We start from the raw sequence: 45717 nt of genomic DNA on the forward strand, positions 1-45717 counted from the left end.
CCAGGAGCTCGCGCTCGTCGTAGACCTCCGCCAGAGGAGCCGTCTCGCGCTCGTAGACCTCGATCCGGTTCCGCACCACCTCGGGGTCGTCGTCGGCGCGGTCCTGCTCCTGCGCCCGCACGTGCAGCCGCTCGAGGACCACGTCCGCGTCGGCCGTCAGCAACACGACGCACGAGAGCGGCGTGCCCCGCTCCGCGAGGAGCTCCGCCAGCGCGTCCACCTGGGCGAGCGTGCGCGGGTAGCCGTCGAGGATGAACCCGTCCCGGGCGTCCTCCTCGGCGATGCGCTCGGCGACCAGGGCGTTCGTCAGCTCGTCCGGCACGTACTCGCCGGCCTCCACGAGCGCCCGCAGACGCCGTCCGAGGTCGGTGCCGTCGGCGACGTGCGCGCGGAACAGATCGCCGGTGGAGATCGCCGGCACCTCCAGCTCGCGCGACAGCACAGCCGCCTGAGTGCCCTTGCCCACGCCGGGCGGGCCCATCATGATGACGCGCATCGCTCGTCCTCCTCGGTGTCGTCAGGCGATGCTAGCGGTGCGGAGCGGGGAGGCCGGTGCACACCGCGCCCGTAGGCTGGCGGGACGAGCCGAGGAGGAGCGTTGCCCGCAGCACCCGGGGCCGAGCAGGCCGCCGCCGATCTGGCCGCGCTCTTGCGCGAGGTCTCCGCCGAGCTCGACGCCCGCGGCATCGCCGACCAGGCCGTCGCCGAGCTGCGGACGCCGCGCGCGATCCTCGGCTTCCGCCGCAAGCCGGTGATGGCGCCGGTGACCCGCGCGTGGCGCCTCGGCGTGGTGCTCCTCGGACGCGAGGGCGAGCTCCTCGCGACGGGCTCGGTCACTCGTGCCGTCGCTCCGCTGCACGCCAACAACCAGTCCGAGTCGCAGGAGGCGCGCCGCGAGATCCGGCGCGCGGCCTTCGACGGTCCGTTCCAGGAGGGCGAGATCGTCAACTACGGCTGTCGGCGCCTCGCGCTGGACGCCGCAGCGCTCGAGTCGGGCCAGGAGCCGCTGGCACTGCGCGGCTCCGAGGTGCTCGTGCGCTGGGCGCCCGGTCTGGGCGAGCAGGGACTGATGCCGCTGCGCCGGTACCTGGCCGACCGCCTCGACCTCCTCGAGGCCGACTAGCGCCGGGTCACTCCTCCTCGGCCACCGGGTGGAACCACGGCGGGTAGACGGCGACGCGGGGAGAGGCGTCGATCCCCTCGAAGAGAGCCTTGACGCGGTTGCGGGCGGCGACCGACGCCACGCCGACCGTCGCGACGCCCTCGAGCGGGAAGCGCTCGGGCACGAGCGCCTCGGCGCTGCGCAGGGCCGGCTCGTCGACCAGGAGGCGCGCGAAGGTGCGCACGAGCGCGTCGCCCTCGGTGAAGCGCGTGAGGACGTGGGAGGCGTCGCCGTCGCTCAGCACCGGGGCGGAGGCGAGCGAGCCCACCAGGACGACGTACTGCGAGGCCGTGGTCTCGTGAGCGCTCGGCGACCAGTGCGGAGCGACCCGCTCGCCGCGCAGGTCGGCCCAGAGGGCGGCGTCGGGGGAGAGGAAGAAGGGCACGAAGCCGGCGACGCTCACGCCGTCCTTCACCTGCACGGCACGGCGGTGCTCGCGGGTGGTCTCGGCGCTGACGTCGATCGCGGGGCGCTCCTGGAGCTGCTGGTCCGCCAGGATCGCGCCGGCGGCGACGATCGCCTCGAGGTTGTCGAGGTGGGTGACGTGGTAGATCCGCTGCGCTGCGATGTCGACCTTCGGCAGGGGCTTCTCGCGCGCCGTGCCGCGGGCGGCGGCGCGGGCGGTGGCCGCACGGGAGGTCCCGGGCACGCGCGCGGGGGCGCGGGTGGCACGGCCGACCTGCTCGGGGAGCTTCTTCGGGGTGCAGACGTCGCAGAGCGCGATGTCGAGGCCGTGGATGCATTCGGTGGGCACTCTGGATTCCTTCTGCGCGCGGGCTCGGGGTTCCGCCGCAGGGACGACGTTACGCGACCGGGGCCCCCGCGCGTCCCGGCGGCGGGGATCTGCGGAGCCGCGGTGTCCGCCCGGGCATCCTCTGGGAGGCGCCGGAGCACCGCTCCCCGCCGCGTAGCGTGAGCGGGATGAAGCGCGTGCCGCCCGCCGAGGGCCAGGAATCCGTCTGGGACTACCCGCGACCCCCGAGGGTCGAGACCACCACCGAGCACGTGGTCGTGCGGCTGGGCGGCGTCGTCGTCGCCGAGACCCGTGACGCTCTCCGCGTCCTCGAGACGAGCCACCCTCCCGTCTACTACCTCCCCGTGTCCTCGTTCGCGCCCGGGGCGCTCGAGCCCGCGCCCGGCCGCAGCATCTGCGAGTTCAAGGGCGCGGCCTCCTACCTCACCGTGCGCGGGGGAGGAGGAGCGGTCGCGGAGGCGGCCGGTTGGACGTACCCCGAGCCGATGGACGGCTTCGAGGCCCTCGTCGCCACGGTCGCCCTCTACCCCGGCCGGATGGACTCCTGCACCGTCGACGGCGAGACGGTCCAGCCGCAGCCGGGCGACTTCTACGGCGGCTGGATCACCTCGCGCGTGGTCGGTCCGTTCAAGGGCTCGCCGGGCACGATGTTCTGGTGAATCAGACGGGGGAGGGCGGACCGAGCGGGTCCTGGACGAGGACCGCTCGTGCGGCGTCGATCCCCGAGACCTCCAGCGTCCATTCCGGCCGCACCAGGGTCTCCGGTGTGACGCGGAACCGCAGCTCCTCGACCGGCGCACCGTCCGGACCGACGATCCGGTGCGTCCCGTTCGGCCGGTAGCCGAGGGCCTCCGAGACCCGGATCGAGCGGGTGTTCCAGGCGAGAGCGGCGCTCTCGGCGACCTCGGCTCCGAGGTGGTCGAAGGCGAGGAGGAGCACGGCCGCGCGCATCTCCCGCCCGAGGCCGCGGCCCTGCGCCGAGCGGGTGAGCCACGAGCCCGAGGTCAGGGTGCGGGTGGCGGCGAAGGACTCGGCGACCACGTCCTGGCAGCCGACGACCCGGCCGTCCTCGACCACGGCGAACGCGACGCGCCACGACTCTCGCATCGTCTGCGCGCGCTGCGACCAGTGGAAGCGGGCGAGCTCGCCGGGTAGGCGCTCCGGCGGCGCCTCGGCCCAGGGGGAGGGGAACGGCGAGCGGCCGCTCTCGTGCACGCCCGCGAGGGCCGCGTCGGCGAGAGGGCCGAGGTCGGCGTCGCGGACCGGATGCAGCTCGAGCCGCGGCGTGCGCAGCTCCAGCGAGAACAGGGGCCAGGGGTCGGTGCTCATCCGACGACGCTAGCGAGCGGAGGCGCGCACCGCGCGACCAGGCGGGTACCGGTGGTGGGACTCGAACCCACAAGCCCTCTCGGACAGAGCATTTTGAGTGCCCCGCGTCTGCCATTCCGCCACACCGGCTCATCACCAGCCCGTCGAGAATACCGTAGGCTCATCGGCGTGACTGACCAGGAACCCTCGTCGACCGCACCCCGTCGGGTCGTCGTCGCCGAAGACGAATCCCTCATCCGCCTCGACATCGTGGAGATCCTCCGCGACAACGGCTTCGAGGTCGTCGGCGAGGCCGGCGACGGCGAGACCGCTGTGGCCCTCGCCACCGAGCTGCGCCCCGATCTCGTCATCATGGACGTCAAGATGCCCCAGCTCGACGGCATCTCGGCGGCCGAGCGCCTCTCGAAGGCGCACATCGCGCCCGTCGTCCTGCTCACCGCTTTCAGCCAGAAGGAGCTCGTCGAGCGCGCCAGCGAGGCAGGAGCGCTCGCCTACGTCGTGAAGCCCTTCACGCCCAACGACCTGCTGCCCGCGATCGAGATCGCCCTCTCGCGGTACGCCCAGATCCTCACCCTCGAGGCCGAGGTCGCCGACATGGTCGAGCGCTTCGAGACCCGCAAGCTCGTCGACCGCGCCAAGGGCCTGCTCAACGAGAAGATGGGGCTCACCGAGCCCGAGGCGTTCCGCTGGATCCAGAAGGCCTCCATGGACCGCCGGCTCACCATGCACGACGTCGCGCAGGCGATCATCGAGCAGCTGAGCACGAAGAAGGCCTAGCGCGAGGCCGGGCCCGAGGGCCCACGACTCAAGGCCAGAGGCGGGTGCGCTCCCACGGGGAGCCGCCCGCCTCCGTCGTTCCCGGGCGGTACTCGAGACGGGTGTGATCCTGCTCCGGCGCGGTCGAGCCCTGCCAGAACTCGATGCGCTCGGGCACGACGCGGTAGACGGCCCACTCCCGGTCGAGCGTCGCGGGCGAGCAGCCCACGGCGACGCTGGTCTGGAGCGTGACGAGGCCGAAGTCCTGCGCGCTGCGCATCGGCTCGCTCTGGCGTCCGACGAGCAGGGCGGTGCGAGCGGCCTCGGAGCGGCGGCGGAAGTCGTCGGCCGACTCCTGCGCGGAGGCGCGCTCGACCCGGCCCTCGACCCGGACCTGACGGCCCTGGACCGGCCAGAAGAAGGTCAGCGCGGCGTGCGGGTTCTCCTCCATGGCGCGTCCCTTGGGGCTGGTGGCATGGGTGGAGAACGCCCAGCCCGCCTCGTCGATCTCGCGCAGCACGAGCACGCGCGCCGAGACGGTGCCGTCGTCGGAGGCGGTGGAGAGCGTGGCGCCGTGGGGGAGGAGCTGCCCCGCGTCCTTCGCCTCCTCGAGCCACTGCGCGAACAGCTCGAGAGGATCGGCCGGAGCCGCCTCCGCATCGAACGAGGGCAGCTCGGAGGGCATGGACGGGAGGCTCTTGAGGAGATGGCGAAGGCTCATCCGCTCAGTGTCGCCCTTCGGGCACCACCGGGCACAGTCGCGCGCCGTCGCTTGACAGTGCCGCTCGCCGCGGTGCCGGGTCCCCGAGCGGCGCGGCCGACCGATCGATCCCGGTCGCTCGCAGGCACGGGCGGTCCCGACGACGGTCGCGGTCCTGGGCGCGGTCCTCGCGCACCGCTCCCGCGAGGGGGACCCGTCCGCTCCCGTCAGCGGGCGTCGCGGATGATGTTGGTGATCCGCACGGTGGAGAGGCGGCGCCCCTCCTGGTCGCGCACGACGATCTCGTGGGTGGTGAGGGTGGAGCCCAGGTGGATCGCGTCGCAGGTGGCGATCACGAAGCCCGAGTGGACCGACCGGCTGTGGCTCGCGTTCAGCTCGATGCCCATCGCCAGGCGGCCCGCGCCGGCGTGCACGTTCGCCGCGATCGAGCCCATCGACTCGGCGAGCACGACGTGCGCGCCGCCGTGCAGGATGCCGACCGGCTGCCGGTTGCCCTCGACGGGCATCGAGGCCACCGAGTGCTGCGGGGCGAGCTCGTGCCAGAGGATCCCCATCCGCTCGGCGAGCTCGCCCATGCCGCGGCCGATCCCGGCGACCAGGTCGAGCGCGGGCGGGCGGATCCAGGCGGTCGTGGTGGGGGTCGGCTCGGTCACGTCGCTCCTCGCGCTGGAGCCTCGGAGCGGCCCTGACCGGCGGGCGTGAGCGGGCCGATCCGGTGTCGGAGGCGCTGTGTAGTCTGGCCCTGTGTCAGATCCGGAACAGCCTACCCTCCTGCTCGTCGACGGCCATTCCCTGGCGTTCCGGGCGTTCTACGCGCTCCCGGTCGACAGCTTCCAGACCCGCGAGGGCCAGCACACGAACGCCATCCACGGCTTCCTCTCGATGCTGATCCTGCTGCTGAAGAACGAGAAGCCGACCCACCTCGGCGTCGCGTTCGACATCTCCCGCTACTCGTTCCGCACGCGCGAGTACCCGGAGTACAAGGGCACCCGCGGCGAGACGCCGCCCGAGTTCAAGGGCCAGGTCCCCCTCCTCGAGGAGGCGCTGCACGCCATGAACATCCGGACCGTCTCGAAGGAGGACTTCGAGGCCGACGACATCCTCGCGACGCTCGCGCGCCAGGGGGCCGAAGCCGGCTTCCGCGTGCTGGTCGTCTCGGGCGATCGCGACACCATCCAGCTGGTGACCCCGGACGTCACCCTGCTCTACCCCTCCACCCAGGGCGTCTCGCAGCTCACCCGCTACGACCGCGACAAGGTCTTCGAGAAGTACGGCGTCGAGCCGCACCAGTACCCCGAGATCGCCGCGCTCGTCGGCGAGACCAGCGACAACCTGCCCGGCGTCGACAAGGTAGGCCCCAAGACGGCCGCGAAGTGGGTCAACCAGTACGGCACGGTCGCCGACATCATCGCCCACGCCGACGAGATCAAGGGCGTGGTCGGCGAGAAGCTGCGCGAGCAGAAGGAGAACGCGCTCCGCAACCGCCGCCTCAACCGGCTGGTGACGGACGTCGAGCTCCCCCTCGGGCCGCACGATCTGACGCGCCGTCCGATCGATCCCGACGCGGTCCGCGAGATCTTCAGCCGCCTCGAGTTCAAGACCCTGCAGGAGCGGGTCCTCACGATCGCCGCGGAGGAGGGCGTCGACGGCGCCGCCGCGGCCCTGGCGGGCGACGTGGTCACGACCTCCGCGCCCGCCGTCCGCACCCTGGTCGACGAGGAGCTCGCGCACTGGCTCGACCGCGTGTCGGCGAAGGGCACCGCGCCCGTCGCCGTGCAGGTCCTGCTCGGAGCCGGCGGGCTCGAGGGCGTCGGCCTCGCGGTCGAGAAGGAGACGGCGTTCGTCCCATGGGCCGCCGAGCGGCCCGACTACACCGCGCTCGAGCAGTGGCTGGCCGGGCCCGCCCCCAAGTACTTCGCCGACGCGAAGCCCCAGATCAAGGCGCTGCGGAGGGCCGGACTCCCCGTCGCGGGGCTCGCGTTCGACACCCGCGTCGCCTCCTGGCTGGTGCAGCCCACCGGGCACCCGACCACGCTCGCGGCGCAGGTCGCGCAGCACCTCGACGAGACCATGGCGCAGGGCGACCCGAACCAGCTGGTCCCCACCGTCGAGCCGATGGGGCCCGCCACCGAGGCCTGGTACGCGTACCGGCTCGTCGCTCCGCTGCGCGAGCGGCTGGGCGAGGGGATGCTCTCGGTGCTCGTCGACATCGAGCTGCCGATCGTCCAGGTCCTCGCGACGATGGAGCTCACCGGCGTCGCGATCGACGCCGACGTGCTGGCGCGCCTCCGCGCCGAGCTGACCGTCTCGGCCGCCGACCTCGCGAGCCGCGCGTTCGCCGAGATCGGCCACGAGATGAACCTCGGCTCGCCCAAGCAGCTGCAGCAGGTCCTCTTCGAGGAGCTCGACATGCCGCGCACCCGGGCCACGAAGACGGGCTACACCACCGACGCCTCCGCCCTCGCCGACCTGCAGGAGTCGCACCCGCACCCGTTCCTCGGGCTGCTCCTCGAGCACCGCGACGCGACCAAGCTCAAGCAGATCATCGAGACGCTGGAGAAGTCGGTCACCGACGACGGCCGGATCCACACCAGCTACGACCAGACCGGCACGGCCACCGGCCGGATCTCCTCCAACGACCCGAACCTGCAGAACATCCCCGTCCGCAGCGAGGTGGGCCGCCGCATCCGCACCGCCTTCGTCCACGGAGCGGAGGCGAGCACCCTCCTCACCGCCGACTACTCGCAGATCGAGATGCGGATCATGGCCCACCTGTCCGGTGACGCCGGGCTGATCGAGGCCTTCCACTCCGGCGAGGACCTGCACCGCTTCGTCGGGTCGCGGATCTTCGGCGTCGATCCGGGCGACGTCACCTCGGCCATGCGCAACAAGGTCAAGGCGATGTCGTACGGACTCGCCTACGGCCTGAGCGCCTTCGGCCTGTCGAAGCAGCTGCGCATCTCGAGCGCCGAGGCCAAGCAGCTGATGACCGACTACTTCGTCCGCTTCGGCGCGGTGCGCGACTACCTCCGCAGCGTCGTCGAGCAGGCCCGCGAGACCGGCTACACCGAGACGATCTTCGGTCGCCGGCGTCCCTTCCCCGACCTGCAGAGCGCGAACCGCGTCCTCCGCGACAACGCCGAGAGGGCGGCACTCAACTCGCCGATCCAGGGCTCGGCCGCCGACATCATGAAGCGCGCGATGATCGGCGTGCAGGCCGACCTCGACGAGCAGGGGCTCGGCTCGCGGATGCTCCTCCAGGTGCACGACGAGCTGATCTTCGACGTCGCGCCCGGCGAGGAGGAGCCGCTCGAGGCGATCGTCCGCGGCCGGATGGCGGGTGCCGCCGACCTGAGCGTCCCGCTCGAGGTGCAGGTGGGCCACGGGTCCGACTGGGACGTCGCCGCGCACTGAGCCGGCCGCAGCGCCTGGCTAGGCTCGGAGGCATGAGCACCGACACCCCCCGCGAGCCCACCGCCGTCGACGCCGTCGCCGAGCGCTGGGTCGACACGCTCGTCGACCTCGACCCCACCCTCGGTACCGCGATCGGACGCAGCGGCGCGAACGGCCGCCTGGGCGACTACTCGCCGGCCGGTCTCGAGCGCGCCCGGGCGGCGACCGCCTCGGCCCTCGCCGAGCTCGAGGCAGCCGACCCCGTGGACGACGTCGACCGCGTCACGGTCGCCGACCTCGGCGCCGAGCTCCGGCTCTCCCTGGAGGGGCACGACGCCGGTCTGCCGCTGCGGGACCTCAACGTGATCGCGTCCCCGGCGCAGGAGCTGCGCGACGTCTTCGACCTGATGCCGACGGACGAGGTCGCCGACTGGGAGGCGGTCGCCGAGCGGCTGCTGGCCGTGCCGGCCGCACTCGAGGGCTACGCGGAGACCCTGCGCGAGGGGATGCGCACCGGCATCATCCCCGCCCGCCGCCAGGTCGAGCTCGTCGCCGAGCAGGCGCGGAAGATCGCCGCTCCCCGGGGGTTCTTCGCCGAGCTGGCAGCGGAGGCCGCTCCCGCCGCCGGATCCCTGCCCGCGTCGCTCGCTCAGCGACTGGAGGACGGCGCCCGCCGTGCCTCGGCCGCCTACGGGTCGCTCGCGCAGTTCCTCCGGGGCGAGCTCGCCCCCGCCGCGACCGAGCAGGACGCCGTCGGCCGGGAGCTGTACGCGCTGCACTCCCGCCGCTTCCTCGGCGCTGTCGTCGACCTCGACGAGACCTACGAGTGGGGGATCGAGGAGCTGGCCCGCATGACGTCCGAGCAGGAGTCGATCGCGCGCGAGATCCTGCCCGGCGCCTCCGTCGCCGAGGCGATCGCCCACCTCGAGGCGGACCCGGCCCGCACTCTGCACGGCGTCGACGCTCTGCAGGCCTGGATGCAGGAGACGAGCGACCGCTCCGTCCGCGAGCTCGCCGGCACCGCCTTCGACATCCCGGAGGAGGTGCGCCGCCTCGAGTGCAGGATCGCGCCGACCCAGGAGGGCGGCATCTACTACACCGGTCCGAGCGACGACTTCTCGCGCCCGGGGCGGATGTGGTGGTCGGTCCCGGACGGAGTCACCGAGTTCGCCACCTGGCGGGAGCTGACCACGGTCTACCACGAGGGCGTCCCGGGCCACCACCTGCAGATCGGCCAGGCCGTCCACAACCGCGCCCGCCTCAACACCTGGCGCCGTCAGCTCGCCGGGACCTCCGGCCACGCCGAGGGCTGGGCGCTCTACGCGGAGCGGCTGATGGAGCGCTTCGGCTACCTCGACGACCCGGCCGACCGCCTGGGCATGCTCGACGGCCAGCGGATGCGCGCGGCGCGCGTCGTGCTGGACATCGGCGTGCACCTCCAGAAGCCGATGCCGGGCTCCGACGCCGTCTGGACCGCCGAGTCGGCCCTCGACTTCCTGCGGGCCAACGTGAACATGGACGACGCGTTCGTGCGCTTCGAGGTGAACCGGTACCTCGGCTGGCCGGGGCAGGCTCCGTCCTACAAGATCGGGCAGCGGATCTGGGAGCAGCTGCGCGACGAGGCGGAGGTGCGCGAGGGCGCCGCGTTCTCGCTCGCGGCCTTCCACCGGAGGGCACTCGACCTCGGCGGCGTCGGTCTCGACACACTCCGCTCCTCCCTCGCCGGCTGACTCCGGAACCCGCGCCTGGACGGGCGCGGCGAGATTGCCGTGCGCCTCCCGGGGCGTCTAAGCTGGAGTGTCACATCTGTGGCGCCGCCGTGCCCGCGGCGCGCGAGGAAGGCCGGTCCTCCGGCCGGCCGAGCGCGGCTCCCGGGCCGGAGGCACATCCCTCACCATCGCAGTGGTCACCACTCCGCCGAGCCGCGAGGCCCGCAGGCGGCCGCCGCCCGAGACCCATCCATCCTGGAGCATCCCTTAATGACAACCGCAACGACCGACAAGGCAACCAAGCAGGTCGCGATCAACGACATCGGGTCTGCTGAAGACTTTCTTGCCGCGGTCGAAAAGACTCTGAAGTTCTTCAACGACGGAGACCTCATCGAAGGCACCGTCGTGAAGATCGACCGCGACGAGGTCCTCCTCGACGTCGGCTACAAGACCGAGGGCGTCATCCCCTCGCGCGAGCTCTCCATCAAGCACGACGTCGACCCCTCCGAGGTCGTCAACGTGGGCGACAGCGTCGAGGCCCTCGTCCTCCAGAAGGAGGACAAGGAGGGTCGCCTGATCCTGTCCAAGAAGCGTGCGCAGTACGAGCGCGCGTGGGGCGACGTCGAGAAGATCAAGGAGTCGGACGGCGTCGTCACCGGCTCGGTCATCGAGGTCGTCAAGGGCGGTCTCATCGTCGACATCGGCCTCCGCGGCTTCCTCCCGGCCTCGCTCATCGAGCTGCGCCGCGTCCGCGACCTCACGCCGTACCTCGGCCAGGAGATCGAGGCGAAGATCCTCGAGCTCGACAAGAACCGCAACAACGTGGTCCTGTCGCGTCGCGCGCTCCTCGAGCAGACCCAGTCCGAGAGCCGCACCACGTTCCTGAACAACCTGCACAAGGGTCAGGTCCGCAAGGGCGTCGTGTCGTCGATCGTCAACTTCGGTGCGTTCGTCGACCTCGGCGGCGTCGACGGTCTCGTCCACGTCTCCGAGCTCTCCTGGAAGCACATCGAGCACGCCTCCGAGGTCGTCGAGGTGGGCCAGGAGGTCACCGTCGAGATCCTCGAGGTCGACCTCGACCGCGAGCGCGTGTCGCTCTCGCTCAAGGCGACCCAGGAGGACCCGTGGCAGGTCTTCGCCCGCACCCACGCGATCGGACAGGTCGCGCCGGGCAAGGTCACGAAGCTGGTCCCGTTCGGTGCCTTCGTCCGCGTCGCGGACGGCATCGAGGGCCTCGTCCACATCTCCGAGCTGTCGGGCAAGCACGTCGAGCTCGCCGAGCAGGTCGTGTCGGTCGGGGAAGAGGTGTTCGTCAAGGTCATCGACATCGACCTCGACCGTCGCCGCATCTCCCTCTCGCTCAAGCAGGCGAACGAGAACGTCGACCCCGAGGGCACCGAGTTCGACCCGGCGCTCTACGGCATGGCCACGGAGTACGACGACCAGGGGAACTACAAGTACCCCGAGGGCTTCGACCCCGAGACCAACGAGTGGCGCGAGGGCTTCGAGTCGCAGCGCGAGGCCTGGGAGCAGGAGTACGCCGCTGCTCAGGCGCGCTGGGAGGCCCACAAGGCCCAGGTCGCCAAGTCGCAGGAGGAGGCGGCCACCGTCTCCGAGGGCGTCTCGGTCGGCGCCGGCTTCACCAGCGAGTCGACCACCGGCGGCACCCTCGCCGACGACGAGTCGCTCGCCGCGCTCCGCGAGAAGCTGTCCTCGAACAACTGATCGCGAGCACATCGCATCGAACGGCCGGTCCCCTCGGGGGCCGGCCGTTCGGCGTTCCGGGCGACGGCGCTGGGTAGGGTGGCCGGGTGCATCTCGTCGCCCTCACCGGAGGCATCGCCTCGGGCAAGTCCACCGTCGCCCGCCGTCTCGCCGAGCACGGAGCGGTGGTGGTCGACGCCGACGTCCTCGCGCGCGAGGTCGTCGAGCCGGGGGAGCCGGCGCTGGCGGCGATCGCCGAGCGCTTCGGCCCGTCCGTGATCCGCGCGGACGGCGCGCTCGACCGCCCGTCGCTCGGCGCGATCGTCTTCTCGGACGCGGCGGCCCGCGCCGACCTCAATGCGATCACCCATCCGGCGGTGACCCTCCGCTCGCAGCGGCTGTTCGCGGAGGCCGCCGAGGCGGACCCGGCCGCGGTGGTCGTCTACGACGTCCCCCTCCTCGCCGAGGGCCGTGGAGCGGGGGAGTTCGACGAGGTGGTCGTCGTGCACGCGCCGCGGCACCTCCGCATCGAGCGTCTCGTCGCCCTCCGGGGACTGACCGAGGAGGAGGCACGTGCGCGGGTCTCGTCGCAGGCGAGCGACGAGGAGCGCCTCGCCCTCGCCGACGTCGTGATCGACTCCTCCGGCACGCTGGAGGAGACGCTCGCTCGGACCGACGCGCTGTGGGAGCGGCTCGCCCGCTGACGGTCCCTCTCCGACACCCGCCCTCGTGACCGAGCGGCCCGGCCGGAGAGCGCACCCCCGTTCGCCGCCAGCGCACGCGCCGTCCGGTGTCGGTGGTCGCGGCTACGCTTCGAACCATGGAGCCAACCCGTGCCGTGCACCCGTTCGAGGTCATCAGCGAGTACAAGCCGAGCGGTGACCAGCCCGGCGCGATCGCCGATCTGAGCGCCCGCATCAACGCCGGCGAGACCGATGTCGTCCTGCTGGGCGCCACCGGAACCGGCAAGTCCGCGACCACGGCCTGGCTCGTCGAGGCCGTGCAGCGCCCCACGCTCGTGCTCGCGCACAACAAGACCCTCGCCGCGCAGCTCGCCAACGAGTTCCGCGAGCTGTTCCCCAACAACGCCGTCGAGTACTTCGTCTCGTACTACGACTACTACCAGCCCGAGGCCTACGTCCCGCAGACGGACACCTTCATCGAGAAGGACAGCTCGGTCAACGCCGAGGTCGAGCGGCTGCGCCACTCCACCACGAACTCGCTTCTGAGCCGCCGCGACGTGATCGTGGTGTCGACCGTCTCGTGCATCTACGGCCTCGGCCAGCCCGAGCAGTACCTCGAGGCGATGGTGGCGCTCCAGGTCGGCCAGCGGGTCGACCGGGACCGCCTCATCCGCAAGTTCGTGTCGATGCAGTACGCGCGCAACGACGTCGACTTCGCCCGCGGCACCTTCCGGGTGCGGGGCGACACGATCGAGATCATCCCGATGTACGAGGAGCTCGCGATTCGGATCGAGATGTTCGGCGACGAGATCGAGGCGCTCTACACGCTCCACCCGCTCACCGGCGACATCGTCCGGAAGCTCGACTCCGTGTCGGTCTTCCCCGGCTCGCACTACGTCGCCAGCCAGGACGTCATGCACCGTGCGATCGACACCATCCAGCAGGAGCTCGAGGTGCGCCTGGCCGACCTCGAGAAGCAGAACAAGCTCCTCGAGGCGCAGCGCCTGCGGATGCGCACGACCTTCGATCTCGAGATGATGCAGCAGATCGGATTCTGCTCCGGCATCGAGAACTACTCCCGCCACATCGACGGCCGCGAGTCGGGCGAGGCCCCGCACTGCCTGCTCGACTACTTCCCGGACGACTTCCTCGTCGTGATCGACGAGTCGCACGTGACGGTGCCGCAGATCGGCGCGATGTACGAGGGCGACGCGTCCCGCAAGCGCACGCTGGTCGAGCACGGCTTCCGCCTGCCCTCGGCGATGGACAACCGGCCACTGAAGTGGGAGGAGTTCAAGTCGCGCGTCGGCCAGACCGTCTACCTCTCCGCGACCCCGGGGCGCTACGAGATGGGCATCGCCGACGGCATCGTCGAGCAGATCATCCGCCCGACCGGCCTGATCGACCCCGAGATCGTCGTCAAGCCGACGAAGGGCCAGATCGACGACCTGCTCGAGGAGATCAAGCGCCGCACCGAGCGCGACGAGCGCGTGCTCGTCACGACGCTGACGAAGCGCATGGCCGAGGAGCTCACCGACTTCCTCACGGAGGCCGGCGTCCGGGTCCGCTACCTGCACTCCGACGTCGACACCCTGAGGCGCGTCGAGCTCCTCTCGGAGCTGCGGGCGGGCGTCTACGACGTCCTGGTCGGCATCAACCTGCTGCGCGAGGGGCTCGACCTGCCCGAGGTCTCGCTCGTGGCGATCCTCGACGCCGACAAGGAGGGCTTCCTCCGCTCGTCCACGTCGCTCATCCAGACGATCGGCCGTGCGGCGCGCAACGTCTCGGGCGAGGTCCACATGTACGCCGACAAGGTGACGGACTCGATGCGGCTCGCGATCGACGAGACCGACCGCCGACGCGAGAAGCAGGTCGCGTACAACCTCGACCACGGCATCGACCCGACGCCGCTGCGGAAGAAGATCGCCGACATCACCGACGCCCTCGCCCGTGAGGGGGCCGACACCGCCAAGCTGCTCGCCGGGCGCGACGCCAAGAAGAAGAGCCCGACGCCTAACCTGCGCCGTCAGGGTCTCGCCGCGAACGGCGGCAACGACCTCGAGGCGATCATCTCCGACCTCAACGGGCAGATGCTCCAGGCGGCGGGCGAGCTCAAGTTCGAGCTCGCGGCCAGGCTGCGGGACGAGGTCCAGGAGCTCAAGCGCGAGCTCCGCCAGATGGAGAAGGCCGGGCACCTGTCCTGATCGGGGGTGCTGATCCGCAAGGGGAGGGGCCCGCGGATCAGCGCCCAGCGAACGCCACGGGCGATGTCGGTGGCTCCGCATACACTTTTGGAGTGTCGATCCTGAACGCCGTTACGGACCCCTCCTCCACCCCCTCTCCCTCCTTCCACCGCTTCGTCTCCTCGCTCGACGAGTCGTCCTCGAAGCTGGTGGTGAGCGGCGCGAGGGTGCACAACCTGCAGAACGTCGACCTCGAGATCCCGCGCGACTCGATGGTGGTGTTCACCGGTCTCTCGGGCTCGGGCAAGTCCTCCCTGGCCTTCGACACGATCTTCGCGGAGGGTCAGCGGCGCTACGTCGAGTCCCTCTCCGCATACGCCCGCCAGTTCCTCGGGCAGGTGGACCGGCCGGACGTCGACTTCATCGAGGGCCTCAGCCCCGCGGTCTCGATCGACCAGAAGTCGACGAACCGCAACCCGCGCTCGACCGTCGGCACGATCACCGAGATCTTCGACTACATGCGCCTGCTCTGGGCGCGCATCGGCGTCCCGCACTGCCCCATCTGCAGCGAGCGGATCTCCGCGCAGACCGTGCAGCAGATCGCCGACCAGCTGATGGAGCTCGAGACCGGTACCCGCTACCAGATCCTCAGCCCCGTCGTCTCGCAGAAGAAGGGCGAGTTCGTCGACCTCTTCAAGGAGCTGACCGCGGGCGGCTACTCCCGCGCCATGGTGGACGGGAAGCTCGTCCAGCTGAGCGAGCCGCCGGTGCTCAAGAAGCAGTACAAGCACGACATCTCCGTCGTGGTCGACCGGCTCGTCGCCGGCCCCGACATCCTCGGGCGCCTCACCGACTCGCTCGAGACGGCCCTGCGGCTCACCGACGGCATCGTGCAGATCAACCACGTCGACGGCGAGGGCGACGGCGCCTGGACCACCTACTCCGAGAAGCTGTCCTGTCCCAACAACCACCCGATCTCGCTGACCGAGATCGAGCCGCGGACCTTCTCCTTCAACGCGCCCTTCGGCGCCTGCCCGGAGTGCTCGGGCCTCGGCACGCGCATGTCGGTCGACGACGAGCTGCTGCTCGGCGACCCCGACCTGAGCATCGCCGAGGGCGTCATCATCCCCTGGACCACCCAGGGCAAGGGCCTGTTCCAGTACTACGAGAAGCTGCTCGACGGCCTCTCCCGCGACCTCGGCTTCACGCTCACCACCCCGTGGAAGCGCCTCAGCACCGAGGTGCAGCAGGCCGTCCTCCACGGCGACAACTTCGAGGTCAAGGTCAAGTGGAAGAACCGCTACGGCCGCGAGATGAGCTACACCTCGGGCTTCGAGGGCGTCGTGCCCTACATCGAGCGCCAGTTCGTCCAGGCCGAGACCGACGTCCAGCGCACCCGCTGGTCCGAGTTCCTTCGCGAGGTGCCCTGCCCCGTGTGCAAGGGCTCCCGCCTGAAGCCCGAGGTGCTCGCCGTGCTCGTGCACGGGGCGAGCATCGCGGACGTGGCCGACCTCAGCCTCGGCGACGCCCAGGACTTCATGAGCCGGCTCGAGCTGACCGACCGCGAGGCGCACATCGCGGCGCAGGTGCTGCGCGAGATCCGCGCGCGCATCGACTTCCTCATCGAGGTCGGGCTCAACTACCTCAACCTCTCGCGCGCCGCCGCCTCCCTGTCGGGCGGCGAGGCGCAGCGCATCCGCCTGGCGACCCAGATCGGCTCCGGGCTGACCGGCGTGCTCTACGTGCTCGACGAGCCGAGCATCGGTCTGCACCAGCGCGACAACCGCCGCCTGATCGACACCCTCATCAAGCTGCGCGACCTGGGCAACACGCTGATCGTGGTCGAGCACGACGAGGACACCATCCGCACCGCCGACTGGATCGTCGACATCGGCCCGGGCGCCGGGGTCAACGGCGGCAAGGTCGTGCACTCCGGCTCCTACGAGTCGCTGCTCGAGAACACCCACTCGCTGACCGGCGACTACGTCTCGGGCCGCAAGGCGATCGAGGTCCCGAAGAAGCGACGGAAGATCGACCGCAAGCGGATGATCAAGGTCGTCGGGGCGAACGCCAACAACCTCCGCAAGGTCGACGCGGAGTTCCCGCTCGGCACGTTCGTCGCGGTCACCGGGGTCTCCGGCTCCGGCAAGAGCACCCTCGTGAACGACATCCTCTACCGCGTGCTCGCCAACCAGCTCAACGGCGCCCGCAAGGTGCCGGGCAAGCACACGCGCGTCACCGGCCTCGAGAACCTCGACAAGGTCGTGCACGTCGACCAGAACCCGATCGGCCGCACGCCGCGCTCGAACCCCGCCACCTACACGGGCGTGTTCGACCGCATCCGCAACCTCTTCGCCGAGACCACGGAGGCGAAGGCGCGGGGGTACCTGCCCGGCCGCTTCAGCTTCAACGTCAAGGGCGGCCGCTGCGAGGCCTGCTCGGGTGACGGCACCATCAAGATCGAGATGAACTTCCTGCCCGACGTCTACGTGGCGTGCGAGGTCTGCGGGGGAGCGCGCTACAACCGCGACACCCTGACCGTGCACTACAAGGGCAAGAACATCGCCGAGGTGCTCGACATGCCGATCGCCGAGGCGGCCGACTTCTTCGAGCCGATCACGGCGATCCACCGCTTCCTCCGCACGCTGGTAGAGGTGGGCCTCGGCTACGTCCGCCTCGGGCAGAGCGCGACCACGCTCTCCGGCGGCGAGGCGCAGCGCGTCAAGCTGGCCACCGAGCTCCAGCGCCGCTCCAACGGCCGCAGCGTCTACGTGCTCGACGAGCCGACGACCGGCCTGCACTTCGAGGACGTCCGCAAGCTCCTCCTCGTCCTCAACGGCCTGGTCGACAAGGGCAACACGGTGATCACCATCGAGCACAACCTCGATGTCATCAAGTCGGCCGACTGGCTGATCGACATGGGTCCCGAGGGCGGCGCCGGCGGCGGACAGGTGGTCGCGGTGGGCACCCCCGAGCACGTGGCGAAGGTCGAGGGCAGCCACACCGGCATGTTCCTCGCCGAGATCCTCGGCTGACGCGAGCGAGAGGCATGGCGCAGACAGTCGACTTCCGGCCGAAGCCGGGTGAGATCCCGACCCTCCCCGGCGTGTACCGCTTCACGGACGCCCGGGGGCGGGTGCTCTACGTGGGCAAGGCCAAGAACCTCCGCGCGCGGCTGAGCAACTACTTCGCCCCGCTGCCGAGCCTGCACGAGCGCACCCGGCGGATGGTCACCTCGGCCTCCGGGGTCGAGTGGACCGTCGTCGGCACCGACGTCGAGGCCCTGCAGCTCGAGTTCACCTGGATCAACGAGTTCGATCCCCCCTTCAACGTCAAGTTCCGCGACGACAAGTCCTACCCCTACATGGCGGTGACGCTCGGCGACGAGGCCCCGCGGGTGATGGTCACGCGGAACGCCAAGATCAGGAAGGCCCGCTACTTCGGGCCCTACCCGAAGATCTGGGCGATCCACGAGACGATCGACCTGATGATCAAGGCGTTCCCGATCAGGACCTGCAACGACTCCAACTACAAGCGCGCGATGCAGAGCGGCAAGCCCTGCTTCGCGTCGCAGATCGGCCGCTGCGGCGGGCCCTGCTCCCACCGCGTCACCTTCGCCGAGCACCGCGAGATGGTCGACCGCTTCGTCGCCTTCATGGGCAGCCACGACCGCCGGATGATCGGCGAGCTCGAGAAGGAGATGCGCGAGGCCGCCGCCGCGATGGAGTACGAGCGCGCGGGGAAGCTGCGCGATCAGGCCGCCGCTCTCGACGCGGTCCTCGCCAAGAGCGCGGTCGTGCTCAAGGACAACGTGGACGTCGACCTCTACGCGATCGTCCACGACGAGCTCGCCGCCTCCGTGCAGCAGTTCCGGGTCCGCGGCGGGCGCATCCGCGGCGAGCGGGGCTGGGTCGTCGACAAGGAGCTCGACATGAGCACGGCGGAGCTCGTCGACACGGCCCTCCAGGCCGCCTACGAGACCGGCGACGTCCCGCCCCGGGAGGTCGTCGTGCCGGAGCTGCCCGAGGACACCGAGGCGCTCGAGGAGTGGCTGAGCGGGCTGCGCGGCACGAACGTGCGCCTCCGAGCGGCCCAGCGCGGAGACAAGGCCGCCCTCCTCGAGACGGCGACGCAGAACGCGAAGCACTCGCTGATGCTCTACAAGACCCGCCGCTCCGCCGACTTCACCGCTCGGACGCAGGCCCTGGAGGACATCCGCGACGCCCTCGGCATGAGCGAGGCGCCGCTCCGGATGGAGTGCTACGACGTCTCCCACCTCAGCGGCACCAACATCGTCGCCTCGATGGTGGTCTTCGAGGACGGGCTCGCGCGGAAGGACCAGTACCGACGGTTCTCCATCGCAGAGTCGACGGACGACACCGAGTCGCTGCACCAGGTGCTCACCCGCCGCCTCGCCTACCTCCGCGAGCCGGTCGAGCCCGCGGCGGTCGACCTCGAGACCGGCGAGGCCAAGCGTCGCAAGTTCTCGTACCCCCCGCAACTGCTGATCGTCGACGGCGGCCAGCCGCAGGTCGCGGCGGCGCAGCGCGCGCTCGACGAGTCCGGGGTGACCGGCATCACCCTCTGCGGGATCGCCAAGCGCCTCGAGGAGATCTGGCTGCCGGACTCCGACTTCCCCGTCATCCTGCCGCGCAACAGCGATGCGCTCTTCCTCTTCCAGCGCATCCGCGACGAGGCGCACCGCTTCGCGATCACCCACCAGAGGACGCGTCGCAAGCGCGACATCTCGTCGCAGCTGGCCGAGGTGCCCGGGCTCGGAGGCACGCGCGTGCGCGACCTGCTGAAGCACTTCGGATCCGTCGCCCGGCTCCGCGAGGCGGGCGAGGCCGAGATCGCCGAGGTCAAGGGCATCGGCCCGACGCTGGCGGGCGCGATCCACGCGCACCTGCATCCGGACGGGTCCGCCGTCGGGGGCACGCCCTAGGCTGGAGGCCCGCGCTCCGGGGGAGAGCGGCCGGTGCCCGGCACCGACGACACGAGCAGACACGAGCACGGAGAGAGCATGAGCACGGAGAGCGAGCAGCAGGACGTGCTGATCGTCACGGGGATGTCCGGAGCGGGCCGGTCCACGGCCGCGAACGCACTGGAGGATCTCGGCTGGTACGTCGTCGACAACCTGCCGCCGCAGATGCTGCGCCCGCTGGTCGACCTGGCGCAGCGTGCGGGGGACACACTGCCGAAGATCGCGGCGGTCGTCGACGTCCGCGGACGCGACTTCTTCGAGGACCTCGGCGACATCGTCCGCGAGCTGCGCGCCGGGGTCGACCTCCGAGTGGTGTTCCTCGAGGCCACCGACGCCGCGCTCGTCCGCCGCTTCGAGCAGGTGCGCCGTCCGCACCCGCTGCAGGGCCGGGGGACCCTCCTCGACGGCATCTCCGCCGAGCGGACGCGCCTCGCTCAGCTGCGGGAGTCGGCCGACATCGTCATCGACACCTCGGACCTCAACATCCACCAGCTGGCCACCAGCATCACCGAGCGCTTCGCCGAGGCCGGCCGCGCGGGCCTCCAGGTCACGGTGATGAGCTTCGGCTTCAAGTACGGGCTGCCGACGGACGCCGACATGGTGGCCGACGCGCGGTTCCTGCCGAACCCGTACTGGATCCCGGAGCTGCGTCCGCACACGGGTCTCGACGAAGAGGTGAGAGACTACGTGCTGGCCCAGCAGGGCGCCGAGGAGTTCATCGACTCCTACTCCCGGGCCCTGCGCCCCGTGCTCGACGGCTACCAGCGCGAGAACAAGCGCCACGCGACCATCGCGATCGGCTGCACGGGAGGCAAGCACCGCTCCGTCGCGGTCGCGGGCCGTGTCGCGGCCCGTCTGGCCGAGCTGCCGGGCGTCGCCGTCAACGTGGCGCACCGCGACCTCGGCCGAGAATGATCCCCGCGCGCTCCGCCGCGCACCCGACGTAAGGAAGACTCCGTGGCCCTCACCGCAGACGTCAAGGGCGAACTGGTCGCGATCGTCTCGCGCAAGAACACCGTCCGTGCCGCCGAACTGGCGACCATCCTCCGCTTCTCCGGAGGACTGCACATCATCTCCAACCGCCTCGCGGTCGAGGTCGAGCTCGACTCCGCCCCGCTCGCGACCCGCGTGCGCCGTGACCTCGCCGAGCTGTACGGCGTCCGCAGCGAGGGCAGCATCGTCTCGGCCGGGGGATCCCGGAGGACCACGAGCTGGCTGGTGCGCGTCGTCGAAGGCGGGGACACGCTCGCCCGGCAGACCGGCCTCCTCGACCAGCGCGGCCGGCCCGTCCGCGGCCTGCCCAACCGCCTCACGACCGGCTCCCGCGAGGAGCTCGCCGCCCTGTGGCGCGGCGCCTTCCTCGCCCAGGGCTCGCTGACCGACCCGGGCCGCTCCGCGGCGCTCGAGATCGTCTGCCCCGGCAACGAGGCGGCCATGGCGATCGTCGGAGCCGCCGGACGCCTGGGCGTCCAGGCCAAGTCCCGCGAGGTGCGCGGCGTCCACCGGGTCGTCATCCGCGACGGCGAGAGCATCAGCGCGATGCTCACCCTGATGGGCGCGACCGCGACCGTCGCGAGCTGGGAGGAGCTGCGCCAGCGCCGCGAGGTGCGGGCGACCGCGAACCGCCTCGTCAACTTCGACGACGCGAACCTCCGCCGCTCGGCCCAGGCCGCCGTCGCGGCATGTGCCCGCGTCGAGCGCGCGATGGAGATCCTGGGCGACGACATCCCCGAGCACCTCCGCTACGCCGGGCGCCTGCGCCTCGCGCACCGCGACGCGAGCCTCGATGAGCTCGGCCACCACGCCGATCCGCCGATGACGAAGGACGCCGTCGCCGGACGCATCCGCCGCCTCCTCGCGATGGCCGACAAGCGCGCCTCCGACCTCGACATCCCGGGCACCGACGCGAACCTCCCGGCCGAGCTGCAGGACCTGTAGGCCCGGCCGCACGGCGCGCCCCGCCCGGCGAACGCTGAGTGTCTCCTGGTCGAACAACGCAAGCCCTCCGAACGCGGAGGGCCCCCCTCGCTAGACTGATCGGGTCGCTCAGGACACTCCCGGCCCTCCTCCTCCGCCTCGCGGAGGACGCCGAGACGCCGGCGGGTCGCACGGGAGCGACGACCACGAACAGGAGATCGCACATGGCTGACTACACGCTCGCCGAACTGCCCTACGACTACTCGGCCCTCGAGCCGAACATCAGTGGGCGGATCATGGAGCTCCACCACGACAAGCACCACGCGACATACGTGGCCGGGGCGAACACCGCCCTCGCCTCGCTGCAGGAGGCTCGCGACAGCGAGAACCTCGCGAACGTGAACAAGCTCCAGAAGGACCTCGCCTTCAACCTCGCCGGTCACGTGAACCACACCGTGTTCTGGAACAACCTCTCGCCGGACGGCGGCGACAAGCCCGTCGGCGAGCTCGCCGCGGCCATCGACGACAACTTCGGGTCGTTCGACAAGTTCCGCGCCCACTTCACCGCCTCGGCCCTCGGCATCCAGGGCTCCGGCTGGTCGATCCTCGCCTGGGACTCGCTCGGCGAGAAGCTCATCATCGAGCAGCTCTACGACCACCAGGGCAACCTCGCCGCGGCGACCGTCCCGGTCCTCCTCCTCGACATGTGGGAGCACGCCTTCTACCTCGACTACGTCAACGTGAAGGCCGACTACGTCAAGGCGTTCTGGAACATCGTGAACTGGGCCGACGTGTCCGCGCGCTTCGAGAAGGCCCGCGAGAAGACTTCGGGCCTGCTGCTACTGTCGTAGCGATCTCGGCGTCCCGGGCCCCGCGTCCGGGACGCCCTGTCGTCGGCTTCCACCCCTCCACTGCACCGTCGAGGTGCCTTTCCTCACCAGGAGATATCTGTGTCCGTCAAGATCGGCATCAACGGCTTCGGCCGTATCGGCCGTAACTTCTTCCGTGCAGCCCTCGCCAAGGGCAGCGACCTCGAGATCGTCGCGGTCAACGACCTCACCGACAACAAGGCCCTCGCGCACCTCCTGAAGTACGACTCCATCACGGGCCGCCTCGACGCGACCGTCGAGCTCGACGGCGACCGCATCGTCGTCAACGGCAAGCCGATCATCGTCCTCGAGGAGCGCGACCCCGCGAACCTCCCCTGGGGCGAGCTGGGAGTCGACGTCGTCATCGAGTCGACCGGCCGCTTCACCAAGTCGGAGGACGCGCGCAAGCACATCACCGCGGGTGCCAAGAAGGTCATCGTCTCCGCTCCCGCCACCGGCAGCGACGTCGCGACCCTGGTCCTCGGCGTGAACGAGAACACCTACGACCCCGCGACGCACGACATCATCTCGAACGCGTCCTGCACCACGAACTGCCTCGCGCCGCTCGCCAAGGTGCTGCTCGACAACTTCGGCATCGAGCGCGGCCTGATGACCACGGTCCACGCGTACACCGCCGACCAGAACCTCCAGGACGGCCCGCACAGCGACCTGCGTCGCGCCCGCGCCGCCGCCGTCAACATCATCCCGACCTCGACCGGTGCCGCCAAGGCGCTCGGCCTGGTCATCCCGGAGCTCGTGGGCAAGCTCGACGGCTACGCCCTCCGCGTCCCGGTCCCGACCGGCTCGATCACCGACCTCACCGTCGAGCTGACCAAGCCCGCCACCGTCGAGGAGATCAACGCGGCGTACAAGGCCGCCTCCGAGGGAGACCTCAAGGGCATCCTCAAGTACACCGAGGACCCGATCGTCTCGAGCGACATCGTGACCGACCCGCACTCGTCGATCTTCGACGCGGGCCTCACGAAGGTCATCGGCAGCCAGGTCAAGGTCGCCTCCTGGTACGACAACGAGTGGGGCTACTCCAACCGCCTCGTCGACGTCACCGAGTTCGTCGCCGGCAAGCTCTAAGGGCTGCGCGCAGTGACGCTCCGCACTCTGGACTCACTGGGCTCCCTCGCAGGCAAGCGCGTCGTCGTCCGCTGCGATCTGAACGTCCCCCTGAAGGACGGAACGATCACGGACGACGGCCGTGTGCGCGCGTCGGTGCCCACGCTCCAGCGTCTGGTCTCCGAGGGTGCCCGAGTCGTGGTCGTGAGCCACCTCGGGCGCCCCGAGGGGAAGCCCGAGGCGAAGTACAGCCTCGCTCCCGTCGCCGCCCGCCTCGGCGAGCTGCTCGACGCTCCGGTGGCCTTCGCCGAGGACACCGTCGGGGAGGCGGCCTCGGCCGCCGTCGACGCCCTCGAGGACGGCCAGGTCGTCGTCCTCGAGAACCTCCGGTTCAACGCCGGCGAGACGAGCAAGGACGAAGCCGAGCGCCGCACCTTCGCCGAGAAGCTGGCCGCCTACGGCGACGCCTTCGTCTCCGACGGGTTCGGCGTCGTTCACCGCAAGCAGGCGAGCGTCTACGAGCTCGCCGAGCTTCTCCCCAGCGCGGCCGGCACGCTGATCGCGGCCGAGCTCGAGGTGCTGGAGCGGCTCACCGAGAAGCCCGAGCGCCCCTACGCGGTCGTCCTCGGCGGCTCGAAGGTCTCGGACAAGCTCGGCGTGATCGAGCACCTGCTGCCGAAGGTCGACTCGATCCTCATCGGCGGCGGAATGCTCTTCACCTTCCTCAAGGCCCAGGGCCACGAGGTCGGCGCCAGCCTGCTGGAGGCGGACCAGGTCGACACCGTGCTCGGCTACCTCGCGAAGGCGAAGGAGCTGGGCGTGGAGATCGTCCTGCCGACGGACGTCGTCGTGGCGTCGGAGTTCGGCCCCGACGCCGAGCACCAGGTCGCCTCGGCCGACGCGATCGAGGGCACGCCCTTCGGTGAGAAGGGCCTCGGCCTGGACATCGGACCGGACACCGCCGCGCACTTCGCCGAGATCATCGCGGCGTCCAGGACGGTGTTCTGGAACGGCCCCATGGGCGTCTTCGAGCTCGAGCCGTTCGCGGCGGGCACCAAGACCGTCGCGCAGGCGCTCACCGAGGTCGACGGTCTCAGCGTCGTCGGCGGAGGCGACTCCGCCGCGGCTGTCCGCGCCCTCGGGTTCCGCGACGACCAGTTCGGCCACATCTCGACGGGAGGCGGAGCGAGCCTCGAATTCCTCGAGGGCAAGCGCCTCCCCGGACTGGAGGTCCTCGGATGGTAGACACCGCCGCCCGCACCCCGCTCATCGCCGGCAACTGGAAGATGAACCTGGACCACCTCCAGGCCATCGCCTTCGTGCAGAAGCTGGCGTGGAGCCTCAAGGACGCCGATCACGACTTCGACGGCGTCGAGGTCGCGGTGTTCCCGCCCTTCACGGACCTCCGGCCCGTGCAGATCCTCGTCGACTCGGACAAGCTGCCGCTCAAGTACGGCGCGCAGGACGTCTCGAAGTTCGACAGCGGCGCCTACACCGGTGAGATCTCGGGCCAGTTCCTGAAGCAGCTCGACTGCGACTACGTGATCGTCGGCCACTCGGAGCGTCGCACGCTCCACGGCGAGACGGACGCGGACATCGCCGCCAAGTCGGCTGCGGCCCTCCAGCACGGCGTCGCTCCGATCATCTGCGTCGGCGAGACCGCGGAGGACCTCGAGAAGCACGGCCCGTCGGCCGTGCCGGTCGCCCAGCTGAAGGAAGCCCTCACCGGCCTCCCCGCGGACGCCGACCTCGTCGTCGCCTACGAGCCGGTCTGGGCCATCGGCTCCGGACAGGCCGCGACGCCCGAGCAGGCCCAGCAGGTCTGCAAGGCGCTCCGCGGAGTGGTCGCCGACGTCCTCGGCGCCGACACCGCCGCGAAGACCCGCATCCTCTACGGCGGCTCCGTGAAGTCCGGCAACATCGCCGGCTTCATGCGCGAGCCCGACGTCGACGGAGCACTCGTCGGAGGCGCCAGCCTCCAGGTCGACGAGTTCGCGGCGATCGCACGATTCCGGAACCACGTCGGGGTCTGAGCTGCTGCGACGAGAGGGCGGGCCCATCGGGCCCGCCCTTTCGTCGTCCACGCTGCTCCCCGCGCGGCGTGGCGCGGTCGGCTTCGCGACGGGGCGCGGTTCCGAGAGCGGGATGCGTTCGGCTACGTCGATCCGCCGGGACGCGGATCGCCGGTTCGCCTCGCTTTCGCCTCGGAGATCCCACACCGGCATCACGCGTCGGCCGGTCCGGTGCCGTCGGCTCGTCGCGGGGTGCCCTCCGAGAGCGTGGCGCGTTCGGCTCGATCGATCCGAAAGTACGTGGATCACAGGCTCGCGGTCCGGCGACTGGAGAGGTTGTCGAGGGCACCACGACGAGCCACCCGCTCCGCCCCTCGACGGACTCTCGTATACATCGCCCCGAACACGGGACGACGCATTCCTCGCGGATTCGCAGGCGCCGTTATACTCGTCGGGGCGCGCAACGCGCCAGAACTTCGAAAGGTACCGCGTGGACATCCTCCAGGTCGTGCTCCAGGTCATCCTGGGCATCACGAGCCTCCTGCTCACCATGCTGATCCTGCTCCACAAGGGGCGCGGCGGCGGTCTGTCCGACATGTTCGGGGGCGGAGTCACCTCCAACCTCGGCGCGTCGGGCGTCGCCGAGCGCAACCTCAACCGCATCACCGTGATCCTGGGCGTCGTCTGGCTGGCCTGCATCGTGGTGCTCGGACTCATCACCAAGTTCACCACCGGAGCATAGGGGTACTCGCAATGGCATCAGGCGGCAGTGCAATCCGCGGTTCGCGCGTCGGCGCAGGACCCATGGGCGAGCAGGACCGGGGTTTCCACGCGGAGCGCGTCGCGGTCTCCTACTGGGACGCTCTCGGCAACGAGACGGTGCGCCACTTCTCGGCGGCCCTCCCCGAGGACGAGATCCCCGAGGTGATCGACTCCCCGCAGTCCGGTCTCCCCGCGGGCCGCGACCGGGCGAACCCGCCCCAGGTCGCGAAGACCGAGCCCTACAAGACGCACCTCGCCTACGTGAAGGAGCGCCGCACCGAGGCCGAGGCGGCTCAGCTCCTCGAGGAGGCGCTGCAGCAGCTGCGCGCCCGACGAGGCACCGCGACCCCGTCCTGATCCTCACCGTACGACGAACGACGGAAGGCCCGCCCCCTCGGGGGACGGGCCTTCCGTCGTTTCCGGACCGGGCTCAGTAGCTCGGAGCGATGAGCGACTCGGGGACCTCGGCCGCAGCCTCCTGGTCGACGAAGAACACCGTGCGCTTGCGACCGAACGCGCCCGACGCGGGCACCTCGTTCGTGCTGGCACCCGCGAGCGCGAGGCCCAGGGCCGAGGCCTTGTCGGCGCCGGCGAGCACCATCCAGATGCGGTCCGACTGGTTGATCAGCGGCAGGGTGAGGGTGAGGCGCTCCGGCGGCGGCTTCGGCGAGTTGCGGACGGCGAGGACGCCGGGAGTCGTGGAGCGGATCGCGGAGCGCTCGGGGAACAGCGACGCGATGTGCCCGTCCGGCCCGACACCGAGGAAGGTGATGTCGAAGCGCGGGTAGTCGCGCCCCTCGGAGGCGTGCTCGCGCAGTACCGCGTCGTAGGCAGCGGCGGCGCCGTCGAGGTCCAGACCCTCGTCCGAGGCCGGGTAGGAGTGCACGTTCGCCGCCGGCACGTCGAGGACAATGAAGAGGTCCCCCGCCTGGACGTCGTTGCGGTCCTCGTGGCCGCGGGGCACCCAGCGCTCGTCGCCCCACCAGAAGTGCACGCGCGACCAGTCCACGTTGCCGGCGGCGGAGGAGGAGCCGATCTCCTTGAGCGTGGCGGCTCCCATCGTCCCTCCGGTGAGCACGACGTTCGCCGAACCCAGGTCGTCGAGGACGTCGATCGTCTTGGTGAGGAACCGGGCGGCGACCGAGCCGGCGAGGGTCTGCTTGTCGCGGTGGACCAGCACGCGGCGTTCGGTGGTCATCTCAGGGGACTCCTTCGGGTTCGGGTGCCGATCGGCGGGGTTCGGCTCCGTGTCGGGAAGCTCTGAGGCGTGGGCGCCCTGGACGGGCGCCCACGCCTCAGGAGGCGCTGCGGGCCTCGGCCTTCTCAGTGAGCATGTCGACCCCGCGCGAGATCACTTCACCGTACAGGTCATCCGGGTCGAGCCGGCGCAGCTCCTCCGCCAGGCAGTCCCGAAGGCTGCGGCGGGGGAGCGAGATGTCGTGGACCGGCTGATCGGGCTGCGTGAGCGTCGCGACGTTGGGCACCGAGCGCTCGAGCTCGATCACTCCGGAGTCGCGGATGAGCCGCACGCCGTGGATCCCGCTGGACCCGGTGGCGCTGATCGTGAGCTCGTGGTCGACGGGGATGTCGAGCTCGAGCTGCAGCCAGGCGGCGAGCAGGATCGTCGAGGGGGAGTCGGGCGCGCCCGAGACCTCGACGGCCGTGATCGGCTCGTAGGGCGGCTGGTCGAGCACGGCGGCGAGCTGCGCGCGCCAGAGGGTGAGGCGGGTCCAGGCGAAGTCGGTGTCGCCGGGGGCGTAGGTGGAGGCGAGGTGGTGCAGCGCCTCCGCCGGGTTCGACTGGGCCGACGCGTCGGTGATCCGCCGGGTGGCGATCCGGCCGATCGGGGACGCCGAGGCGTTGTCCGGAGCGCTGTTCGGCCACCAGGCCACGACGGGGGCGTCGGGGAGGAGCAGGCCCGTGACCAGGCTCTCCTCGTCCTCGGCCGCGTCCCCGTAGGGACGGAGCACGACGACCTCGCTCGCGCCGGCGTCGCCTCCGACCCGGATCTGCGCGTCGACGCGCGCCGTCGCGTCGACCGGGACCGTGGTGGTGCCGTCGTCCTTCGAGACCACGATGACGCGCATCGGGTGCTCGCGGGACGCGTCGTTCGCGGCCTCGATGGCCTCCTCCTCGTGACCCCGCGAGGTCGCGATGATGAGGGTGAGGACGCGGCCGAGGGCGACGGCGCCGCCCTCCTCGCGGATCTTGACGAGGGTCTTCGAGACCTCGCTCGTCGTGGTGTCGGGCAGATCGACGATCATGGACGCCTCCAGGTGCGGCCGTCGCGGGCGAGGAGCTCGTCGGCGGAATCGGGGCCCCAGGTTCCGGGGCGGTACTGCTCGGGCTGGCCCTGCGTGGCCCAGAACTCCTCGATCGGGTCGAGGATCTTCCAGGACAGCTCGACCTCCTCGTGCCGGGGGAAGAGCGGCGGCTCGCCCAGGAGGACATCGAGGATGAGGCGCTCGTAGGCCTCGGGACTCGCTTCGGTGAACGCGTGGCCGTAGCCGAAGTCCATCGTCACGTCGCGCACCTGCATGCCGGCGCCGGGCACCTTCGAGCCGAAGCGCATGGTGACGCCCTCGTCGGGCTGGACCCGGATGACGAGCGCGTTCTGGCCCAGCGACGTGGTCTGGCTCTCGGCGAAGAGCTGCTTCGGTGCCCGCTTGAACACGACCGCGATCTCGGTGACGCGGCGGCCGAGGCGCTTGCCGGCCCGCAGGTAGAACGGCACGCCGGCCCAGCGTCGGGTGCCGATGTCCAGGCGCATGGCGGCGTAGGTCTCGGTGGTCGAGGTGGGGCTCATGCCGTCCTCCTCGAGGAAGCCGAGCACCTTCTCGCCGCCCTGCCAGCCGCCGGCGTACTGTCCGCGGGCGGTAGACGTGGAGAGGTCGGCGGGGAGTCGGACGGCCGCGAGGACCTTCTCCTTCTCCGCACGGAGGTCGGCCGCGTCGAACGAGATCGGCTCCTCCATGGCGGTCAGGGCGAGCAGCTGCAGCAGGTGGTTCTGGATGACGTCGCGCGCCGCTCCGATGCCGTCGTAGTAGCCCGCGCGCCCGCCCACGCCGATGTCCTCGGCCATGGTGATCTGCACGTGGTCGACGTAGTTCGAGTTCCAGAGCGGCTCGTACATCATGTTGGCGAAGCGGAGGGCCAGGATGTTCTGGACCGTCTCCTTGCCGAGGTAGTGGTCGATCCGGAAGACGGAGTCGGGCGGGAAGACCGACTCGACGACGTCGTTCAGCTCGCGGGCCGTCTTCAGGTCGCTGCCGAACGGCTTCTCGATGACGACGCGGCGCCACTGGCCGTCCTTCTGCTCGGCGAGGCCGGAGCTGCGCAGCTGCTCGGTGACCTGCGGGAAGGACTTCGGGGGGATCGAGAGGTAGAAGGCGAAGTTGCCGTTCGTGCCGCGCTCGCGGTCGAGGTCGTCGACGGTCGTCTTCAGGCGGGCGAACGCCTCGGGGTCGTCGAACTCGCCCTGCACGAACCGGATGCCCTGCGCGAGCTGCGCCCAGACCTCCTCGTGGAACTCGGTGCGGGCGTGCTTCTTCACGGAGTCGTGGACGACCTGCTCGAAGTCCTGGTCGTCCCAGTCGCGCCGGGCGAACCCGACGAGGGCGAAGCCGGGAGGCAGGAGGCCGCGGTTGGCGAGATCGTAGACCGCGGGCATGAGCTTCTTGCGGGAGAGGTCGCCGGTCACGCCGAAGATGACGAGGCCGCTGGGCCCGGCGATCCGGTTCAACCGGCGGTCGAAGCTCAACCTCAGCGGGTTGAACTCGGGGGTGATGTCCACAGACATGTGCAGTGTCCTTCTGTGTGCCGGTGGGACCGGCGCACTGCTATCGGTGAGGGAGGGGGAGGAGCGGGCGGGCCCGGCTGCTGCCCCGGGAAGTGGTCGCGGGACGACCGCGGGCACGCCGCCGCGCGCTCGAGAGCGCAGCGGCGGCGTGCCCGTCGGATCAGGTGTTGAGGGCCTCGAAGAGCGCCTCGAGGTCGGCCTCGGGGTCGGTCAGCGTGAGGGTCAGCACCGGCCGGCCGTGCTCGGCGAGCACGCTCGCGTCACCGGCGGCCTGGGCCAGGATGAGCTGGCCGAAGGTGAACGGGCTGTCCGGGATCTCGAGGTCCACGTCGGAGCGCTCGGTGATCTGGAGGAACACGCCGGTCGGCGCCCCGCCCTTGTGGTACTGCCCGGTCGAGTGCAGGAAGCGCGGGCCCCACCCGAAGGTGACGGGGCGCTGGGCCTGCGCGGCGAGGAGGTCTCGCACGCCCTCGAGCTGCGGGAGCGCGAGGCGGTCGACGTACGCCTGGATCGAGACGTAGCCGCCGTCGCCCAGCTGGGCGAGGAGGCGGTCGACAGCGGCGGCGACGGTCGAGACGCCCTCGGTGACGCTGCTGCTGCCGGTGACCTCGATGCCCGCGTCGGTGAACGCGGGCGCCTCGGGCTCGGGGCGCTTCTCGAGCAGGGCCCGGGTCGCGACCTTCGCCGACTCGACGTCGGGCTGGTCGAACGGGTTGATGCCCAGGAGGCGACCCGCGACGGCGACGGCGTACTCCCACGTCAGCATCTGAGCGCCGAGCGAGCCGGAGAGGAGGATCTCGCCCTCGTGGCGGTCGCGCGGGAACAGGTGCAGCGCCGTGGCGTCCTCGACCAGGCGGACGACCTGCACGTCGGGCAGGTCCTCCGAGAGCTCGGGGGCCAGCGTGCCGAGGACGACGGGGAGGATGCCCGTGCCGTCCTTGCCGGTGGACTCGGCGATGAGCTGCTCCGCCCAGTCGGCGAAGCCGACGATGTCGGTCCCGTCGGCGACGATCGCGAGCTTGTCGCGGCGCGGGCTGGTCGCGGCGATCGCCGCTCCGAGGATCAGGCCCGGGTTCTCGGGAGAGTCCACGGCGAGCCCGAGGGAGGCCTCGGCCGCCTCGTCGAGGAGGGCCTCGATGTCGGCTCCGGCGAGCCCGGACGGCACGAGGCCGAACGCGGAGAGCGCCGAGAAGCGCCCGCCGATGTTCGGGTCGGCGTTGAACACGCGGTAGCCGGCCTCGCGGGAGGAGGTGTCCAGGGGCGAGCCCGGGTCGGTCACGATGACGATGCGGTCGAGCGGATCGATGCCCGCCTCCGTGAACGCCTTCTCGTAGGCCTTCTTCTGGCTCGCGGTCTCGACGGTCGAACCGGACTTCGAGGAGATGACGACCGCGGTCGACGCGAGCCGGTCGTTCAGGGCGGCGAGCACCTGGCCGGGCGCCGTCGAGTCGAGCACGGTGAGCTCGACGCCGGCGGTGCGGGTGATGACCTCGGGCGCGAGCGAGGAGCCGCCCATGCCGCCGAGGACGATGTGGTCGACGCCCTTGGCCTGGAACTCCTCGCGCAGGGCGAGGATCTGGGGGATCAGGGGGCGGGAGACGGTGGTCGACTCGGTCCACCCGAGGCGCTTGGCCGCCTCCTCCTCCGCCGCGGCGCCCCACAGGGTGGGGACCTGGGCGGTGATGCCGGACGCGACCTCGTCGGCGACGAGCTCCGGGACGACGCGGTCGACAGCCTTCTCGGCGTCTCCGCTGACGTGGATCTGGATGGCCATGATCAGGCCTGCGCCTTCGCGCCCTCGAGCGCCGCGGTGACGGTGTCGAGCAGCTCGTTCCAGGAGACGATGAACTTCTCCACGCCCTCCTTCTCGAGCAGCTCGGTGACGTCGGCGTACGAAACGCCCTGCGCCGCGACGGCGTCGAGGACGGCGTTCGCGTCGGCGTACGAGCCGGTGACGGTGTCGCCGGTGATGACGCCGTGGTCGAAGGTCGCCTCGAGGGTCTTCTCGGGCATCGTGTTGACCACGCCGGCCGCGACGAGCTCGGTCACGTAGAGGGTGTCGGGGAGGTCGGTCGACTTGACGCCGGTCGAGGCCCAGAGGGGGCGCTGGCGGTTGGCGCCGGACTCCTGGAGCAGCAGGGCGCGCTCGGTGGCGAACGCCTCGACGAAGACCTCGTAGGCCAGCTGCGCGTTGGCGACGCCGGACTTGCTCTTGAGGGCGCGGGCCTCGTCGGTGCCGACCGCCTCGAGGCGCTTGTCGATCTCGGTGTCGACGCGCGAGACGAAGAACGAGGCGACGGAGTGGATGGTCGACAGGTCGATGCCGGCGTCCTTGGCCTTCTCGAGGCCGGCCAGGTACGCGTTGATGACGGCGCGGTAGCGGGCGAGCGAGAAGATCAGGGTGACGTTCACCGAGATGCCGGAGCCGATGACCTCCGTGATGGCCTCGAGGCCCTCGACGGTCGCGGGGATCTTGATCATCGCGTTGGGGCGGTCGACCTTGGCCCAGAGGGCCTTGGCCTGCTCGATGGTGCCCTGGGCGTCGTGCGCCAGGCCGGGCTCGACCTCGATCGACACGCGGCCGTCGTAGCCGTTCGTCGCGTCGTAGATCGGGCGGAAGATGTCGGACGCCGCGGCGACGTCGTCGGTGGTGATCTCGAAGACGGCGTCGGTCACCGAGGTGCCGGCGGAGGCGAGCTCGCGCACCTGGGCGTCGTAGGACTCGCCGTTGGTCAGGGCCGCGGCGAAGATCGTGGGGTTCGTGGTGACTCCGACGACGTTCTTCTCCTCGATGAGCTTCTGCAGCCCTCCGGTGGAGATGCGCGAGCGGGAGAGGTCGTCGAGCCAGATGCTGACGCCGGCGGCGGAGAGCTCTGCGGTGGGGGTGTTCTCGGTCATGTCTCTTCTTCTTCTGCGTAGGTGGTGCGTGGTGTGAGGGGGAGCCGCTGCTCCGACGGCGAAGGCCGCGTCCGTGGTGGACGCGGCCTTCGGGTCAGGAGGCTGCGAGCGACTCCTTGGCGGCGGACAGTGCCGCCTCGGTGGTGATCCCGAACTCGCGGAACAGGGTCTTGTAGTCGGCCGAGGCGCCGAAGTGCTCGATCGAGACGGAGCGGCCGGCGTCGCCGACGTACTTCTGCCAGCCCAGGCTCAGGCCGGCCTCGATCGAGACGCGCGCCTTCACCGAGGAGGGCAGGACCTTCTCGCGGTACTCGGCGTCCTGCTCCTCGAACCACTCGAGGGACGGAGCCGAGACGACGCGGGCGTTGACGCCCTCGCTCCTCAGGGCCTCGCGCGCCTCGACGGCGATCTGGACCTCGGAGCCGGTCGCGATGAAGATCACGTCCGGGGTGCCGCCCGGCGCCTCGGCCAGGATGTAGGCACCACGGGCGACGTTCGCGGCGGAGGCGAAGGTGTCGCCCTCCGCGTCGCCCTCGCCGCGCTCGAACACCGGGATGTTCTGACGGGTGAGCGCGAGGCCGGCGGGGCCCTCGCGGCGCTCGAGGATGGTCTTCCAGGCGTAGGCGACCTCGTTCGCGTCACCGGGGCGGACGATGTCCAGGCCCGGGATCGCGCGGAGGGTCGACAGCTGCTCGACCGGCTGATGCGTCGGGCCGTCCTCGCCGAGCGCCACGGAGTCGTGGGTCCAGACGTAGATGGCCGGCGCCTTCATGAGCGCGGCGAGACGGACCGCCGGGCGCATGTAGTCGGAGAAGATCAGGAAGGTGCCGCCGAAGGGGCGGGTGTTGCCGTGCAGGACGATCCCGTTGAGGATCGCGCCCATGGCGTGCTCGCGGATGCCGAAGTGCAGCACGCGGCCGCCCTTCTTCCCGGTCCACTCGTGGGTCGAGAACTCCGTCGGGACGAAGGAGCCGGCTCCCTCGATCGTCGTGTTGTTCGACTCGGCGAGGTCGGCGGAGCCGCCCCACAGCTCGGGGATCACGCCGGCGAGGGCGTTGATGACCTTGCCGGACGCGGCGCGGGTCGAGACCTCCTTGCCGGGCTCGAAGACGGGGAGCGCCTCCTGGACGCCCTCGGGCAGCTCGCCCGAGAGGACCCGGTCGAGCAGCTCCTTCTTCTCGGGGTTCGCGGACGCCCAGGCGGCGAGCTGCTCGTCCCACTCGGCGTGCTGGGCCTGGCCGCGCTCGACGGCCTTGCGGGTGTGCTCGATGACCTCGTCGGCGACGTCGAAGGTCTTCTCGGGGTCGAAGCCGAGCACCTCCTTGAGTCCGCGGAGCTCGTCGGCGCCCAGGGCGGAGCCGTGGATCTTGCCGGTGTTCTGCTTCTTCGGCGACGGCCAGCCGATGATGGTGCGCAGGATGATGAGCGACGGCTTGTCGGTCTCGCCCTTCGCGGCCTCGATCGCGGCGTGCAGCTCGGCGACGTCCTCGTGGTACTCGCCGGTCTTCTTCCAGTCGACGACCTGGACCTGCCAGTCGTAGGCCTCGTAGCGCGCCTTGACGTCCTCGGTGAAGGCGATGTTGGTGTCGTCCTCGATCGAGATCTGGTTGGAGTCGTAGATGACGACCAGGTTGCCGAGCTTCTGGTGGCCGGCCAGCGAGGAGGCCTCGCTGGTGACGCCCTCCTGCAGGTCGCCGTCGCCGGCGATCACGTAGACGAAGTGGTCGAACGGGGAGGTGCCCGCGGCGGCCTCCGGGTCGAACAGGTCGCGCTCGAAGCGCGAGGCGTAGGCGAAGCCCACGGCGGAGGCGAGGCCCTGGCCGAGCGGCCCGGTGGTGATCTCGACGCCGTCGGTGTGGCCGTACTCCGGGTGGCCCGGAGTCTTCGAGCCCCATGTGCGCAGCGCCTTGAGGTCGTCGAGCTCGAGTCCGTAGCCGCCCAGGTAGAACTGGACGTACTGCGTCAGCGAGGAGTGGCCGACCGACAGGATGAACCGGTCGCGGCCGATCCAGGTCGCGTCGGACGGATCGCGGCGCATGACCTTCTGGAACAGGAGGTAGGCGGCGGGCGCGAGGCTCATGGCGGTTCCGGGATGGCCGTTGCCGACCTTCTCGACCGCATCCGCGGCGAGAACCCTCGCCGTGTCGACTGCCTTCTCGTCAATGGATTCCCATTGCAGTTCTGACACTTGGTACTGACCCTTCTCGAGACGTGGGGCAGACGGGGACCGTCCGCCCTCTCGCATGGTGGAGCACGCCGCATGACGACTTCGACACGATGCTCCGGCGACGGCCCTCTCGGCCCCGTGCCGACGATCGTCGGGCGGGCTCGGGTGCGTGCCGGGCGCTCTGGCGAGCAGTCCCGAGTATACGGAGGGGGGTGCGCCGCCGACCGGGGGTTGCGTGGTCGCATATGTCTGCGTCCGATTGGACAAGCGTGCACGCCGGGCCCGGCTCCCGGACGGGCGCATTACACTCGTTCGGGATCATCGAATCGTTAGAGGAGCAATGGACGCAGTCGTGGAGACCACCGCCGTCGAGCGGGACGGGGCGTCGCCGACGACCCTCTCGCGCAAGGTGAAGGCCTTCGTCGCTCTGACGAAGCCGCGCGTGATCGAGCTGCTCCTCGTGGTGACCGCTCCGACGATGATCCTGGCGCAGGGCGGGATCCCGAACCTGCTGCTGGTCCTCAACGTCCTGATCGGCGGCGCCCTGAGCGCCGGGTCCGCGGGCGCGTTCAACTGCTACTTCGACCGCGACATCGACCGGATCATGAACCGGACGAAGAACCGGCCGCTCGTGACCGGGGAGATCTCGGACCGGTCCGCGCTCGTCTTCGCGACCACGATCGGCGTCCTGTCGATCGTCTGGCTCGGCCTCACGGCCAACTGGCTCTCCGCGGGGCTCTCGCTCGCCGCGATCCTGATCTACGTCGTGTTCTACACGCTCTTCCTCAAGCGCCGGACGCCGCAGAACATCGTGTGGGGCGGCATCGCGGGCTGCATGCCGGTGCTGATCGGCTGGGCGGCGGTCACCGGCTCGCTCGACTGGGCCCCCGTCATCCTCTTCTCCGTCATCTTCCTCTGGACGCCGCCGCACTACTGGCCGCTGTCGATGAAGTACCGGGACGACTATCAGGCCGCCGGCGTGCCGATGCTGGCCGTCGTGCGCGGACGCACGATCGTCGGGCTCCAGGTCATCCTCTACGCCTGGGCCACCGTCGCCTGCTCGCTCCTGTTGATCCCCGTCGCCGGCATGGGGGTGCTCTACACGGTGGTCGCGCTCGGCAGCGGAGTCTGGTTCATCGCCGAGACGCACCGCCTCTACAGCCTCGCCATTCGTCACGAGCACGTCTCGCCGATGCGGGTGTTCCACGGGTCCATCGGATACCTCACCCTGCTCTTCCTCGCCGTCGGCATCGACCCGCTGCTGCCCTTCTGATGGTGACGCCGTTCTCCCTGCTCGCCGAGCGGGTGACCCTGGGTCCGCGCGCACTGCGCTGGGGGACCACCGCGGCGCTCGTCGCGAGCATCCTGATCATCTTCTTCGGCGGCGTCGTCCGGCTGACCGGCTCGGGCCTCGGCTGCCCCACCTGGCCGGCGTGCGAGCCGGGCTCGCTCACCTCGACCCCCGAGCTCGGGATCCACGGCTTCATCGAGTTCACGAACCGCGCGTTCACCGGTGTCCTCGTGGTCGCGGTGGGCTGGGCCATCACGGCCGCGCGCCTGCAGAAGCCGCGCGACCGCACCATGACCCGGCTCGCCTGGTCGCAGTTCTGGCTCGTCGTCGCGAACGCCCTCGCGGGCGGCGCGACCGTGCACTCGGGCCTCAACCCGTACATCGTGGCCGGGCACTTCGTTCTCGCCATCGCCCTCCTCACCACCACCGCGCTGACGTGGCACCGCGCCCACCGCTCGCAATCCGTGGCCTTCGAGCCCGACCGTGCGACGCGGGCGCTCAGCATCGGGCTCGTCGGCCTGACGCTCCTCGTGATCCTCGTGGGGACCCTCGTGACGGGGACCGGCCCGCACGCCGGCGACTCCGCGGAGGTGCCCCGCATGCAGTTCCACTGGGAGAGCGTGACCGTCGTCCACGGCGTGCTCGGCACGGCGGTGCTCGTCGTGGGCGCCGCGCTGCTCCTGCGCCTGTCGCGGGCGGCGGGCTCGGAGCTCGCCCGGCGGCGCGTGGTCGCCTTCCTCGTGGTCGTCGTGCTGCAGGCGCTGGTCGGGGTCGCGCAGTCGCTCACCGCGCTGCCCGAGACGCTCGTCGCGGTGCACCTGCTCGGCTCGGCGCTCATCTGGGTCGGCGCGGTCCGCGTGCTGCTCGACGTGAACCCGAGGCTGTTCACCGTGCGCGCCCAGCGCCGGGACGCCGCCCAGGAGCTCCAGCCCGCCGCCTGACCGCGGGCTCCGGCTCGGCGGAGAGCAGGTGCCGCCGGAGGCGCAGGAGCACGCGGGGGAGCGCCCGCAGCGGGAGGTCGGCCGCGATCGCGCGGGCGAGGGGGCCGAACGCCCGTGCGGGTCCGGCCGGCAGGCCGGCGCCCACCAGTGCGGTCACGAGTCGGGCGGGGATCGGGGTCGATGCGTCGCTGGTCATGGCGGAACCGAATCACGGACCACCGACACCGGTATGGCCATGCGCGTCTGGAGGTGAGCCACCGGCGCCCGGCCGACACCCAGGTGCGGAGGTTCCGCTGAACGGCGGACGCCGGTAGAATGAGAAGCTGGTCACGGTTCGACGCACCCTGCGCACGTGATCCGCACACGGCCCAATGGAGCGCCGACGCACACCTCCGGAATCCAGGGACGCACATCACCAGCTCCGCGCATCAGATCGATCGCGCGACCGGCCGGAGAGAACCCGCGGGCCACCCCCGGGGGAATGACTCCGGGACCCGACCGGTTAGCAGTGGGTAGGAAACGAGGTACACATGTCAGACATCCTGATCGACCGCCCCGAGCTCGAGAGCCTGGGCGTCTACGAGTTCGGCTGGTCCGACTCGGACTCCGCCGGAGCCTCCGCACGACGCGGCATCTCGCCCGAGGTCGTCTCCGACATCTCCGCGCTCAAGAACGAGCCCGCCTGGATGCGCGACCGCCGCATGAAGGCCCTGAAGCTCTTCGAGCGCAAGCCCATGCCGACGTGGGGCGCCGACCTGTCGGACATCGACTTCGACAACATCAAGTACTTCGTCCGCTCCACCGAGAAGCAGGCGCAGACCTGGGACGACCTCCCGGACGACATCAAGAACACGTACGAGAAGCTCGGCATCCCGGAGGCGGAGCGCCAGCGCCTCGTCGGCGGCGTCGCCGCCCAGTACGAGTCCGAGGTCGTCTACCACCAGATCCGCGAGGACCTGGAGGAGCAGGGCGTCATCTTCATGGACACCGACACGGCGCTGCGCGAGCACCCCGAGATCTTCGAGGAGTACTTCGGCACCGTCATCCCCGCGGGCGACAACAAGTTCGCGGCGCTGAACACCGCGGTCTGGTCCGGCGGCTCCTTCGTGTACGTCCCCAAGGGCGTCCACGTCGACATCCCGCTGCAGGCCTACTTCCGGATCAACACCGAGAACATGGGCCAGTTCGAGCGGACCCTGATCATTGCGGACGAGGACAGCTACGTCCACTACATCGAGGGCTGCACGGCTCCGATCTACAAGTCGGACTCGCTGCACTCGGCCGTGGTCGAGATCATCGTGAAGAAGAACGCCCGCGTGCGCTACACGACGATCCAGAACTGGTCGAACAACGTCTACAACCTCGTCACCAAGCGCGCGATCGCGCACGAGGGCGCGACGATGGAGTGGATCGACGGCAACATCGGCTCCAAGGTCACGATGAAGTACCCGTCGATCTTCCTGGTCGGCGAGCACGCCAAGGGCGAGACCCTCTCCGTCGCGTTCGCGGGCCCCGGCCAGCACCAGGACGCCGGCGCGAAGATGGTCCACATGGCGCCGTACACGCAGTCGTCGATCGTCTCGAAGTCGATCGCCCGCGGCGGCGGTCGCGCCGGATACCGCGGTGAGGTCCGAGTGGACGCGAACGCGCACCACTCGGCGAACACCGTGCGCTGCGACGCCCTCCTGGTCGACACCATCTCGCGCTCCGACACCTACCCGGCGATCGACATCCGCGTCGACGACGTGCAGCTCGGCCACGAGGCGACGGTGTCGAAGGTCAGCGAGGAGCAGCTCTTCTACCTGATGTCGCGCGGCCTGCCGGAGGACGAGGCCATGGCCATGATCGTCCGCGGCTTCATCGAGCCGATCGCGCGCGAGCTGCCCATGGAGTACGCCCTCGAGCTGAACAAGCTCATCGAGATGGGGATGGAGGGCAGCGTCGGTTGACGCCCGCCTCCCCCCTCGAAGGGGCGCCCGGACGGGGCGCCCCGCACCCATCGAAAGGAACCACCGCCAGATGACGGTCCCCACGAGCGCCGCGACCCCCGAGATCGACGGCGCGGCCGCCGCTGAGCGCCTGGGCATCAGCGCCCACTCCGACGGGGCGTTCACGCCCGTGCAGACGCGCTCCGAGCGCTTCGCGTCGGCCGACGTCGAGGCCTTCGAGGCCGTCACCGGCCGCGAGATCGCCTGGAAGCTGACGCCCGTCGCCCGCCTGGGCGATCTCATCGACGGCGTGCTCGACGGCTCGCCCGCCCCGGTCGAGCACACGGCGGTGGACGGTGTCGACGTCTCGTGGGTCGGCCGCGACGACCAGCGGATCGGCACCGCCGGCCTCCCCGAGGACCGCGCCGCCGCGAACGCCTGGTCGAGCTTCGAGAAGGCCCTCGCCGTCCGCGTGACGGGAGAGGACGAGAAGGTCGCCACCCTCGTCCGCTCGGGCCTCGGCTCCGCACCCCGCGCCGCGCACACGATCATCGAGGCGGCGCCCTACGCCCGCGCCGTCGTCGTGCTGCAGAACGAGGGGGAGGCCTCCCTCGCGGAGAACGTGGAGGTCCTCGTCGGCGAGGGCGCGCAGCTCACCGTCGTCACCGTGCAGGAGTGGGCGGACGACGCCCGGCACCTGGCCAACCACTTCGTGCGGGTCGGACGCGACGCGAAGGTGAAGCACATCGTGGTCACCCTCGGCGGCTCCATCGTCCGGGTGAACCCCTCGGCGCACCTCGTCGAGCGCGGAGCGGACGGCGAGCTCTTCGGCCTGTACTTCGCCGACGGCGGCCAGCACCTCGAGCAGCAAGTGTACGTCGACCACGACGCCCCCGACACCCGCAGCCGCGTGACCTACAAGGGCGCGCTGCAGGGCGAGGGCGCGCGCACCGTCTGGATCGGCGACGTCCTGATCCGCAACAGCGCCACCGGCACCGACAGCTACGAGCAGAACCGCAACCTCGTCCTCTCGGACGGCACGCGCGCCGACTCCATCCCGAACCTCGAGATCGAGACCGGTGACATCGCCGGAGCGGGGCACGCCTCGGCCACCGGCCGCTTCGACGACGAGCAGCTCTTCTACCTGCAGTCCCGCGGCATCCGTGAGGACGAGGCGCGACGCCTGGTCGTGCGCGGGTTCCTCAGCGAGATCGTGCAGCAGATCAAGGTCGCCGAGCTCGAGGACCGCCTGCAGCTCGCGATAGAGGCGGAGCTCGCCGGCAGCGCCGGCCAGACCGGCTCCTCCCGCGGAGCGGCGGTCACCGCATGAGCAACGCCGCGATGATCTGCTCGGTCTCCGAGCTGATCCCCAACCAGGCCATGCGGGTCGAGGTCGACGGAGTCGCGATCGCGGTCGTGCAGGACTCCGCCGGCGAGATCCACGCCATCGGCGACACCTGCACCCACGGCGAGATCTCGCTCTCCGAGGGCTTCGTCGAGGGCGACAGTCTCGAGTGCTGGGCGCACGGCTCCCAGTTCTCCCTCCGCACCGGCACCCCGCTGAACCTCCCGGCCTACGAGCCGGTCCCCGTCTTCGTCGTCGAGATCATCGACGGCGACGTCTACATCGACCCGACCGTCACGAAGGAAGTCTGAATGTCCGTTCTCCAGATCAGCGATCTCCACGTCAGTGTCGAGACCGAGCAGGGGACCAAGCAGATCCTCCGCGGTGTCGATCTCACCATCAACCAGGGTGAGATCCACGCGATCATGGGCCCCAACGGGTCCGGCAAGTCCACCCTCGCGTACACGATCGCGGGACACCCCAAGTACCACGTCGACGGCGGCTCGATCACCCTCGACGGCGTCGAGGTCCTCGATATGTCCGTCGACGAGCGCGCCCGCGCGGGCCTCTTCCTCGCCATGCAGTATCCGGTCGAGATCCCCGGTGTGACCAACACCAACTTCCTCCGCACCGCCAAGACCGCGATCGCCGGCGAGGCGCCCGCGATCCGCACGTGGACGAAGGACGTCAAGTCGGCGATGGCGAACCTCCGCATGGACTCGTCCTTCGCGGCGCGCAACGTCAACGAGGGCTTCTCGGGCGGCGAGAAGAAGCGCAACGAGATCCTCCAGCTCGAGCTCCTCGCTCCGCAGTTCGCCGTCCTCGACGAGACCGACTCCGGCCTCGACGTCGACGCGCTCAAGATCGTGTCGGAGGGAGTCAACCGCGCCCACCAGAGCACCGGTCTCGGCGTGCTGCTGATCACGCACTACACGCGGATCCTCCGCTACATCCAGCCCGACTTCGTCCACGTCTTCGTCGCCGGCCGCGTCGCCGAGCAGGGCGGCAAGGAGCTCGCCACCCGGCTCGAGGACGAGGGCTACGACCGCTTCCTGACCTCGGCGACGGTCTGATCATGGCGGTCACCACTCTCGAGCCGAAGCTCTTCGACCAGGTCGAGGAGGCTCTCAAGGACGTCATGGACCCCGAGCTCGGGGTCAACGTGGTCGACCTGGGACTCATCTACGACCTGGGCTGGGACGACGAGAACGACGCCCTCGTCATCCACATGACCCTCACCTCGGCGGGCTGCCCGCTGACCGACGTGCTCGAGGAGCAGACCGCCGAGTCGCTCGACGGCATCGTCGAGGCGTTCCGGATCAACTGGGTCTGGATGCCGCCGTGGGGTCCCGACCGGATCACCGAGGACGGGCGCGACATGATGCGCGCACTCGGCTTCTCGATCTAGCCGCTGCACACAGACGCCGAAGGGCCGGGAGGAGTCGTCCTCCCGGCCCTTCGGCGTTCCAGTCGTCTCCAGCCTGTCGCAGTCCGTCGCGGAGTCGGAACGGCCGGGCGGGCCGGCTCCGGCGTCGAGGGCCGTCGTCGCCCCTGCCGGTCGAGTCGGTGGAGGTGCCCACCGAGGTCGAGCAGGAGGACCGGGCGGACCGACCGCTGCTGAACGCCGAAGGGCCGGGAGGAATCGCCCTCCCGGCCCTTCGGCGTCCGCGCGACCGCTCAGCGCGAGCGGCGCGAGAGCATCGCCCAGGTGGTGGGGAGCAGCGCGGCGGCGACCAGCGCCTTGAGCGCGTCGCCGACCAGGAAGGGCACGAGTCCCGCGGAGAGGACGGAGCCGAGGTCGGCGGGCAGCCCCAGCGAGGCGAGGGCGGCGGCCAGCCAGGGCAGGCCGACGAGGTAGATGGTGGCGGTGCCGGCGAGGAAGGTCACCAGCGTGCCGAGGACGCGACGGTCCCACTGCCGCTGAGCGAGCCACCCGGTGACGATCGACGCGAGGACGAAGCCGACGATGTAGCCGCCGGTGGGACCCGCGAGGACCGCCCAGCCGTGCGAGCCCTCGGTGAAGACCGGGGCGCCGAGAGCGCCGACGAGCGCGTACACGAGCATGGACAGCGCGCCGCGGAGCGCGCCGAGCGTCGTGCCGACCAGGAGGACCGCGAAGGTCTGGCCCGTGAAGGGGACCGGCCACATCGGGATGAACAGCTGCGCCATCGCCGCGGTGAGGCCCGCACCCGCGAGCACCAGCAGGGCGTCGGTCGCGACGGAGCGGGTGACGAGCCGGTCGGCGAGGACCGGGCGCGGGAGGGCGGAAGAGGAAGGGGACATGGGTGATCTCCGAGAGTCCTGGTCGCCCGAGAGCGAGGAGCGAGCGCGTCCGCGGTGAGCGGACGTGGATCCGCCCCGCGGCTCAGGAAATATACTAGGGGGCTGCCGCATCGCGGCCCCTTGCCCCACTCCTCCCGAACCGAACGCCATTTCTTGGCGGGAACGGACAGCACTGTGCTCAGCGTGCACGACCTCGAACTCCGAGTCGGCGCCCGACTCCTGATGGAGAACGTCTCCTTCCGGGTGGGCGACGGCGACAAGGTCGGCCTCGTCGGCCGCAACGGGGCGGGGAAGACGACGCTGACCAAGGTCCTCGCGGGCGACCTCATCGCCTCGAAGGGCACGGTCGACCGCGGCGGCGAGATCGGCTACCTCCCCCAGGACCCGCGCTCCGGCGACCCGGAGGAGCTGGCGCGCACCCGCATCCTCGACGCCCGCGGGCTGGGGCAGCTGGTGCTCGGCATGCAGGAGGCGACGGTCGCGATGTCGAGCAGCGACACCTCCGTGAGCGAGGCCGGCATGAAGAAGTACGGCAACCTCACGGACCGCTTCCTCTCCCTGGGCGGATACGCGGCTGAGGCGGAGGCCGCCTCGATCGCGAGCAACCTCAACCTCCCCGACCGGATCCTCGACCAGCCGCTCAAGACGCTCTCCGGTGGCCAGCGGCGCCGCATCGAGCTCGCGCGCATCCTCTTCTCCGACGCGAGCACGCTGATCCTCGACGAGCCGACGAACCACCTCGACGCCGACTCCGTCGTCTGGCTCCGCGAGTTCCTCAAGAACTACCGCGGCGGCTTCATCGTGATCAGCCACGACATCGAGCTGGTCGGCGAGACCGTGAACCGCGTGTTCTACCTCGACGCCAACCGCCAGGTCATCGACGTCTACAACATGAACTGGAAGAACTACCAGCGCCAGCGCGCCGCCGACGAGGAGCGCCGCAAGAAGGAGCGGGTCAACGTCGAGAAGAAGGCCGGTGCCCTCCAGCTGCAGGCCGCCAAGTTCGGCGCGAAGGCCTCGAAGGCCGCAGCGGCGCACCAGATGGTCGCGCGTGCCGAGCGCATGCTCAGCGGGCTCGAGGAGGTCCGCGCGGTCGACCGCGTCGCGAAGCTCCGGTTCCCGACCCCGTCCGCCTGCGGTCGCACCCCTCTGCAGGCTCAGAACCTGTCGAAGAGCTACGGCTCGCTCGAGATCTTCACCGCCGTCGACCTCGCGATCGACCGCGGCTCCAAGGTCGTCATCCTGGGGCTCAACGGAGCGGGCAAGACGACGCTCCTGCGCATCCTGGGCGGCGTCGACCAGCCCGACACCGGAGTGATCGAGGCCGGGCACGGCCTCCGGATCGGCTACTACGCGCAGGAGCACGAGACGATCGACGTCAAGCGCTCGGTGCTCGAGAACATGGTCTCCTCCAGCCCGAACCTCACCGAGACCGAGGCGCGCCGGGTCCTGGGCTCGTTCCTGTTCACCGGGGACGACTCGCACAAGCCGGCGGGGGTCCTCTCCGGCGGGGAGAAGACCCGTCTCGCCCTGGCGATGATCGTGGTCTCGGGCGCGAACGTGCTCCTGCTCGACGAGCCCACCAACAACCTCGACCCCGCGAGCCGCGAGGAGATCCTCGACGCGCTCGCGCACTACGAGGGCGCGGTCGTCCTGGTCAGCCACGACGAGGGAGCCGTCGAGGCGCTGAACCCCGAGCGCGTCCTGATCATGCCGGAGGGCACCGAGGACCACTGGGCGGCCGACTACCTCGACCTGATCACGCTCGCCTAGCGGGCGTCGAGCAGCTCGTCCTCGACCTCGGAGTCGCTGCGGCCGCGGCGTCGACGGCGCTCCTCGCGCCGCTCCTCGGCCGCCACGACCTCGGGGTCGTCGGCGTTGCGGATGCGGTACTCGTGGCGGATCGCCCAGCCGAGCCCGCCGAAGCCCATGACGGCGAACAGCACCCACTGGATGGCGTAGCTGATGTGCAGGCCCTCGTCGGCGACCGGCTTGATCGCGGCCAGCGGGGGAGCGTCGACCGGCGCCGGCGCCTCGGCGACCAGCAGGCCGTACGCCGAGGTCCGCAGGGGCTCGTCCAGCTGCGCCGACAGGTCGTCGAGCTGGATCGTGGCGATCTGGCCGGCCGGTGCGGAGCGTCCGTCGATCCGTCCCTCCGCGGGCTTCAGGCGGGCGACGACGGTCACCTCCCCCTCGGGCGGCGCGGGGATCGCGTCGGGGGAGTCCTGGGTCGAGCCGACGGGGACCCAGCCGCGGTCGACGACGAAGACGCTGCCGTCGTCGAGCCGCAGCGGTGTCAGGATCTCGAAGCCGGGGTTGCCGTTGTAGGGCCGGTTGCGGACGAGGGTCTGCCCCTCCGTCTCGTAGACGCCGGTGACCTCGACCGGGCGGTACTCGAGCGCGTCGTCCCACGTGGAGTCGGCGGGGAGCAGCCCGTCGAGCGCCACCGGGTCGGCGGTCCAGTTCGCGGTGACCAGCCGGTTGGTCGAGGCGGCCTGGTCGAGCCGCGCGACCTGCCAGCGCGAGAGCAGCACGCAGGCGACGGCGAAGACGATCGCGAGCGCGAGGTAGCCGAACCAGCGTCGCGAGAAGACGAAGCGCCAGGAGGGACGGGGCGCGTCGCCGCTCATCGTTCCGCTCCGCGATCGACCGTGTAGAGCGGCTTCACCTCGAGCGGGAAGTCGCGGGCGAGGAGGAACTCGCGCAGGAACTCCAGGTGCTCGCCGCAGGCCAGCCAGGTCTTCCGACGGTCCTCCGCGTGGATCCTCGGGTTCCGCCACTCGATCGCGAACGTCGCCGTCCGCGGGCATCCCGCTCGGGAGCAGGCGTGCGCGTCGGGGACCCGGCCGAGCGGGATCACGGCCGGTCTCCCCGCGGGTCGCCGCCCTCGGGGCCGGTCGGCGCCTCGGAGTCGGGGGCGGGGGCGGGGGGCGGGTGGGGGGGGGCGAAGGGGACGGCGGTGGGGAGCGTGAGCAGCGTCACCAGGAGCGAGCCGGCGAGCATGTGCGGGTAGTCCCCCGACTGCACTGCGCGGAAGATGTACTGCCCGAGGCCGCCGG

Annotated in this window: 40 protein-coding genes, 1 tRNA gene and 1 pseudogene (1 of these 42 cut by a window edge); 26 read left to right on the forward strand and 16 right to left on the reverse strand. The window is 70.7% G+C overall.

Features of this window, described 5'->3' with window-relative positions; all coding sequences use genetic code 11:
• A protein-coding gene (locus C5C27_RS00750; RefSeq protein ID WP_104313200.1) for an adenylate kinase crosses the window boundary here: on the reverse strand, positions 1-496 show its 5' portion. It extends 71 nt beyond the left edge of the window; only the first 496 of its 567 coding nucleotides appear in the window; the start codon lies at positions 494-496; its stop codon lies off the left edge, out of view.
• 102 nt (positions 497-598) lie between these two features.
• Here C5C27_RS00750 and C5C27_RS00755 point away from each other — a divergent pair, with 102 nt between their 5' ends.
• Complete coding sequence (locus C5C27_RS00755) at positions 599-1123, forward strand: hypothetical protein (protein ID WP_104313202.1); 525 nt, start codon at positions 599-601, stop codon at positions 1121-1123.
• Between the two features lie 7 nt (positions 1124-1130).
• On the opposite strand, the gene C5C27_RS00760 is transcribed toward C5C27_RS00755, so the two are convergent.
• Positions 1131-1916, reverse strand: a complete 786-nt coding sequence (locus tag C5C27_RS00760; protein WP_104221883.1) for a DarT ssDNA thymidine ADP-ribosyltransferase family protein — start codon at positions 1914-1916, stop codon at positions 1131-1133.
• Between the two features lie 167 nt (positions 1917-2083).
• Here C5C27_RS00760 and C5C27_RS00765 point away from each other — a divergent pair, with 167 nt between their 5' ends.
• Positions 2084-2575, forward strand: a complete 492-nt coding sequence (locus C5C27_RS00765) for a DUF427 domain-containing protein (RefSeq protein ID WP_104313206.1) — start codon at positions 2084-2086, stop codon at positions 2573-2575.
• A 1-nt stretch (position 2576) separates the two neighbouring features.
• Here C5C27_RS00765 and C5C27_RS00770 read toward each other — a convergent pair whose 3' ends face one another.
• Both C5C27_RS00770 and C5C27_RS00775 read right to left on the reverse strand, forming a co-directional pair.
• Positions 2577-3245 (reverse strand): GNAT family N-acetyltransferase, encoded by a 669-nt coding sequence (locus C5C27_RS00770; RefSeq protein ID WP_104313207.1) that lies wholly within the window; start codon positions 3243-3245, stop codon positions 2577-2579.
• A 46-nt stretch (positions 3246-3291) separates the two neighbouring features.
• Positions 3292-3374, reverse strand: a tRNA-Leu gene (locus C5C27_RS00775).
• A 39-nt stretch (positions 3375-3413) separates the two neighbouring features.
• On the opposite strand from C5C27_RS00775, the gene C5C27_RS00780 reads away from it, so the two are divergent.
• On the forward strand, positions 3414-4022 hold the full coding sequence (locus tag C5C27_RS00780) for an ANTAR domain-containing response regulator (RefSeq protein ID WP_104221889.1): 609 nt from the start codon (positions 3414-3416) through the stop codon (positions 4020-4022).
• A gap of 28 nt (positions 4023-4050) precedes the next feature.
• Here the strand turns inward: C5C27_RS00780 and C5C27_RS00785 are convergent, their stop codons facing one another.
• A complete protein-coding gene (locus tag C5C27_RS00785; RefSeq protein WP_104232645.1) occupies positions 4051-4722 on the reverse strand; it encodes a pyridoxal 5'-phosphate synthase in 672 nt (223 codons plus the stop codon).
• Between the two features lie 206 nt (positions 4723-4928).
• Complete coding sequence (locus C5C27_RS00790; RefSeq protein WP_374953878.1) at positions 4929-5375, reverse strand: PaaI family thioesterase; 447 nt, start codon at positions 5373-5375, stop codon at positions 4929-4931.
• A gap of 91 nt (positions 5376-5466) precedes the next feature.
• Here C5C27_RS00790 and polA point away from each other — a divergent pair, with 91 nt between their 5' ends.
• The 15 genes from polA (at position 5467) to C5C27_RS00865 (ending at position 26363) form a co-directional block, all read left to right on the forward strand.
• On the forward strand, positions 5467-8136 hold the full coding sequence (polA, locus tag C5C27_RS00795) for a DNA polymerase I (protein ID WP_104313209.1): 2670 nt from the start codon (positions 5467-5469) through the stop codon (positions 8134-8136).
• Positions 8137-8168: 32 nt separating this feature from the next.
• Positions 8169-9845, forward strand: a complete 1677-nt coding sequence (locus C5C27_RS00800) for a DUF885 domain-containing protein (RefSeq protein WP_104237492.1) — start codon at positions 8169-8171, stop codon at positions 9843-9845.
• Between the two features lie 249 nt (positions 9846-10094).
• The gene (rpsA, locus tag C5C27_RS00805) at positions 10095-11549 is read left to right on the forward strand and encodes a 30S ribosomal protein S1 (RefSeq protein ID WP_104221897.1); all 1455 of its coding nucleotides are present in this window, start codon (positions 10095-10097) and stop codon (positions 11547-11549) included.
• A gap of 86 nt (positions 11550-11635) precedes the next feature.
• A complete protein-coding gene (gene coaE / locus C5C27_RS00810) occupies positions 11636-12232 on the forward strand; it encodes a dephospho-CoA kinase (RefSeq protein ID WP_104313210.1) in 597 nt (198 codons plus the stop codon).
• Between the two features lie 116 nt (positions 12233-12348).
• Entirely contained in the window at positions 12349-14415 is a 2067-nt protein-coding gene (uvrB, locus tag C5C27_RS00815; protein WP_104221901.1) for an excinuclease ABC subunit UvrB, read from the forward strand.
• A gap of 188 nt (positions 14416-14603) precedes the next feature.
• Positions 14604-17429, forward strand: a complete 2826-nt coding sequence (gene uvrA, locus C5C27_RS00820) for an excinuclease ABC subunit UvrA (protein ID WP_258066463.1) — start codon at positions 14604-14606, stop codon at positions 17427-17429.
• 14 nt (positions 17430-17443) lie between these two features.
• Entirely contained in the window at positions 17444-19339 is a 1896-nt protein-coding gene (uvrC, locus tag C5C27_RS00825) for an excinuclease ABC subunit UvrC (RefSeq protein ID WP_104313212.1), read from the forward strand.
• Positions 19340-19417: 78 nt separating this feature from the next.
• Complete coding sequence (gene rapZ, locus C5C27_RS00830; RefSeq protein ID WP_097166020.1) at positions 19418-20293, forward strand: RNase adapter RapZ; 876 nt, start codon at positions 19418-19420, stop codon at positions 20291-20293.
• 42 nt (positions 20294-20335) lie between these two features.
• Positions 20336-21316, forward strand: coding sequence for a DNA-binding protein WhiA (gene whiA, locus C5C27_RS00835; protein WP_104237489.1), 981 nt, complete (start codon positions 20336-20338; stop codon positions 21314-21316).
• 203 nt (positions 21317-21519) lie between these two features.
• Positions 21520-22146: a superoxide dismutase gene (locus C5C27_RS00840; RefSeq protein WP_104221907.1), complete on the forward strand. Its 627-nt coding sequence runs from the start codon at positions 21520-21522 to the stop codon at positions 22144-22146.
• A 99-nt stretch (positions 22147-22245) separates the two neighbouring features.
• On the forward strand, positions 22246-23253 hold the full coding sequence (gene gap, locus C5C27_RS00845) for a type I glyceraldehyde-3-phosphate dehydrogenase (protein WP_104221909.1): 1008 nt from the start codon (positions 22246-22248) through the stop codon (positions 23251-23253).
• Positions 23254-23265: 12 nt separating this feature from the next.
• A complete protein-coding gene (locus C5C27_RS00850; protein ID WP_104257823.1) occupies positions 23266-24477 on the forward strand; it encodes a phosphoglycerate kinase in 1212 nt (403 codons plus the stop codon).
• Complete coding sequence (tpiA, locus tag C5C27_RS00855; RefSeq protein ID WP_104237487.1) at positions 24471-25265, forward strand: triose-phosphate isomerase; 795 nt, start codon at positions 24471-24473, stop codon at positions 25263-25265. The genes C5C27_RS00850 and tpiA overlap by 7 nt, the downstream gene beginning before the upstream one ends.
• A gap of 469 nt (positions 25266-25734) precedes the next feature.
• Positions 25735-25986, forward strand: coding sequence for a preprotein translocase subunit SecG (gene secG, locus C5C27_RS00860; protein ID WP_104221915.1), 252 nt, complete (start codon positions 25735-25737; stop codon positions 25984-25986).
• Between the two features lie 11 nt (positions 25987-25997).
• Entirely contained in the window at positions 25998-26363 is a 366-nt protein-coding gene (locus C5C27_RS00865) for an RNA polymerase-binding protein RbpA (protein ID WP_055791968.1), read from the forward strand.
• Positions 26364-26436: 73 nt separating this feature from the next.
• Here C5C27_RS00865 and pgl read toward each other — a convergent pair whose 3' ends face one another.
• The 6 genes from pgl to tkt form a co-directional block, all read right to left on the reverse strand.
• Entirely contained in the window at positions 26437-27204 is a 768-nt protein-coding gene (gene pgl / locus C5C27_RS00870; protein WP_104313214.1) for a 6-phosphogluconolactonase, read from the reverse strand.
• Between the two features lie 97 nt (positions 27205-27301).
• Positions 27302-28270, reverse strand: coding sequence for a glucose-6-phosphate dehydrogenase assembly protein OpcA (locus C5C27_RS00875; RefSeq protein WP_104232638.1), 969 nt, complete (start codon positions 28268-28270; stop codon positions 27302-27304).
• Positions 28267-29805: a glucose-6-phosphate dehydrogenase gene (gene zwf / locus C5C27_RS00880; RefSeq protein ID WP_104225293.1), complete on the reverse strand. Its 1539-nt coding sequence runs from the start codon at positions 29803-29805 to the stop codon at positions 28267-28269. Before zwf ends, C5C27_RS00875 begins: the two co-directional genes overlap by 4 nt.
• 160 nt (positions 29806-29965) lie before the next feature.
• Complete coding sequence (locus tag C5C27_RS00885) at positions 29966-31579, reverse strand: glucose-6-phosphate isomerase (RefSeq protein ID WP_104221922.1); 1614 nt, start codon at positions 31577-31579, stop codon at positions 29966-29968.
• 2 nt (positions 31580-31581) lie between these two features.
• Positions 31582-32703 carry a transaldolase gene (gene tal / locus C5C27_RS00890; RefSeq protein ID WP_104221924.1) on the reverse strand — a complete coding sequence of 374 codons (1122 nt, stop codon included), beginning with the start codon at positions 32701-32703 and terminating at the stop codon, positions 31582-31584.
• Between the two features lie 94 nt (positions 32704-32797).
• A complete protein-coding gene (gene tkt / locus C5C27_RS00895; RefSeq protein WP_104313216.1) occupies positions 32798-34891 on the reverse strand; it encodes a transketolase in 2094 nt (697 codons plus the stop codon).
• Between the two features lie 319 nt (positions 34892-35210).
• Between tkt and C5C27_RS00900 the strand changes: the two genes are divergently transcribed.
• From C5C27_RS00900 to C5C27_RS00930, 7 genes are all read left to right on the forward strand, one after another.
• A complete protein-coding gene (locus C5C27_RS00900; protein ID WP_104232635.1) occupies positions 35211-36143 on the forward strand; it encodes a heme o synthase in 933 nt (310 codons plus the stop codon).
• On the forward strand, positions 36143-37102 hold the full coding sequence (locus C5C27_RS00905) for a heme A synthase (protein WP_104313218.1): 960 nt from the start codon (positions 36143-36145) through the stop codon (positions 37100-37102). The genes C5C27_RS00900 and C5C27_RS00905 overlap by 1 nt, the downstream gene beginning before the upstream one ends.
• A 530-nt stretch (positions 37103-37632) precedes the next feature.
• On the forward strand, positions 37633-39051 hold the full coding sequence (gene sufB, locus C5C27_RS00910) for a Fe-S cluster assembly protein SufB (protein WP_104221933.1): 1419 nt from the start codon (positions 37633-37635) through the stop codon (positions 39049-39051).
• A 70-nt stretch (positions 39052-39121) separates the two neighbouring features.
• Entirely contained in the window at positions 39122-40360 is a 1239-nt protein-coding gene (gene sufD, locus C5C27_RS00915) for a Fe-S cluster assembly protein SufD (RefSeq protein ID WP_104313219.1), read from the forward strand.
• Positions 40357-40686 (forward strand): non-heme iron oxygenase ferredoxin subunit, encoded by a 330-nt coding sequence (locus tag C5C27_RS00920; RefSeq protein ID WP_077222834.1) that lies wholly within the window; start codon positions 40357-40359, stop codon positions 40684-40686. Before sufD ends, C5C27_RS00920 begins: the two co-directional genes overlap by 4 nt.
• On the forward strand, positions 40687-41448 hold the full coding sequence (gene sufC, locus C5C27_RS00925) for a Fe-S cluster assembly ATPase SufC (protein ID WP_104221937.1): 762 nt from the start codon (positions 40687-40689) through the stop codon (positions 41446-41448).
• Positions 41449-41450: 2 nt separating this feature from the next.
• A complete protein-coding gene (locus C5C27_RS00930) occupies positions 41451-41783 on the forward strand; it encodes a metal-sulfur cluster assembly factor (protein WP_104221939.1) in 333 nt (110 codons plus the stop codon).
• 269 nt (positions 41784-42052) lie between these two features.
• On the opposite strand, the gene C5C27_RS00935 is transcribed toward C5C27_RS00930, so the two are convergent.
• The gene (locus C5C27_RS00935) at positions 42053-42658 is read right to left on the reverse strand and encodes a biotin transporter BioY (protein ID WP_104232632.1); all 606 of its coding nucleotides are present in this window, start codon (positions 42656-42658) and stop codon (positions 42053-42055) included.
• A 174-nt stretch (positions 42659-42832) separates the two neighbouring features.
• On the opposite strand from C5C27_RS00935, the gene C5C27_RS00940 reads away from it, so the two are divergent.
• Entirely contained in the window at positions 42833-44431 is a 1599-nt protein-coding gene (locus C5C27_RS00940) for an ABC-F family ATP-binding cassette domain-containing protein (protein WP_104221943.1), read from the forward strand.
• On the opposite strand, the gene C5C27_RS00945 is transcribed toward C5C27_RS00940, so the two are convergent.
• The 3 genes and pseudogenes from C5C27_RS00945 to C5C27_RS17800 all read right to left on the reverse strand — a co-directional run.
• A complete protein-coding gene (locus tag C5C27_RS00945; protein ID WP_104237481.1) occupies positions 44428-45288 on the reverse strand; it encodes an SURF1 family protein in 861 nt (286 codons plus the stop codon). The genes C5C27_RS00940 and C5C27_RS00945 overlap by 4 nt on opposite strands.
• Positions 45285-45518, reverse strand: coding sequence for a hypothetical protein (locus tag C5C27_RS00950; protein ID WP_104225286.1), 234 nt, complete (start codon positions 45516-45518; stop codon positions 45285-45287). Before C5C27_RS00950 ends, C5C27_RS00945 begins: the two co-directional genes overlap by 4 nt.
• Positions 45515-45717 (reverse strand): annotated as a pseudogene (locus C5C27_RS17800) (hypothetical protein); the annotation flags it as partial. The pseudogene C5C27_RS17800 and the gene C5C27_RS00950, both read right to left, overlap by 4 nt.

Origin of the sequence: Rathayibacter sp. AY2B7, assembly GCF_002931635.1 — a bacterium.
Taxonomy (GTDB): Bacteria; Actinomycetota; Actinomycetes; order Actinomycetales; family Microbacteriaceae; genus Rathayibacter.

Bases quoted from the DNA above. Each gene is read 5' to 3' on its own strand.
- C5C27_RS00935 (WP_104232632.1), bottom strand. From the start codon at position 42,658: ATGTCCCCTTCCTCTTCCGCCCTCCCGCGCCCGGTCCTCGCCGACCGG.
- zwf (WP_104225293.1), bottom strand. From the start codon at position 29,805: ATGTCTGTGGACATCACCCCCGAGTTCAACCCGCTGAGGTTGAGCTTC.
- tal (WP_104221924.1), bottom strand. From the start codon at position 32,703: ATGACCGAGAACACCCCCACCGCAGAGCTCTCCGCCGCCGGCGTCAGC.
- C5C27_RS00765 (WP_104313206.1), top strand. From the start codon at position 2,084: ATGAAGCGCGTGCCGCCCGCCGAGGGCCAGGAATCCGTCTGGGACTAC.
- C5C27_RS00945 (WP_104237481.1), bottom strand. From the start codon at position 45,288: ATGAGCGGCGACGCGCCCCGTCCCTCCTGGCGCTTCGTCTTCTCGCGA.
- C5C27_RS00865 (WP_055791968.1), top strand. From the start codon at position 25,998: ATGGCATCAGGCGGCAGTGCAATCCGCGGTTCGCGCGTCGGCGCAGGA.
- C5C27_RS00770 (WP_104313207.1), bottom strand. From the start codon at position 3,245: ATGAGCACCGACCCCTGGCCCCTGTTCTCGCTGGAGCTGCGCACGCCG.
- sufB (WP_104221933.1), top strand. From the start codon at position 37,633: ATGTCAGACATCCTGATCGACCGCCCCGAGCTCGAGAGCCTGGGCGTC.
- C5C27_RS00875 (WP_104232638.1), bottom strand. From the start codon at position 28,270: ATGATCGTCGATCTGCCCGACACCACGACGAGCGAGGTCTCGAAGACC.
- C5C27_RS00930 (WP_104221939.1), top strand. From the start codon at position 41,451: ATGGCGGTCACCACTCTCGAGCCGAAGCTCTTCGACCAGGTCGAGGAG.
- uvrB (WP_104221901.1), top strand. From the start codon at position 12,349: ATGGAGCCAACCCGTGCCGTGCACCCGTTCGAGGTCATCAGCGAGTAC.
- C5C27_RS00800 (WP_104237492.1), top strand. From the start codon at position 8,169: ATGAGCACCGACACCCCCCGCGAGCCCACCGCCGTCGACGCCGTCGCC.
- sufD (WP_104313219.1), top strand. From the start codon at position 39,122: ATGACGGTCCCCACGAGCGCCGCGACCCCCGAGATCGACGGCGCGGCC.
- pgl (WP_104313214.1), bottom strand. From the start codon at position 27,204: ATGACCACCGAACGCCGCGTGCTGGTCCACCGCGACAAGCAGACCCTC.
- C5C27_RS00840 (WP_104221907.1), top strand. From the start codon at position 21,520: ATGGCTGACTACACGCTCGCCGAACTGCCCTACGACTACTCGGCCCTC.
- rapZ (WP_097166020.1), top strand. From the start codon at position 19,418: ATGAGCACGGAGAGCGAGCAGCAGGACGTGCTGATCGTCACGGGGATG.
- rpsA (WP_104221897.1), top strand. From the start codon at position 10,095: ATGACAACCGCAACGACCGACAAGGCAACCAAGCAGGTCGCGATCAAC.
- tpiA (WP_104237487.1), top strand. From the start codon at position 24,471: ATGGTAGACACCGCCGCCCGCACCCCGCTCATCGCCGGCAACTGGAAG.
- C5C27_RS00900 (WP_104232635.1), top strand. From the start codon at position 35,211: ATGGACGCAGTCGTGGAGACCACCGCCGTCGAGCGGGACGGGGCGTCG.
- C5C27_RS00905 (WP_104313218.1), top strand. From the start codon at position 36,143: ATGGTGACGCCGTTCTCCCTGCTCGCCGAGCGGGTGACCCTGGGTCCG.
- sufC (WP_104221937.1), top strand. From the start codon at position 40,687: ATGTCCGTTCTCCAGATCAGCGATCTCCACGTCAGTGTCGAGACCGAG.
- uvrC (WP_104313212.1), top strand. From the start codon at position 17,444: ATGGCGCAGACAGTCGACTTCCGGCCGAAGCCGGGTGAGATCCCGACC.
- C5C27_RS00785 (WP_104232645.1), bottom strand. From the start codon at position 4,722: ATGAGCCTTCGCCATCTCCTCAAGAGCCTCCCGTCCATGCCCTCCGAG.
- C5C27_RS00885 (WP_104221922.1), bottom strand. From the start codon at position 31,579: ATGGCCATCCAGATCCACGTCAGCGGAGACGCCGAGAAGGCTGTCGAC.
- C5C27_RS00920 (WP_077222834.1), top strand. From the start codon at position 40,357: ATGAGCAACGCCGCGATGATCTGCTCGGTCTCCGAGCTGATCCCCAAC.